The organism is Kitasatospora sp. NBC_00374, from assembly GCF_041434935.1.
Taxonomy (GTDB): domain Bacteria; phylum Actinomycetota; class Actinomycetes; order Streptomycetales; family Streptomycetaceae; genus Kitasatospora.
The window spans coordinates 8201251-8256993 of sequence record NZ_CP107964.1 but is presented as its reverse complement, the minus strand read 5'-3'; the positions used below and the strand labels follow the sequence as shown (position 1 = coordinate 8256993).

Genomic DNA, 55743 nt, shown 5'->3' with positions numbered 1-55743 from the left:
GGCCGCGGCCTGGTTCTTGCCGGCCTTGAGCACCACGGCCGCGTCGCCGCCGCCCATCACCGGGGCCTTCCCGCCGTCGACCGCGGGGAACGGGAAGAACGCCGCGTCGGTGCCGATGGTCCTCTTGAGGTCGCCGGAGATGACGCCGGCGACGAAGTCACCCTCGTACGTCATGGCTGCCGTGGGCTTCGGGCCGAAGACCTGGGCGACCGAGGCCGGGAAGTCGCTCTGCAGGGCGCCGCGCCCGCCGCCGGGGATCATCGTGGGGTCCCCGAAGAGGGTGCCGAGGGTGTTCAGGGCCTTGACCACGGACGGGTCGGTCCACGGAATCTGATGCTTGGTCAGCTTGTCGTACATCTCGGGGCCGGCCTGCGAGAGGTAGACGTTCTCGAACCAGTCGGTGAGCGGCCAGCCGGCCTGTCCGGCGACGGCGAACGGCGCCGTCCCCGAGTCCGCGACCGCCTTGCCCGCCTTGAGCAGCTCCGCGAAGGTCGCGGGCGGCTGGACGCCGGCGTTCTGCAGCGCCTGCGGGCTGTACCAGATGGTGGACTTGTCGGCGGCCTTGAAGTAGAGGCCGTACTGCGTCCCGTCGACGCTGCCGAGGCTGGACCAGACGGGCGCGAAGTTCGCCCTGGCGGCGGCGGTGACGCCCGGCGCCAGCGGGCTCAGCCAGCCCTGCTGCGCGAACTGCTGGATGACGCCCGGCTGCGGGCACATCACCACGTCCATCGCGTCGCCGCCGGCGATCTTGCTGCCGACCAGGGTGGAGAGGTTGTCGCCGGTGGAGATGAAGGTGGTGGTGGCGCCGGTCTTGGCGCTGAAGGCGTCCAGCACCTTCTTGAACGCCTCCTGCTCGGTGCCGGTCCACACGGCGGCGACCGAGACGCTCTGGCCCTTGAGTTCCCGGCCCGCGGCCTCGCCGCTGCCGGGGGTCGTGCCGGTGCTGCCGCCCGAGCAGGCGGTGGCGGCGGCGGCCACGAGCGCGGCGGCGGCCAGGGAGGTGGTGGTGCGCTGGAGTTTCATCGTCGGGTCTTCTCTCTCGGGTGGGAGTGGGCGGGCGGCGGGTGGTCCGCCCGGCGGGTCCCCGGGCGACTGGTGGGGGCCGGGGACGGTGGCGGGACGGTCAGGGGCGGTGGATCCACCAGGCGGCGGTGGCGGCCGGCAGGACGCCGGGCGGGCACGGGCCGCTGGCGAGCAGGGGGGCCGCGGCGACGGGCGCGGGTGCCGGCCCGTCGCCGAAGTTGACGGCGCAGACGAAGCCCTCGCCGCGCGCGAAGGCGAGGACGCCGGGCGGGGACTCCAGCCAGCGCACCGCCGCTTCGCCGAACTGGGGAAGCGAGCGGCGCAGTTGGAGTGCGTCGCGGTAGAGGTGCCAGAACGAGCCGGTGTCGGCGAGCACCCGCTCGGCGGTGTGGGCCGCGAAGTGTTCGGGCTGCGGCAGCCAGGGCTGCGCGGTGGCGCCCTCCGGGCTGAAGCCGAACGGCGGCCGGCCTCCGGACCAGGGCAGCGGGATCCGGCAGCCGTCGCGGATGCCGACGCGGCTGCGGGTGCGGTGGAAGATCGGGTCCGTGATGAGCTCGTCGGGCAGGTCGGTGACCTCCGGGAGGCCCAGCTCCTCGCCCTGGTAGAGGTAGGCGGCGCCGGGCAGGGCGAGCATCAGCAGGGCGGCCGCGGCGGCCCTGGCGGGACCGAGGACCGGATCGCCGCCGGCGAAGCGGGTGACGGTGCGGACCTGGTCGTGGTTGTTGAGCACCCAGGTGACGGTGGAGCCGGTGGCCGCGATGTCCTCCAGCGCGCCGGCGATCACCGTACGGAAGTGGTCGAGGTCCCACGGGGCGTGCAGGAGGTGGAAGAAGAAGGCCTGGTGCAGCTCGTCCGGGCGGACGTACTTGGCCTGCTCGGCGGGGGTGGGCACGGAGGCCTCGCCGACCAGCAGCCGGTCCCGGCCGTCCTTCGCGGTGTACTCCTCGCAGACGGCGCGCCAGGCCCGCCAGACCGCGTGCACCTCGGGCTGGTTCCAGGCCAGCGGGTTGACGGAGTCCCGGGTGCGCTCGTCGGCGTCCGGATCCGGGGAGTCGGGCAGCTCCGGGTGCTTGAAGAGGCCGGCGGCCACGTCGATCCGGAAGCCGTCCACGCCGCGGTCCAGCCAGAACCGCAGAACACGGTCGAACTCCTCGGCGACCGCCGGGTGGCGCCAGTTCAGGTCCGGCTGCTCGGGTGTGAACAGGTGCAGGTACCACTGCCCCTGCCGCCCGTCGGACTCGGTGACCCGGGACCAGGCCGGGCCGCCGAACATCGCGCGCCAGTTGTTGGGCGGCAGCGAGCCGCCCGGCCCCCGCCCGTCGGCGAAGTGGAAGCGGGCCCGTTCGGGGCTGCCCGGCCCGGCCGCCAGCGCCGCCCGGAACCACGGGTGCTGGGAGGAACAGTGGTTGGGCACGGTGTCCACCACCAGCTTGAGGCCCAGCAGCCGGCACTCCTGGACCAGCGCGTCGAACTCGGCGAGGTCGCCGTAGACCGGGTCCACCGCGCAGTGGTCGGCGATGTCGTAGCCGTGGTCGTGCTGCGGGGAGACGTAGAACGGGTTGAGCCAGACGCCGTCGACGCCCAGGCGCCTGAGGTAGCCGAGCCGCTCGCGCACCCCGGCCAGGTCGCCGATGCCGTCGCCGTCGCTGTCCTGGAAGCTGCGGACGTAGACCTGGTAGATCACGGCGTTCCGCCACCAGGCCTGCCCCGCGCCGGGGACGGCGGCCGGGAGGGCCGCCGGGGCGGTCACCGGGGCGGGGACGGACACCTCGGGTGGACCGGCCGGTCCGGCAGGGAGCGTGGGCGTGATCATCTTTCACCATCTCTCAGGCAGCGCGAGACACCGGGCCATCTCTGGGAGGCGACCCTCATACATGCGTGTTATGTATACCGTTAGGCATGCGCGCCCGGGAAGTGGTGTAGAGGCCTGAATTTACGCAGGATTTTCCGGCGCGACTCACTCGCACTCTAGATACACGTTAGGTATACGGCGGTGCGACCCCGAACGAGCCTCACGGCCTCCCGGCTCGGACACGGGAGGTACGGGGACGGGGCGCAGGCGCCCGACGAGGCGGACGGTGCGCCCGGCCGACCGGTGCAGCGGACGGTGTCGGGCCTAGCGGACGACGTCCCGCAGGTCGCCGGCCAGCGCCGCGAGACCGTCCGCGGCCGTCCGCCGGCCCAGCAGCACCTCGTACGACGTCGCGCTCAGCGCGAGGCTGAGCTGCTGGTAGTGCGGGATCCCCGGACGGGAGCCCGCCGCGAGGACGGCGTCGCGCAGCACCGGCAGGTAGGGAAAGCGCTCCAGCAGCTCCGGGTCCTCGTACAGGTCGGCCCAGACCGGCGGCAGTCCGCCGCGGGTGAGGACCTGGCGCTGCACGTCCCGCCCGGACAGGTACGCGATCAGGGCCCGGGCCGTCCGCTGCCGCCGGGAGAAGCGGCTCACCGCGAGCGCCGACCCGCCCAGCACGCCGCTGCCCCGCCCGTGCGGACCCGGCAGCGGGACGACCCCGAACCGGCCGGCCACCGCCGAGCCGGGCGACGCCGCCTGCGGATACACGTACGGCCAGTTGCGCAGGAACAGCAGGCGCCCGCTCTGGAAGGCCTCCCGGGACTCCTCCTCCTGGTAGCGCAGCGCCTCCGGCGGGATCCAGCCCGCGCGCAGCCCGTCGGCCAGGAACTCCAGCCCGGTCCGCGCCTGCGGACTGTCCACCACCGGCATGCCGTCGGTGCCCAGCACGTCGCCGCCGGCCGAGCGCACCGCCTCCAGCACGTTCACCGTCAGCCCCTCGTACGGCGAGAGTTGGCCCGCGTACCCGGCCAGCCCGTGCGCCGGCGCCACCGTGGCCGACAGCCGGGCCAGCTCCGCCCAGGTGGAGGGCGGATGCTCGCCGACGGCGTCCAGGACGTCGCTGCGGTAGTACAGCATCGCGGCGTTGGTCACGTACGGCACCGCGTACAGCCGGCCGGCGAAGCGCGCGGAGGACAGCACGGGCGGCAGGAAGCTGCGCAGCGGGAACTGCGCCTCCTCCAGTGGGGCGATCCAGCCGCGGGCGGCGAACTCCGCCGTCCACACCACGTCGAGGTTGAGCACGTCGAAGCGGCCGTTCCCGCCGCCGAGCTGGGCGTGCACCTCGTCGGCCGCCGCCGGGAGCTCGACCAGCTCGGCCGGTTCCGCGGGGTGCGCGGCGTTCCATCCGTCCAGCACGCCCCGCAGGTAGCCGGCCGTGTCCTTGCCGGTGGCCAGGGTGACCGGACCGGTGCCGTCGGGATCGCCGGGCGTCGCGGCGTCGCCGGCGAGCACACGCCGGCCGAGCACACCGCCGGCGGCCAGCACCGCACCACCCGCCAACAGCTGCCCGAACCGCCGCCGGTCCCACGGGTGTCGATCGCGGCGGGCGTCCCCGGCCGGCTGATTCCCCATCGGACCTCCCGAACTCCGGCCGGCGCGCGAGCGCCGGGAATGTGTCAACCTATACCGTCCGACCTCGGCTTCGTTCCCGCCACCCCCTACTGTGTGATCGAGGTGTGACCTACCGAGCGAGAGGAGGTGGCGTCCCGGTGCGCCATCAGCTGCTGGCCCTGCTGGCCAGACAGCCCGCCTACGGCTACGAGCTCAAGCAGGGGCTTGAGCAGACCTTCGGAGCGGCGTACCCTCAGCCGAACATCGGGCAGATCTACGTCACCCTGAGCCGGCTGGAGAAGAGCGGCCTGATCGACGGCCGCGAGGTCGCGCAGGACGGCAGACCGGACAAGAAGGTCTACCGGATCACGGAGAAGGGCACCGAGGAGCTCGCGGCGTGGTTCGAGGCGCCGACCGACGGTCCGCGGGTACGGGACGAGTTCTTCATGAAGCTCGTCCTCGCGCCCGGCACCGACCTCGCCGACCAGCTGGCGCTGATCAACAACCAGCGCCGGCACTGCCTGAACATGATTCGGGGGCTGAACCGCCTGGCCACCGAGGAGCGTGGCAACCGGGTCTCCCAACTGCTCATCGAGGGGGCCGTCCTGCACCTGCAGGCGGATCTCGACTGGCTGGAACGCTGTCAGGAGGAGTTGACGTGACTGCCGCGGAACCGGCCGAGGCGGCCCACCCGGCCGAGGCGCCCAGGGTGGCCGAGCCCGCGCCGCCGCCCGTACCGGACGACGCGGCACCGCCGTTGCTCGCCGCGGACGACCTGGTCAAGTCGCACCGCAGCGGTTCGGCGACCGTCCCCGCGGTGCGCGGTGTCAGCCTGCGGGTGCACGCCGGCGAGTTCGTGGCCGTCACCGGCCCTTCCGGCGCCGGCAAGTCGACCCTGCTCCAGCTGCTCGCCGGACTGCTCCGGCCCGACCGGGGAACGCTCCGGCTGGCGGGCCGCAGCGTGGACCGGCTCGGCGAGGCCGACTGGGCTGTGCTCAGGCGCCGCCACTACGGCATCGTCTTCCAGAGCGGGAACCTGCTGTCCAACCTCAGCGTCGCCGACAACGTCGAACTGCCCGCCCTGCTGACCGGGACCCCCACCCGCGTCGCGCGGGCCCGCCGCCGCGACCTGCTGGACGAGCTCGGCCTGTCGGACAAGGCCCGCAGCGGCCCCGGCGCGCTCTCCGGCGGCGAGCGCCAGAAGGTGGCGCTGGCCCGGGCCCTGGTCAACGACCCGGACCTGCTCCTCGCGGACGAGCCGACCGGAAACCTGGACAGCCGCAGCGCCCGCGAGGTGCTCGCGCTGCTGACCCGCTACCACGCGCTCGGCCGCACCATCGTGCTGGTCACCCACGACGCCCGGGTGGCCGGCAGCGCGGACCGCGTGGTCAACCTCTTCGACGGCCGGATATCGGACGACGCCCGGCTGGACGAGCCCTCGGGCAGCCGGGTCCGCCGCGTCCTCGGACTGGGAGGCTGAGGCGTTGCGCGCCGTCCTGCGCTGGATCCGTGCCGACCTGAGGTCCCACCGGCTGCCGTCCCTGCTGGTGGTGGGACCTCAGGTACGGTGGCCGCCCTGCTGCTCGCCGGCACGCTGCTGGACAACGCCACCGACCCCTGGCTGCGGGCGTTCCGGCAGGCCGACGCGCCACAGGTCAGGGTCGACACCGGCCCGCCGCCCACGCCCGGGCCGGCCGCGGACGACCCGGCCGGGAACCCGCCGGCCCGCGACGATCCGGGCCTGGACGATCCGGCTCTCACCGCGCTGGCCAGGCTGCCGGGTGTCCTCGCGGTCACCGCCCAGCAGCGCACCACCGACGCGACCCTGGTCGGGCTCGACCGGGCGGCGCCCGCCGGGTCCGCGGCAGCCGCCGTCGACCAGGGCACGGTCCACCGGATCCCCCTGACCGTACGGGCGGACGGCCCCGGCGCACCGCGGCCGCTCCTCACCGCGGGCCGCTGGCTGGACGCCGGCACCGCCGACGGGCTGGTGCTGGAACGCTCCGCCGCCGAAGCGGCCTGGGCCCGCCCGGGCGACCGGCTGGCCGTGCTCGGCGCCCACGGGCAGCTGGTCGGCCTGGAAGTACTCGGCATCGCCGACAGCCCGGACCAGATCGCGTACCCCGAGGCCGGGTTCGGCCTCGGCTGGGTGCGGCCCGCCACCCTCGACCTGATCCAGCCCGACCGCACCGCCCAGGGCCGGACCGTCGGCCTCCGGCTGGCCGACCCCGCCACCGCCGACTACGCGGCCCAGCGCGCGGTCACCGCCGTCGGCGCCGGGCGGGTCACCCGCCTGGCTACCTGGTCACAGGCGCGCGCCTCGCGCCAGCAGGACGACCGTCTCACCGGCCTGCTGCTCGGCCTGTGCGGCCTGGCCGCCCTGCTCGCCGCGGCCCTCGCGGTCGCCGGCGCGGCGGGCGGCCGGATCCGGGCCCGGACCGGCGACATCGCCCTGCTCAAGGCGCTCGGATTCACCCGCGGTCAGGTCGTGCGGATGTTCACCGCACAGCACCTGCTGCTCGCCGGGACGGGGGCGCTCATCGGCTGGGCCGGCGCGATCCTCGCCGTCCACCTGTCGCGCACCCTCGGCACCGCCCCGGGGACCCCGCACCGGCTCCTGCCCGTCGCGCCGTCCGTGACCGGCGCCGTCGCCGTCGCCACGCTGGCGGCGATCGGGCTGGCGGCGGCGCTGCCCGCCCACCGCGCCTCCCGGGTGACCCCGGTGCCGCCCGCGGACGGCACCGTGCCCGGCGACCCGGCCCCCCGACCGGCCCGGCTCGGGGCCCTGCGCCGGCTGCCACCGGCCCTGGTCCTCGGTCTCAGCAGCGCCGTCCGCGACCGCGGTCCGAGCGCCGTGACCGTCCTGCGGCTCGCCGTACCGGTCGCGGTCTGCACCCTGGCCATGAGCACCTGGGCCACCCTCGACGCCGTCGCCCAGCACTCCGGCGGTGTGACGCCCGCGGCACTCACCGTGCGCCCCGCGACGGCGGACGACGCCCGGCACCACGAGGAGTTGCGCCGGCTGCTCGCCGCCGACCCCGCGACCGCCGGGGTCTACCCCGGCGCCGAACTGCAGACCCTGGCGCCGGGCCAGGCCGCCACCCTCACGCTGCGGGCGCTGGGCACCACGGCGGCTCCCTATCCCTTCCACGTGGTCGAGGGCCGCGCCGTCCGCGGGCCCGGCGAGGCGGTGGCCGGGCAGGGCGCCCTGGACCTGCTGGACGTCAGGATCGGCCAATGGGTGCGGGTGACCACCGGGGACACCCCGCGCATCCTGCACGTCGTCGGCCGCGTCCTGGAGCCCGACCAGGGCGGCCGCGTCATCTCCACCTCGCTCGACACCCTCGACCGGCCCGGCGACCCGGGCGGGCCGGCGTTCTACAGCGTGGTGCTGCGGCCGGGCGCCGACCCCGCCACCGTCCAGCGCGAACTCCCCGCCCGCACCGGCCTCGGCTCCCGGCTCGACGTCCGACCCGCCCCCGACCCGGCCGCGCAGCTCACCGCCCTGCGCGGCGCCGTGATCGGCCTGGTCGCCCTGCTGGGCCTGATCGTGCTGGCCGAGGTGCTGACCGCCGCGGCCACCGGCCTGCGCGAGCACCACCACGACCTGGCTCTGCTGCGGGCGATCGGGCTGACCCCACGCCAGGCCGGCGCCATGATGGCCACCCGCGGCACCGCGCTCGCCCTCGCCGCCACCGCCCTCGGCACCGCCGTCGGGCTGCCGCTGTCGCGCTGGCTGATCGACCGGCAGGGCCGCGCGGGCGGCGTCGGCGCGGGCATCGCCCACGGCGCCTCACCGAGCGCGATCATCGCCGTCGCCGTGGTGACCGCCGCCACCGCGGCCGCCGTCGCCACGCTGCCCGCGCTGCGCGCCGCCCGGCTCCCCAACGGCGGCATCCTGCGGGAGGGCTGAGCGGGGCGCGGCGCCGAGGCGGCTCCGCGCCCGGTCCTGGAGCCCTTCCAGCGCGGCCGGCACCGGAGGCGGTCAGCGGTAGTACGGCTCGACCACGGCCCGCACCTCGTCGAGCAGCGCGGGACCTTCCTGCGGAACGGGCGGCCGGCCGCTGCCCGGTCTGATGTCCAGGAGCTGTTCGTCGGACAGGGCGAACACCACCCGCCGTAGCCCGGCCCACTGGATGACCGCCTCGCACATCCCGCACGGCCGGCAGCTGGTGTACATCGTGGTCCCCGCGGCCGTGGCCGCGTCCAGCTCCCTCGCGGCCCACCTCGCCAGCTTGAGTTCCGGGTGCGCGGTGATGTCGTCGTCGGTGAGGGTCGTGTTGCGCTCTTCGGCCAGCACCGTCCCGTCCGGTCCCGTCAGCAGCGACCCGAACGGCGGGTTGCCGCTCGCGCCTGCCTCGGCCGCGAGCGCGATGGCCCGACGGAGGAGGGTGTGGTCGTCAGGTGTGGTCATGACTGCTCCGTTCAGGTGCGGGCGGGTCAGGTGCGGGCGGGGTGGAAGTGCGCGGCCACCGTGGCGAGGGCCTGCCAACCGGCCTGCGGGTGGCAGGTCTCGCGGGGGTCGCCCTGGTAGTGGTCGAGGACGACGCTCTCGGCGCCCAGCAGCCGCAGTTGGTCGAGGTCATCCATGATCTGGTCGATCGTGCCCTCCCCGGCGAGCCGTTGCGGTCCGCCGACCGGCGCCGCGGTGGGTTTGAGAGCGATCCGGGGGGCCAGCGCCGGCACGGGGAGGTGCTGCTCCCGGGCGGAGGCCTTCAGCTTGACCGCGGCTTCGCGCAGCCAGGGCATGGTGCAGCGCAGCGGATGCCACGCGTCCCCGAGCCGCACGGCCCGGCGCAGCCCCGCGTCGCTGTTGCCGCCGACCCATACCGGGATCCGCCGGGTGCCGTAGTCCGCGGTGTCCGACCAGGCCGCGCGAACGGCCCGCAGGTGGTCGTCCGTCAGCCGTCCGCGCTGTTCGAACGGGATCCCGAGGGCGGCGAACTCCTGCCGCGCCCAGCCCACCCCTACGCCGAGGACCAGCCGGCCGCCGCTCAGCCGGTCCAGGTTGGCCGCCATCCGTGCGGTGAGCAGCGGGTGCCGGTAGGGGGCGATGAGGACCGTCGTGCCGAGCCGGACCCGGGTGGTGATGCCGGCCAGCCAGGACAGGGTGGTGAAGGGCTCGTAGAAGGGCGCCGGATACCGTTCGGCGACGTCGGGTGTGATGGCGATGTGGTCCGAGACCATCAGCAGGTCGAAGCCCAGGCCCTCCACGGTCTGGGCCCAGCTCCGCAGGACCCCCGGGTCGGTGCCGGGGCCGAAATTGGGGACGTTGACTCCGATCTTCACAGCGCTCAGCCTAGCCAGGCGAGACCGGCCGCCAGAAGGGATTCCCGCCCGTTCTGGCGCGGTTCCCCCGTGGATTCCCCGGTAATCTGGCTGGATGACCGGGAATCTTGACGCGACGGACTGGGCGATCCTGGACGAGCTTCAGCGGGACGGCCGGATCGCGTACACCGAGCTGGCGCGGCGGGTGAACCTGAGCGCGTCGGCGACGACGGAGCGGGTGCGGCGGCTGGAGGCCGCCGGGGTGATCACGGGGTACCGGGCGGAGGTGGATCTCGAACGCACCGGGTATGTGGCGCTGGCCGTCGTCCGGCTGAAGTACCCGGGAATCCGGCACGAACCGCTGCGCCGGCTGCTCGCGGAGCGCCCGGAGATCCTGGAGTGCCTGCGCACCACCGGGGACGACTGCTACGTCCTGAAGGTGGCGGCCACCTCGATGGCCCATCTTGAGGAGATCGTCGACGCGCTGGCCCGTTTCGGGAGCACGACCACCAACCTCGTCTTCAGCCGGACGCTGCCGTTCCGCGGCCCGCGCGAGCCCCGGGCGGACGCCGGGAGGTAGCCGTGTCCGTGGGTGCGACGGCCTGGATGCCGATGGTTGCGAGGAGGGCGAACTGTGCCGGGGTGGTGGTACCCGGCGGCGCCGAGCAGAGGGCGATGCGCAGGTCGTTGCCCGGGACGGTGAGGGTGTCGCAGTCCACCGTGACGGCGCCGAGGGCCGGGTGGTGGATGGTCTTGCTGTCGGTGGTGTGGAAGCCCACGGTGTGGGAGCGCCAGAGCTCGTCGAAGCGGCCGTTCTCGCGTCGCAGGTCGGCGACCAGTGATCGCAGCGGCCCGTCCTGCGGGTACCGGGCCCTGGACGAGCGGAGGTCGGAGACGAGCGCCGTCTCGAACCGGTCCCGCTGCTCGGGCGTGTGCGTGACGCGGCCGGCCAGCTGGGTGAAGTGCCGCCAGGCGACGTTGCGTTCTCTTCCGCGCCAGGGGGACGGGTCGCCGACCAGAGCGGCCCACAGGGGGTTCCAGGAGATGAGGTTCCAGGCCGCGTCGTGGACGCTGAGCGGGGTGTCCCGCAGCTGGTCGAGCAGCCGCTGGACGCTCGGCGGAACGTGCTGCGAGACCCGGCCCGCGGCAGGAGGGGCCTGCCCACCGAGAAGGAACAGGTGATCCCGCTCCGGTTCCGACAGCCGCAGCGCGCGGGAGAGCGCGGCCAGGACCTGGGGAGAGGGTGAGGTGGCGCGGCCCCGCTCCAGGCGGATGACGTAGTCGACGGAGAGGCCGGCGAGCTGGGCCAGTTCCTCGCGGCGCAGTCCCGGTGCCCGCCTGACGCCACCGACGGGCAGTCCCGCGTCCTGGGGGCTGGTCCGGTCGCGCCATTGGCGCAGAGCTTGGCCGAGTGCCGTGCCGTCCTGAGTCACCGTCTCATTGTCCCCTCCACGGCGAGGCACAGCCTGGTACTGCCAGACCCCCCGCCGACCGGGGCTCTCCCTCGATCCGCGCCGGTCACGCAGGGTGGAATCCACGGCTCCGGCCGCCGAACCCATGGAGAGTCACATGACCACGCACCACGACACCGCCCTGAACACCGCGAAGGCCTTCTTCGCCGCCTTCGAGGGCCGCGACCCCGGGAGCATGCGAGCCGTCCTCGCGCCCCACGCCAACATCACCATCCCGCTCTCCATCGAAGGCACGCCCGCCCCCTGGTACGTCTTCGACGGCCAGGAGCACGTACTGGGCTACGTCGAGTCCGTCGCCGCCAAGTTCGACCACGTCGCCTTCCTCGACAAGGTCTACACGGTGAGTGCGGACGCCAAGTCGGTCTTCCTGCAGGCCAACGGCGACATCCTGGCCACCGCGGAGAAGCTGGTCTACCGCAACGTGTACATCTTCCGAGTCGAGGTCGAGGACGGCAAGGTCGTCAAGGTCTGGGAGTACGCCAACCCCGTGGCCTACGCCAACCTCGGCATCCAGAACTCGGACGCCGAAGCAGCCGCCCAGGCGCGCTGACGACGGTGCCGTGCCCGGAGCCTGAAGCTCCGGGCACGGCGACCGCGGCTCGCTCGTGGTCGTCGGCCAATCGCCGGCTCGCGTCGGTGCCGCGGCGCGGAAGGGTCCAGGAGCGCTTCCAGCAGGCAGACCGGCGGCCCCGCCCGCCGCCGCCCCCTGGGCGGACCAAGATTGCCCTGCTGGAAGCCGTAGGTGCCGGTGTCCCAGGTGGCGTTCCCGTTGGTGTCGTAGAAGACCACGTTGCCGTCGTCCTGGATTCGGACCGTGCCGCCCGGGGCGGGGCTGAGCTTGCCGAGGGTGCACACGACGTTGTTGGAGGCGTCCAGCAGTTTGGCGTAGCCGGACCGCGACCCGTCCACGTGGGTCACGCCCTGCCGCCGGTCCCGCTGGCCCACAGCAGGTCCCCCACGGTGTCGTTGACGGTGTACAGCATCAGGTTTCCGTCACCGCGCAGCGCCAACCGGACGGTGGAGGAAGCTCCGATGTCACCGGCGTACGAGTCGGGCTGCGCAAGGGTGAAGGTGGCGGCCGTGGTACCGGGGTCCAGGGCCATCGCCTCCGCACCGGACAGGCCGACCGCTGCGAGAGCCGCGGCGCACACCACGGCGGCCCGCACCCCTGTCCTCCGCAGACGCGAACCCGATAACTGACTTGCCGTCATGAGATTTCCTCCCCTTGATGTGGCGCGGGACTCAGCCGAGCACAGTGCCCTCGACCCGGGCCGTGCACTGATCGTTTCGTGCGCTACTCATAGTTGACTCATATGTTGGTCACACACGACGCGGGGAATCTTGGCCCCATGGACGTCCGGCCGTTCGAAGCGGCCGATGGCCTTCTGGTCGGGCGACGAGCCCAGGGCCGCCGTTTGTTCCGCGGCGGGCGTGGTCTGTACGCTCCGCGAGGTCTGGGACGGCTGAACCGAGGGGGACGGACATGAGCCTGAGGAACCGGATCGCCGCGAGCGCTGCGGCGGCGGTGGCCGCCTTCGGGCTCGGCACCGGCTGCACGGCCGGCAACGACGTACCGGGCGGCGAGGCCCGGCCGGCCACCGCGTCGGCGCCCGCCTCGCCCCGAGAGGTCCAGCTGCTCTCCGGCGGAGCACTGGCGCACGCCCTGCTGACCGATCAGGAGGCCCGGACCGTCGGGTACGGAACCAACGGCGACCGGCGGATCGAGCAGGAGCCCGGCCAGTTCCGGGAGCCCGTCGTTCCCGAGAGCTGCCGGCCGCTCCAGGGCACTTCCCCGCATCCGGCACAGGTCTCGGCGTCGATGAACATCCACAAGCTGGGATCGGTCCTCGTGATCCGCTCCATCGGGATCGGCCGCCGTTCCGCGGGCGAGGCCGAGGCGCACCTGGCCTCCCTGCGCAAGGCCCTGGACGACTGCCCGACCATGTCGGTGGACTACGCGGACGGCGCACCGGTGGAGGAACGGAAGACGACCAGACTTCCCGACGTGACCGCAGGCGACGAGTCGCTCTCGTACCTCCAGACCTGGACGAACACCGTCGGCGGGCGCGGCGTGGACCATGCCGTGGCCGTGACCGTGGTGCGCTGCGAGAACATCACGGTGACCGTGATGTCGATCGGGGACATGCCGAGCTCGCTGACCCCGCCGGAGAAGGCCGCGCAGCTTCCCGTCAACGATGAGGCCCTCGTCAGGCTCCAGAGCGACAAGGTCCGCGCGCTTCTCGACGCCTGAACGGACGCTCGGCGGCGGGCGCGGGCCCGGCTCAGCCGGCCGACGCCGCTCGGTGAGCTCCGGGGGCGAGCCGTGACCAGGACACCGCCGACGATCGGGGCCGGCCCCCGCGGCCACCCCGATCGCGCTGGGGGTTCACGCGTTCACCGGTCCGAGATGCGCGTCCAGCACCGCGGCGACGACCGGGTCGAGCCCGTCGCGGTCAGGTGTACCGCCGGCCGGCGGGGCGTCGAGGGCGAGCTGCAGACTGCCCCACGCCCACAGCTGGGCGACACCGTGCAGGTTCGCCCAGAGGGCTGCGGCCGTCACGGCCGGCGGCGGGCCGGTGTCGCTCGGCGCGAACGGGCGACGGGCGACGGCCTGTTCCGCCCGATAGTCGGCGACGAGCCCGACCGTGAGCTCGAACAGAGGGAGCGTCGACTCCCGCAGTCGCGGCTGGTCCGATCCGTGCTTCTCACTGTCGAGCAGATCGTGACGGAACATCAGCTCGAACATCCCGCGGTGCGCGAGCGCGTAGCCGACGTACGCCCGCCCGAGCGCGTGCAGTTGGCCGCGCGGCGAGGTCGTTCCGCCGGTCGCAGCCGCGAACAGGGTCTCGAGCCCCGCGAAACCACGGCGGGCGATCGCGGAGAGCAGGGCGTGATGGGTGGGGAAGTACCGACGCGGAGCCCCGTGCGACACCCCCGCCCGGCGGGCGATCTCCCGCAGCCCGAGCGACGCCGAACCCTCGGTCATCACAAGGTCCACCCCGACGTCGATCAACCGCTCCCGGAGGGAGCTCTCACTCTCCATGGTGACTGTCTATCAGCTCTCGGTAGACAGTGTCTACTGAGGCTTCAGGACCACTCGGCGAGGCGCGGGGCGGAAACCCGGCGGCCATTGATCAAGGCTCCTGGGCCCCGACCGGCATGAACCCGGACCCCGTCGACCAGGCTCGCCGTCTTGCCCACGACCGTTTCCCCGATGCGCTCGCCGTGATCCTTGCCGGGTCGACGGCTGCGGCGTGCCCGCACCCTGGCCGAATCGGACCTCCGCGAGGGTCCGCCAGCGCTGGGGCCGCGGACGGTCGAAACGAAGAGGTACGGACTGACGGACGCTCTCGACGACCTCGCCGATGCGGGCGACCAGACCGAGCGCCTGGCGGTGGCGGGTTCGTTCTCTGCTCAAGGTCGGATGGACGGCCGGAGACTAGGACAAGGAAGGCCCACCTCACAACATTTCATAACGTCAGATTTCAGGCGGGCGTCGATGCGGACACGCTTCGGGCCGCAGGGGCCGACTCGCGGCATCCCGAATTGACCGGGGCTCGGCGATATAGGTAAGCCTTACCTGACTTTTTCGTGAGCCGTCTTGGAGGCGTCCGTGCCCGTTCCGCCCTCGGAGCCGTCAGTGTCCGTTCTCCCCGCATCCGGGAGGCCCGCCGGCGAGCCCGCCCGGCCGCTGGGCCTGCACGACGCGTGGTGGACGGTCGCCGCCGCGGCCGTGATGGCCTGCGCAGGCCTCACGATGTGCGCGTGGATCTCCGCGCACGTCGAGGTGGACCCCGCCCTGCACACGGCAGCCCTCTTCGTCCACCTGGCCTCGCTCACCCTCGGCTTCGGCGCGGTCCTGGGCGCCGACTACCACGGGCTGCTCTGGATGACGAGGCGGTGCACCCTGCACGAGACGCTCGCCACCACCTCCCGCCTGCACGTCCCGATCTGGGCCGGGCTCGGCGGACTCGTCGCCAGCGGCGTGATGCTCGAGCCCGACCTGGCCTCGTCGATCACCCGCATCAAACTGGCCCTGGTCCTCGTCCTCACCGTCAACGGCCTCCAGGCCGGACTCCTGAACAGACGCATGGCGCAGCACGGCCCCACCCCGCTGACCACGCGCCTGCTGGTCTGGGGCGCCACCACCGCCCTCGTCTCCCAGGTCTGCTGGTGGGGCGCCGTCGTGATCGGCTTCCGCAACAGCCAGCACTGACGGACCGGCGGAGTCGCCCTGCGGGAGGTCCGCCCACCGCCTTCGGGTGCGCCGACCGCCCGGCCGCACCGGGGTGCGCAGGAGGTCGAGCGGGGTCAGGCTTGTTAGGTAAGCCTAATCAACAGGGGCCGAGCCTGCCCTCCTCGTCGCGCTTCCACGGAGCCCGCCATGTCCGGTCCGCAGATCGCCCTGCTGGGTGCCATCGCCGGTCTCACCATCTACCTCGGGCTTCCGATCGGCCGGATGCGAAACCCCGCTCCGCGCCTGAGGGCAGCGCTCAATGCGGTCGCCATCGGCGTCCTGCTCTTCCTGCTCTGGGATGTTCTCACCGCCGCGTGGGAACCGACCGACTCGGCGCTGGGCGACCACCACTGGATCACCGCCGTCAGTGGCGGCCTGGTGCTCACCGCCGGGCTGGCCCTCGGGCTTCTCGGCCTGGTGTACTACGACCGGTGGATCGCCCGGCGCCGGCACCCGCCGGTTCTGCCGTCCGACGGGCCGGGAGCGTCGGCCGTCCCGGAGGAACTGGCCTCGCGGTCCCGTTCCCGAGCCGCGAGCCTGGCCCTGATGATCGCCACCGGTATCGGCCTGCACAACTTCGCCGAGGGCTTGGCCATCGGCAACTCCGCCGCGGCGGGCGAGATCTCCCTCGCCCTCCTGCTGGTCATCGGCTTCGGCCTGCACAACGCGACCGAGGGCTTCGGGATCGTCGCCCCGCTTGCCGCCGAGGGCGAGCGCCCGTCCTGGGGATTCCTCGCGTTGCTCGGTCTCATCGGCGGCGGCCCGACCTTCGTCGGCACTCTCGTGGGCCAGCAGGTGGTGAACGAATTCCTCAGCGTCGCGTTCCTGGGGCTCGCCGCCGGCTCCATCCTCTACGTGATCATCGAGCTCCTCGCCGTCGCCCGCCGCGCGGCCATGAAGGAGCTGACCACGTGGATGATCCTGCTGGGGCTCCTGCTCGGCTTCGCCACGGACGCCGTGATCATCGCCGCCGGTGTGTGAAGCCTCCGCAGGTGGAGCAGCCGGCGTTCAGGACAGCCGGTGTCGAGCGACAGCCTGCGGGCAGGGCCTCGGGTGCGCACGCCCCCGCTGGTCCCCTGGCCTCGGCTCAGTACTCCGGCTGCGCGGTGTCGTCGCGCAGCCTGCGGGCAGCGCCTGGCGCCCGACAGCTGTGGGCCGGACCGTCGGCGTCGCGGTGAGCCCGTGAATTCGGTTGGCAGACCTGGCACATGCTGAAATCCTCGCCGACATGACGGAATGGGCAACGTACGTGGTCGTCTCGGAGCAGGACGAACACGAGCTGTACGACTCGCGCTTCGGCGCGTTCGGGCTGGACATCGATCTCCTGGCGGGGCCCGATGTCGTGCTCCCGTTCATCCGTGCCCACGACGGAGCCCGGAGCCGCTGGCACGACGACGTCTGGTGTGAGGCGGCGGCCCTGGTGGACCTGCGCCGCCGGGTGCTGCTGTTCTTCGTCACGGCGGGGCCGACCGTGACCACCGGACTGCGCTCCGCGGCTCTGGAGCTGCTGGAACACACCTGGCCCGGCTGGGAGCTGCGGTGGGCCTACGACGGTCCGGCCGAACTGCGCGAGTACCTGGGGCTGGACCCGGCGACGGTCCGTTCACGTGACGGGATTGTGTACCCCGGCCCGCCGGTCTGCCCCGCAGACCCGGAGGCGTCCGAGCCCGACCCCCTCGTCAGCCTCGTCACGGTCGGCGCGGACCGCTGCCATCTGGTCGCCGACCTGGGCCGTAACCCGGTCGCCGAAGGGCCCGCGCTGCTCGACCGCCTGGCAGGTGCCCCCAACCACGGCACCTGCCGGCTCTCTCCCTCGTCCGGCATCCATGTCGATCCGGTGCGCCGCCGGGTGGGATGGTGGCTGAACGGCCGCCAGACGGAGGCCTACGAGATGGCCGCGCGCTGGCCCGGTTGGGAGGTCGAGTTCTGGCAGGACCGATGGGACGAGCACGTCCGCGCTGCGGGCGGCCGCTTCGCCCCGCCGCCGATCGACCGGATCGGAGCCCTCGACAGGCTGCGGGAGGCTGCCCACGAACACTGGCGCAAACGCCGCGACGCGCAGACGGTCGGCCCGGCCCTGGCCGTCGTCGACGCCGCCTGGCGGAAGGCGACGGGCTCCGCCGCCCCGGAGACCGGCCACGGCCAGTAGAGGAACTCGCCACTGTCGGTCGAGCTTCCCCGTTCCGGAGGTACTCGAAGGCCTCCGTGCGTTCCTCCTCCGGCTCGACGAGGTCGTAGTCGTCGCTGGCGCAGCCCGGTTCCAGGATCACAGGTAGTCGTCGACGTATCCGCCGCCGTAGGTGTCGATGTCCTTGGGCCGGGCGGCGGAACGGTGGTGCCGGATCTGCGCGGTGGAGCGTCACGGCGTGTAGGCGTCGACGTTCCGCAGCACACCGAGTTCGGCGTCCGTGGTGCCCTGGTCGCCGCCGACCAGGTAGATCCGGCCGTCGGGGCCGATCGCCGCGGAATGGGTGTTCCTGGGCCGGGGCATCGGCGTCACCGTCGCCCAGTCGTCCGTCGCAGGGCTGTAGACGTATGCCGCGGCGCTGGGTGCCGCGCCGTCGTCCGGGTTGCCGCCGAAGACGAAGATGCGGCCGTCCAGAGCCGTCACTCCTGCGGCCTGGCCGGCTGGGTGCGGGAGGGATGCGGCGCTGCTCCACCGGCCGGTGGCCGGTGTGTAGACCTCGACCGTTCGCAGCGGACCGGCCGCATCGCCGGAGGCGGGAAAGCCGCCGATGACGTAGATCCGGTCATCAGTCCCGGCGGTGACCACCGCGCGTTCGCGCGGTGTCGGCATCGGAGGCGCCGTCTTCCACGTCTTCGTGTCCGCGTCGTAGATCTCCGTCACATCTCCGCCGAAGGCGTAGATGTTCCCCGCCGAGTCGGTCGTAGCGCTGACGTCCGCCAGCGGGATGGGCAGCGGCGCGGCGGTCTCCCAGGTGTCGGTGCCGGGGGTGTACACCTCGACCACGTCGGAGGGGGGGAACTGTTCGTTCGGGCTACCGCCGATGGCGTAGATCCGTCCGTCCCGTCCGGTGACGGCCGCGAGGCCCACCCGTGCGGTCGGCAGCGGAGCCGCCGCGGTCCACGTCCCGGCGGCCGGGTCGTACGCCTCCATGGCGTCGGTGAGGGCGACGTCGGTCGGCGTGGGGTTCTCGCTCGTGGCCGCGAGTCCGCCCATGGCATAGAGAGTGCCGTCACAGCCCGTGGTCGCGCCGAGGAGGTAGCGCTTGGTGGGGGCGGGGGCGACCGAGGTCCACGTGTCGTGCGGGCCGGCGGCGGCCGGGCTCGTGCGCAGACATGCCGGGACATGACTCTGTGACCACGCCGCGACCTGGCCCGAAAGGCCCGGGAGCCCGGCATCGGCACCGCAACTGCCCGCCAGGGACAGCAGGAGCGCCGCGAGGAGGATGCACGATCGACGGAGGGGGTGTCGTCGACTCCTGCCCGTGCCGACCCTGGCAGGAAGGACCGTTGCGCGTACCATCAGCTTCTCCTGACGGGAGTCTGACGTGTCGTCGGGGCCGCGAGCCGTGGGTGAACCGGCGCCGTGGGGAGCGTGGGGCCGCCCGGCAGCGAACCACTCTTCATCGCACCACGGGGTTTCGGGGTCGGCATCCGCTGGGGCCTCCCCGTCCGGCAGGCGCCTTGGTTTGCCGCTGCCCTTCGAACGGCACATGCTGGAGACCTGACGCCATCCCCACGGCGCGTGGGAGACAGGGCGGCGGCCTCGCACCATCGTGCAGGCCATGGGACTTCTACCCTGTCGGGTCCGCTGCGCCCACTCAGCAGGGAATCGGGCTCACCGGAGGTCAGCCATGCGCCTACTCCGCCTGCCCCGCACCAGATCTGCGGGTGCTCCCGGTACGCGTCCGCGGAGCGCCTCGCGATTCGGGCGATGTGTGACGGCTCTCGTGACGGTCGGTGGGCTGGTCATCGCCATCGGGGGCACCAACGAGTTGCCGGCAGTCGGGGCGGCGTCCGGACTCCAGGCCGAGACCCAGCAGCAGGGGGACTGCCGGCCGTACGTCTTCATCGGGATCCGCGGTGTCCGTGTCATCCCCGCGATCGACTCAGGGCCGACGGTCGACTTCCTCGAGAACAAGGTCATCCCCGAACTGCAGGACGCAGTCGGTTCGGAGAACCTCGCCGTTCAGTGGTTGTCCGCCACACCGGCCGGCGCCTACGACCCCCTTCCGTTCGAGCAGGTCTTCTGGTCGTCCGTGACGACGGAGCAGGTGAAGCGGGCCGAGGCAGGTATTCCGGAGCCATTGACCGGTGAGGCCGGGCTGCCACCGGGCCTGCACGCCAACGAGCTGAACGGCGCCAAGGTCGCGGTTGACCACATCAGGACGCAGGCCGCGCTCTGCCCGAACCAGCGGCTCGTCGTCGCGGGCTACTCCGAGGGCGCTTGGGTCCTCGGCGACGCGCTGGCGGACACCGAACTGAGGCCGCTCTACCCTCGCATCGACAAGGTCTTGCTGTTCGGCGACCCCATGTTCGACAGCGACTCGCCGGCCGTGCACGCAGCACCCGGTCAGGGACCTCCTCGGCAGGCCCTCGGCGCCGCAGCCCGAGCGCTCGGACCACGTCAGCCCTCCTACGTGCCCGCCGAGCTGGAGGACCGCTCCCAGTCCTACTGCTGGAGCGGCTCGGGCCAGGTCGACCCCGTCTGCGCCACCTTCGGGGGACGGCCGGGTCAGCGCGCCTCCTCACCGGGCGACCCAGTCACCCCACAGGAGTGGGCCGGTGCGATGCGCGTCTGCGGATCGGGAATCGAGATCATCACCCAACTGGCGGACTGCGGGCATCTGAAGTACGCCGACGGCCTCAGTGGCAGCTTCCACCCCCGGAGGTTCGACATCACCGTCAGCTCGACCACGGCAGGTTGGCGGGATACCGGACTGCACGTCACAAAGGGGCAGACGGTGACGATCAAGCCGGTCGCCGGTTCCTGGACAGTCGACCGCCGGATGTTCGATCGGGTCGGCATCCGGGGATATCCGGCAGACACCGACCACGCCGTCGCCCCGGGATGCAAGATCGCCGACAGCGGAGCGTACGGCCAACTCCTCGCCGCCGTCGGTACCGAGGGCTCCGACGTGGCTGATGTCGCAGGCGTCGAGTTCCCGGCACACGAAGCTGCGGGCGGCACGTACACAGCCGACGCCGACGGAACGCTCTTCGTTCGGATCAACGATCAGGATCGCTGCCTGGGAGACAACGTCGGCCTCGTCACCGTCACCGTGACCGAGGAGGTGGTGACCTGAGTGGCCTGAGCCAGAGGCGGAGTACGGCCGGTTCGCCACCCTGGGCGGCCGGTGGGCTCCACGGCCCGTCGCCTCGCCGGGGTCAGGGGCCCGAGGGCGGCCCTCGCTCACTTTGAGCGGGGCCTGAGCACGTCCTCGACAAGGGTGTCCACCAGACCGCGGGGGATACTCGATCCCGTCAGGGCGCAGTAGACGATCGGGCCGACCAGAGCGTTGAGCGTGGCGCCGGGGCCGACACCGCCCCGGCGCAGGCCGCCCGCCCCCTTCGGGCCCGGCTCGCGGCGCTGACCGTCGGCGTCGGGGCCGTCGCATGCAGGGCTTGAACGGCCCCGTGTGGTCGGCGGTGTCCTGCACCAGGGGGTTCGTTACCTGCCCCACAGCACGTGACCGCCGGCCACGCGAAGCGGCCTGTCACCGTTTCGGTACGGTCAGCGTGAACACGGCGCCGCCCGGCTCGTTCGCGAGGGTCAGCGTGGCGTGGTGCAGCCGCGCATTCTCCCGCGCGATCGCCAGTCCGAGCCCGTTGCCGGTACCGCCCGGGGCGCCATGCCCGGAAGCGCGCGCGGGATCGGCCCGTACGAAGCGATCGAAGACCCGTTCGCGCAGTTCCTCGGGTACGCCGGGCCCGGAGTCGGCGACGCGGACGACAACGACGTGTTCCACCCCGCGGACCGTCACCTCCACCGGTGCGGCGCCGTGACACAGCGCATTGGAGACCAGGTTGGTGACGACGGCATGCATCCGGCGCGGATCGACGTCGGCGCCGGTGTCGCCTTCGGTCCGGACCGCCACCGACTCGGGTGACTCGCTGTGGGCGACGACGTCGGCGACCAGGTCGGCAAGATCGATCGGCTGCAGGACCACGGTGGCCTCGCCCGCGTCCATGCGCGAGATCTCCAGCAGATCCTCGGTCAGCGTGGCCAGCCGCCGGAGCTGAGGGGCGATCAGTGACGCGGCGCCGTCCCTGGTGGCTGGATACTCCAGCGCGGTCGCCGCCGCCAGGAGCGAGGCGGTGGGGGTACGCAGCTCATGACTCACGTCCGCGACGAACTGCCGCCGGCGCGCCTCGTGCCGGGTGAGCTCCTCGATCGTCTCGGCCAGGCGGTCGGCCATCTGGTTGAACGAGGAACTCAGATCGGAGAGTTCGTCTCGGCCGGACACCGGGAGGCGGACTGTCAGGTCTCCGGCGCCGAGTGCGCGTGCGGCCGCGCCGGCCGCGGTGACGGGCCGCTGGACCCGGCCGGCGACGAGCCGGGCGAGCAGGGTGCCGACCACCCCGGCCGGCGCCGCCGCATTGCCATTCGCCGCCGGGAACACGGCCTCGACGCCGAGCGCGCCGCGGTCAAGGGCCACAGGGGTCCACGACCAGGGGGAGGTCCCGGTCCACTCCGGTCACCAGCGCAGCGGACGCCGGGAGCGGGAGGCGTGACCCGTCAGGCTTCGGGGTCGGTGTTCCTCGTCGGGTCGTGCCGGTCGCGGTCCAGTTCCTGTTGCTTCGCCCAGTCGCGGTAGTCGGCTGCGCCGGCGTAGGGAAGTCCCGCGTCGCTGTACTTCCCCCGGATGTTCGTCAGGTGGCTTGCCACCGTGCTGCGGGCGATTCCCAGGCGGCGTCCGACGGTCTCCTGCTTGCTCCCGTCGCCGATCAGCCGCAGCACCTGGCTTTCGGTGGGGGTGAGGCGGGGCCGGTCGGGCCGGTCGTCCTGCGCCAGCCAGAAGGCGTGTTCGGCGGTCGTCGGCAGTTCTCCGCGGTCGAGGGCCTGGATGATGTCGACGAGTCTGTCGAGGTTGCAGGCGCGGCTGGTGAGGTACGCGGACGCGCCGGCCTCGGTGGTCTCGATGATCCATTTCTTCTCCGGGACCACGGTCACGATGATGACCTCGTGTCCCGCCCGGATCAGGGCGCGGACGTTGTCGGCGGGCAGGGTGCCGTCGCCGAGGTTCAGGTCGAGGGTGACGATCCCGGGCGACGGTCGCGCCGTGAGGAACTCGGCGACCGAGGCCGCTGTGACGGATACCCGCACGTTGCTCCTGACCTCGAACCACAGGGCCTTGCCCTCCAGGCCCATCCGGTCGTCGTCGATGGCTCCGATGCTGATCAGCTGTTCCATGTCAGCTCCACGGTGGTTCCTTCTCCGGGCGCGCTGACGACGACGGCCTCGCCGCCGAGAGCTGCGATGCGTTTGATCGAGAGGGTGGTTCCGAGTCCTGGGGGTTGGGCCTCGGTGTCGAATCCGATGCCCTGGTCGATGACGGCCACTCGGACGCCGCCGCCCTCGGTCGCTGCCGCCGTCACGCAGACCTCGTCCGTCTGCGCGTATTTGACGACGTTGTTCAGCGCTTCGCGTGCTCCTTTGGTCAGCGCTTCCACGACGTCCGGCGGCAGGCCCGAGGGGAGGACGTCGATCCTGGACTCCACCCCGCGCCTCATCAGTTCCTGGGCGGGATGGTTGCGGATCATGCGGGCCAGTGATGTGGCGAGCTCGGCCCGGTCGCCGTTCTTGCGGCTGGTGGTCAGTACGCGGAGGTAGTCGGCCTCCCGCTGAGCCAGCCACTGGTTCCTCTCCGCGGAGTACCGGCCGGCTGCGATCGTGTCGAGCGTCAGCTGGACGGAGTCGTGGAACTCCAGGGCCTGTTCGGCGCGCTCCCCCGCGCGGGCGGCCTGGTGCTCGGCGGCCACCGCGCGGGCGGTCGCGCTGTCCGCGGCTTGGGCCGCCTGCAGCAGGAGACGGCCGGTGAGCCCTGCGACGCCCGCGAAGACGGTCATCATGGTGGTGTTGGAGATGAGTTCCTGGCCGTGGGGTGTGCCGAGCGCCGGCCACGCGCCCGCCAGCCAGGAGGCGACGACGACGCCCACCGCGGCGGTGCGGAACCGAGCACCGTAGATGGCCGCGGTGACGGTCACCCCGCACAGTGGCGGGATCACCCAGTTGGTGATCGAGGCCGCGTCGGCGGGCGGGTAACTGCGGCTGACCACCACGGCGTACACGACGGCCAGTGCCACGTCGGCCGCGATCCAGCGCGGCGACAGCGTGCGGCGGCGCATGCCCACGGTGAACATCGCCGCCGCGAAGAGCGCGGCCGCGATGTAGCCGCCCACGATGATGCCGGTGTGGCGGTCCGGAAGGGCCCGCAGCGGGAGCACGGTGAGCCAGAGCAGGAACTGGGCGCCCCTCAGTGCGGCCAGGGCTCGAACGAGCATGCGATGGGTCCGATCTTGTGCGCTCTCTCGCGGAGCGGCTTGCGGATTCATGACTCCACCGTGGCAGGCCGGACCGGCCTGCGACATCCACTCTCCGTCCATCCCCACGCCGGCCATGGCCCTTCGGCCATCGCCTTCTTGACGATTCCTCAGCCATGGTCGGATTCCGTAGCGTTGACGCGGCGGCGCACCGGCCGCACGAGGTGAGCGGATGACCCGGAACGCACGGGTCCGTGCCGCTGCGCCGGTACGAGGAGAGCGGCGACGAACCACCGGGCGGGTCCCTTGAGTCCGCCCCCGCCCGTCCACCGACCGGCCCCCGTTCCGAGGACGAGTCAGCGACGAGAAGGACGGATCACTGCTCATGACCACCACCACCCCGCCCGCGTCCACGCCTCCGGGCCCGAGCCGCACCGTCAAGGTCATGGCGCTCGTCATCGCGATCCTGAGCGGCCTCGTCGCCGCTCTCACCGCCTTCACGCTGGGGCGCCATCTTCAGGCGACCGGCCTTGAGGCGCTCACCTGCGCAGCGGGTTCCTTCCTGGCTGTCGCGGCCTTCGCCATGGCTGTCCAGGAGAAGCTCGGCCTCCTCTGACGGGCGGCCCTGGGCCGGCACCCCGACACGACGGGTGCCGGCCTCGTCCATGCCGTCCGACGGGCGATGGACGCCTTCACGCAGATCACCGGCGCGCGCCACGGGCGGGCTCTCGGCCGGGCCGTCCTCGGCGGCGTTCGCGCTGGTCACCTACGCCGCTTCCGCCGCCGACCTGCAGAGTTTCGCCGACTACGTCGAGCACTGGGTGGTCGGCAGGGTGGTCCGGGGTGGTCAGATCGCCTGGGCGGGATCGTCCAGCCAGGCGTACCAGCCGTCCGGGGTGACGGTGAGCCCGAAGCGGTCGGTGCCGGGCATGCCCGCGTCGCGCCACCAGGCGAGAGTCCGCTCGAACTCCTCCCACAGCCGGCGGCCGCCGTACTGGCGGACCAGGTGTTCGCTCTCCCCCGCGCGGAAGGTCGCCGCGGCCCACGCCGGGACCGTGAGGGAGTACAGCCACAGGGTGCGGCTACCGTCCTCGTGCGGCTGGACGGCGTGCGTCACATCCCGCAGGCACAGGCCCGCGGCCGACGGGAAGGTGTCGAACCTGCCGAGCGGCGGGAGGTCGGTGGTGGTGGTCTGCTCGACGACGCTGCCGCCGTCGGCCGGGCTCCGGGGCCACCGGAGGCGTTGGGAGCGCATCTTCATGAACTCGACGGGCCGCAGGAACGGACCGCTCGCGGTGCCGTCGCCGTGAACGGTGAGGCGGACGAGTGCGTCGGCATTGGAGTAGTGCGTGCCGAACGGGGCGAGGATCAGCCCGCCGGGCCGGGTCTGCCGGATCCAGCTGTACGGGATGTCGCGCAGGCCGAAGGTGGCGATGATCCGGTCGTAGGGGGCGCCGGGTTCGCAGCCGAGCGCGCCGTCGCCCAAGACCACCTCGGGCCGGAATCCGGCGCGTTCCAGTGCGGCGCGGGCCAGGCGGCAGACCGTGGTGTCGATCTCGACGGTGACCACGTTGGCGTCGCCGAGGCGGTGGGTGAGCAGCGCCGCGTTCCAGCCGGTGCCGGTGCCCTGCTCCATGATCCGCATCCCGGCCTCGACCCGGAGGTCGTCCAGCATCGAGGCGACCAGGGAGGGCTGCGAGGCGGAGCTGGTCGGCACCGTGCCGGGGAGGACGCCCTGATGCCGGCCGTCGTCCCACTGGGTGACGACCGGGATGTCCGCGGCGGCCGCGGCGAGCCAGCCGGGCCCGTCCTGGGCGCGGTCGACGGGGCGGCTGGCGCCGGTGGTCATGTCGTGCGCCCACACCAGGTCCGGGAGGAACAGCGACCGCGGGACGGCGGCGAAGGCCGGCGCCCAGTCGTCGGCGACGGGGAAGGACCGCCCCGGCGCGGGGCGGCCCTCCTCCCGCTCAGGTGCGAGCGTCACTTGCGGTGGCCTCCGTCGCCGGGGGGCGGAGAGCCGTCGGGGGACGGCGGGGTGGGCGGCGGGGTCCAGGGCGTCCCGGGGTGCCCGTCGCCACCGCTGCCGTCTCCTCCACCGTGCCCTCCGCCGTTCGCGGTCGTGTCCATCCCGGCACCTCTCCTCTCCGCTGCCATGGCCGCCGCTCCACCGGCTCCCGGCACCAGGGGATGTCCCTGCTCCCGCGTGAGCGACACCCACCACCGTAAGCAGTAACGGGCCGATCACTCAACGTACTTGCCGATTCTGACCGGCTTTCACCCAGGAACCCCGGGCCCTCCCCGGGTCCCCGGTCCTGATCGCCCGGCCTCCGAGCTCGATCGCTCGACCCGACTACGACAGCCGCTGCGTGACCACGCCGAAGAAGCTCCCGACGGCGCGCTGGGTGCCCGCGGTCCCCTGCGTCTCCTTGCCGAATGGGATGTTCATCAGGACCGGACCGCCGTCGACGACGCTGCACGCCATCGCGGTGGAGCCACCGCCGTCGAGATTGAGCCCCGTGGAGGCGCCGGCGATGATCAGCCACTGCGCGATGTCGTAGTAGCCCCCTCCGTAATGCCATGCGGCGTTCTCGCACCCGTCGAGCGTGACCAGGTACAGGTACTGATTGTCGGCGCTCAGGCCGACCGCGGTTCGCCCGGCGATCTCCTCGACGGGACACTGCTCGGGTCTCGCCTGGTTGACTCCGTTGTCGACCAGAAGGATCGGCTGTCCCTCCACCTGCTCCTGAGGGGGCCAGCTATTGCCCGAACTCTGGACCGAAGCGGGCTGCGGGCTGCCCGCGATCGCCGTGTAGGCATTCGACAGATCCGCCGGATTGTCCTGCGTGACGAGCTGGAAGGTCACCGCGTTGCCTTCCGAGATCATCATCGCCATCGCGCCGACGTCGTTCTGGTCTCGCACGTCGGCGCCCTGCATCAACGGCGGCGCCGGCTGGGTGGGATCGCACACGACACTTCCCTTCGAGATGGCGAGCCCCATCAGCGAGAAGTTGCCGTTGGCGACATCGTCGTCGTACCAGGAGAAGTTCGCGTTGATCGCGACCATCACGTCCGTCTCCTTGCTCAGAAATCCGGTGATCGTGTCTCCGCACGTCTGGTACGACCCACCCTTCGGTGTGGTGCAGAAGGAGACGTTCTGGTTCGTCAGGTCGACGCGCAGCACGTTGACGTACTGCTTTCGCGCGACCGGCGCGGTGAGCACCGACGGAACGGCATCGAACGCGAGATCGGCCGTGCCCACCGCGCGATCGACCCCTACGTACCATGGCTGCCAGTCGCTGAAGACGTAGGGCGTCGAGGTCTGTGCCTGCGTCGAGGTGCCTCTGTCGGTGACGGCCTGGTCCATGGAACTCTCCCGTGGTGTGGGCGTTGAGCTGGAACGACATCATGTCGCCCGTCCTGCGCACCGCTGGACTGCCGCGCCGCCGCGGCCGGCCGAGACCACTCGGCGGGCCGCCTGGACGTCAATGAACGCTCTCCGAAGCCCTTCTGACGTTCAGTTGGCAGCTCACGGGGCCGGGGCCCGTGGCGCAAGACCGTCGGGTCCGGCTTCGGCGGCCGGCGGAGGGTGGCGCAGGCCGGGCAGGAAGGTCAGTGCGAGGACAGCGGCGAGGACGACCGTGAGGACGGCCATCGCGCCGCGGGCCGAGAAGCGTTCGTCGAGCCAGCCGGTGGCCACGGTGGCGAACGGGTAGAGCAGGCCTCCGACGACCAGCAGGGAGCTCTGCACCCGGCCCATGAGCGCGTCCGGGACCATCCCCAGGACCCGGGCGTTGGTCCGGATCACGACGGCCGGGCTGACCAGCGCGATCGCCGCCGTGCAGAGGGTCATCACGACGGGTGACGGCCGCAGGGCGGCGGCGCCCGCGACGGCGACGATCATCGCGGTGACCACCCGCAGCAGCCGGGCGTCCGAGATCCGGGGGAAGCGGGGGGCCAGCAGCGCGCCGGCCAGGCCGGCCAGGGCGGTCACGGCCAACGCCAGCCCCAGCGACTGCGGGCGGTCGCGGCCGGCGACGAGGACGAGCACGAAGGCGATGCCGGCGGTGGCGAAGTTCACCAGGGCCGACCAGGCCATCAGGGCCCGCAGGTAACGGGAGCCGAGCACGTACCGCAGGCCGTCGGCGACGGCCGTCCGCAGCCGTGTCCCGGCCGCCCCGCCGACACCACCGCCCAGCGAGCGGCGGACCGTCAGCAGCAGCCCCAGCGACACCAGGTAGGACAGCGCGTCGAGCAGGAACGGCGCGGCCGGCTGGAACCGGTACAGGGCCGCGCCGAGCAGCGGTCCGAGGAACTGCACGACGTACGCCTGGCCCTGGCCGACGGCGACGGCCGAGTCCAGCTCCCGGCGCGGCACCAGCCGGGGAAGGGCGGCCGAGCCCGCCGGTATCGCGACCGCGGTCAGCAACCCCTCCGCCGTGGCGAGTGCGCAGGCGAGCAGGACCGGGCCGCGGCCGCCGTCGAGCACCATCAGGCCCAGTACCCCGACGGCGACCGCCCGGCCCGCGTCGGCGGCGATCAGGATGGTCCGGCGGTGCCGGCGGTCCGCGAGGGCGCCCGCCGGCAGCTGGCTCGCGAACACCGCGAGGAGCCGCACGGTGGCGACCAGGCCGGCGACGGACGGTGAACCGGTTCGGTCGAGGATCCACAACGGCATCGCCAGCGCGGTGAGTTGCGAGCCCAGGCTGGACAGGCCCGCGCCGAGCCACAGCCGCCGGAAGTCCCGGTGCCGCAGTGGCCCGGCGCGGTGCGGGCGGCGCCGGACAGGGGCGCCGGCCGCGGCCGCCCGGTGCCGTTTGATGAGGTCAACCGCCATCGGGCCGCCCCCCGGTCCGCTCCCCCGGCTCGTCGAGTGTCCGCCACCAGGACTCGACCGCCAGCGCCGCCCGGTCCGGCGGCAGCAGCCCGCGGCCGTCGACCACCCGCGCGCTCCACAGCTCGTACACCTCACCGGGCTGCGGATCGACGACGACGTGCCCCTCGGCGCGCAGCGCGGCGACGTGACGCCGGGTGGCGGGCTTGTCCCACATCACGGCGTTCATGCTCGGGAAGTACAGCACCGGCCGCGGGTGGGCCAGCAGGGCGGTCTGCGCGGGCGAACCGGCCAGCCCGAGGGCGGCGCAGGCCAGCATGTTCGCCGTGGCGGGCAGGACGGCGAGGCCGCGTGAGCGCAGCGCGAGCTCGGTGGGGTTGAGCCGGTCGCCCGGGCCGTAGGTCTCCTCGGCGTGCCAGGAGAGCGCCTCGGTGCGCAGGAACCGCTCCGCGCTGTGGGTGAGCAGCAGTCGCAGCGGTGCCTGGACGCGCTGGCGCAGCCGGACCAGGTAACCGGGCAGGTCGAGCGCGGCGCTCGCCCCGCAGACGATGACGGACAGCGCGTCGTCACGCATCGCGGCCGCCCGCGGGGGTCGGCACGCTCCCGGACCTCGGCGCGCTCGCGGGCGCCGGCACACCGCCGGGGGCCGGCCCGGTCGTGGCGGGCAGCAGCTCGTCCAGGGTGTAGTTGAAGTCCGCCGAGCCCCGGTGCAGCCGGTCGAGGACGAGCGCGATGCCCGCGCTTCCGGTCGCGAAGTCGGTGCTGTAGCGCAGCAGGCTCTCGCCCGGGAAGGCCAGGCCCTCCGGCCGGTGGCCGGCCAGGGAGAGGATCGCCCGGGCGCCGCGCAGGGCCGGCTCCCGGAGCTCGGGCCGGTCGAGCAACTGGGCGCAGTCGAGCGCGAGGTTGGTCGGGCCGGCCATGCCGCGGTACAGGCCGGTGGTGATGGTGACTCCGCCGACTCCGCGGCGCAGGATCCCGTCGAGTGCCCGGTGCAGCGGCGCGTCGTCCGGCAGCAGCCGGCAGTAGCGGGCCAGGGCGGTGCCGACGCCCGCGGAGCCGCGCAGCCAGTACGGGGAGTACACCTCGCTGCCGACCCGGCCGGGCACGGAGAACATCCCGTCGTCCTGGACGACGCCCTGTGCGAGGTCGTGCTCCAGGGCCCGCCGGCCGATGCGCAGGTACGCCTCGTCGCCGGTGGCGCGGGACAGGTACAGCAGGAACGCGGCGATGCCCGAGGAACCGTGGGCGTAGCCGACCTGCGGCGCCCGGCCCGTGGCGTCCGGCCAGAAGAGGCCCTGGCCGGTGTCCCGGGCGTCGGCGATCAGCTCGTCGCCGATCCGGGCGGCCTCATGGAGGTAGCGTCCTTCCCGGGTTCGCCGCCAGACGGCCAGGCAGGCCAGGCCGAGCCCGGCCGCGCCGGTGGCGAGGTCGGCGGGCAGCGCGGTGGTCGTGCGCAGCGCGCGGTTCAGGACGGCGGCGCCCCAGTCGCTCTCGCCCGCGTCGCACAGCGTCCAGCCAACGCCGGCCAGCCCGAAGCAGAGGCCGGGCGGGAGGCGGTCGAGTGCCGGTTCGGCCCGGTTCATCCAGTCCCGGATCGGCTCCGGGAAGTGTCCGGTGACGCCGTGCACGGCCCGCAGGACGCCGGCCGCGCCGTGGGCCACCGACCACGGGTTGGTGCGGAAGACGGCGGGGTCGGCCGGGAAGGGCCGGTCGTCGCGTTCCGGCGTCATGACCGCCTCGATGAACGCCACGGCGCGGGCCACGGCGGCCGGCAGGTCGAGACGGTCCTCGGGGGACTCGTCGAGGGGCAGTCCGAGCGTGCGGAACAGCCCGTCCACCGGCCGTCGCAGCAGTCCGGCGACGTGCCGCGTGGAGCGGGCCAGCGCCGGGGGGTCGAGCGCGAGCAGGGTGTTGCGGGGCAGGAGCATCGCCAGTTCGACCGCCGCCAGGGCGTACTCGTCGAACGCCCGGCCGTCGAACGTCCCGCCCGGCTCGGCGGGCGCGAAGCCGGGTGTCCGCGGGTACTGGTCCTGACGGGCGTTCAGCGGCCGCACCGACTCGAAGTCGATCAGCCGCACCCGCAGCGTCCGCGGATCGACCAGGACGTTGGTCAGCGACACGTCGCCGTGGACGAGGTCGCGCGCGTGACAGGCGGCGAGGGCGGCACGCAAGCCGTCCACCACCGTGTCGACGACCTCGGTGTACTCGGCCGCCGTCCGCGCGCTCAGGGCGTTGGCGGCGACCGGGTTGCGCAGGCCGATGAAGCTGATGAGCGGCTGCCCGTCGACGAACTCCTCGGCGAGGAAGAGGTGCTCCCACTCCTCGAACAGCTCCAGCGGCTCCGGTGCCGCCCCGGTGCCGCGCAGCCGCTTCAGGGCGTCGAACTCGCGCCGCAGCCGCACCTGGGCGTCGGAGCCGTCCTCGGCGTGCGCGGTGTGCGGGCGGGCCTCCTTCAGCACGACCTGACGGCCGTCCGAGACCCGCCGCGCGAGGTAGACCCCGCCCGCCCCGCCATAGTGCAGCGCCCGAACGACCTGGTACCCGTGCAGCACGTGCGAGCCGGCGGCGGCCGGCTGCTCCTCGTCGAACAGCTCCGGGACCCATGGCGGCCGCCGGTACACGGGCACCCGTTCGTCGGTCCACTGCCGGCCGTCCGGCCCGTGCAGAACGGGCAGCGGCGTCCCGTCGGCAGCCACCGCCCCGGACGGGGTGAACTCGCCGTACCGGTAGTACAGGCAGCCGGAGTCGCCGTAGCGTCGGTCGGTCAGCACGTACGGTCCCCGGACATGTGCGAGCGGGCCGGTCAGGCGGGCCAGAAGCTCACGGCACTGCCGGGCGGAGTGCGTGTAGATGACGACGACCTTGCCGATCTGCCCGGGCGGCCACCACCGCGCCGCCCCCAGACGGACCAGCCGGGTGGAGCGAAGGCACTTGAAATGGAACGGAGTTCGGCGGAACTCGGCCGCCACGGCCCGCAGTGCCGCCGGCGCGTCCTCGGGGACCGCCGAGACGTGGATCTTCCAGCCGTGTGCGGGCAGCGCGGGCGCGGCCACCGGCCGGCACCCGGCCCACACCCCGGAGGCGGTGACCTCCCCCTCGGCACCGACGAGTTCGGAGAGCTCGTGCTGGAGGTCCGCGTCGAACGAGGCCCGTCCCAGGGTCTCGAAGAACAGGGGATCGGCGACGGAGTAGGCCTGGTACTCGTCAATTCTGCGCATGACGCGTTCCTCGCTGACGGCGGAACAGGAATCGGGAGCGGACCCCGGCCGGCCGCACCGGGCCGGCTCGGGACCGCGAGGCGGTCAGCAGGCGTTGCTGACCCCGCTGGAGAGGGAGCACACATAGGCGGCGGGCCCGAACAGACCCCGCTCGGTGTCGTCCTCGTCGAGCGTGAGGTCGATCAGGGAGAGCACATTCAGCATCCGGGAGTTCACCTCCTCTTCGGTCCGGAGGCAGCCACGGCCCCGCGGGGAGCCCGGGCCGGCCGCAGCGGACCGGCCCGGGCCACGGCGGTCAGCAGGCGTTGCTGACGCCGCTGGAGATCGAGCACGAGATACCGACGGGGCCGAACAGGCCCCGCTCGGCGTCGTCCTCGTCGAGCGCGAGGTCGATCAGGGAGAGCACATTCTGCATCTGAGAGTTCACCTCCTTCACACCGCGATCACACCGGCCGCGGCCCGACCGGGCGACCGGGCCTTGCCTCACTGTGGCCCGCCCGCTGTCCCGACCGGCTGAGGTACCGGTCCCGCTTCGGTCCCGTGCGGGGCCCTGGCCGGGCCGGCCCGGCTGCGGAGCGCGCGCTGCTGCACCTGCTCGGGGGCGCGCGCCGACGGGATCCTCGCAATCAACTCCATTGCCAGTCACGGCTGCTGACGGTGCGGCGCGTCCGGTCGGCGCCGGGGAGCCGGACGCGTGACGGTCACGAGCAGTGCACATACCGGGGGTCGATCCTCCGGGACGGACGCGGCGGCCGCGGGCTCTCGTCGGGTGCGGCGGCGGCAGCACCGGCGGGCCCGGCCGACGTGACGTCGGTGGCGACGCCCGCTCCCCCGTCGAGGGGAGCGGGCCGGTGTCACAGCCGGCTGCCGTTGACCACCAGCGCCACCTCGATGTTGTCACGCGTGGCGTTGGAGTACGGACAGACCTGGTGGGCCGTCCCGACCAGTTCGACCGCCTGCTCGTCGGTGACCGAGGGCAGTGAGATCCGCAGCTCGACGCCGAGTTGGAAGCGCCCGCCGTCGACCGGGATCAGCGACACGGACGAGTCGATCTCCGCGTCGTCCGCGGTGAGCTTGCCGCGCTGCCCGACGAGGGCGAGCGTCGCACCGAAACAGGCGGCGTAACCGATGGCGAACAGCTGCTCCGGGTTCGCGCCCTCACCGTCCCCGCCCAGCTCCCTGGGCTGCCGCAGGTCCAGATCCAGCCGTCCGTCGTCCGTGCGCCCGTGGCCGCTCCGGCCTCCGGCGACGTGCGCCTGTGCCGTGTACAGCGCCTTGGTCATCCCGAACTCCCTTCCCGTCATTGCTACCTGAGTGGTCGCCAACTGGCTACCGGAGTGTGAATCTGACACTTCAAAAACAAGAAGTCAATGGCGTACGATCGGGGTCCTCACACCGACTGGGAGGGCCGATGGCGAGGCTGGAGACCGGCTACCCGCTGCCGACGCGGGAGCAGACCGTTCCGGATGAGCACGACCCTGGGCGGCCCCTCGCCCAGGCACGACGGGAGGAGCAGCCGGCCCCGTTCCGGGCCGGCGACAGCCCTGTGACCGGACCGCGCGCGGAGGATCACCGATGACCACCTTCGTCCTCGTCCACGGCGCCTGGCACGGCCCCTGGGCCTGGGCCTGGGACAGGATCGTCCCGCTGCTGCACGCCGCCGGCGCACGCACGCTCACCCCCGACCTCGGCGCACCCGGGGACCACGGCCTCCACGACCACGCCGAGGCGGTCATCGCCACCCTCGACACCCTCCAGGCGGAGGACGGACTCGTGCTGGTCGGGCACAGCTACGCGGGCCTGGTCGTACGGGAGGCCGCCGACGCACGGCCCGGAGCCGTCGACCACGTCGTCCTCGTGGACGGATGGGCGGGACCGGACGGCGCCAGCATGTTCAGCCTGGCACCCGACACCTTCGTCGACGCCGCCCGTACGGCGGCCGAGACGCTCGGGGACGGTTGGCGGATCCCGGCCCCGCCCCCAGCGGCGTTCGGCATCGTCGACACCGACATCGCGGCCTGGCTGGCCGCCCGCCTGCTCCCCCAGCCGCTGCGCACGTTCACCGAGCCCACCCGCCTCAGCGGGGCCGTCGACCGGATTCCCGGAACCGCCGTCTACTGCACGCCGCAGACCTATCCGTTCGACCGGTTCGGCGAGGCCGTCGGATACCGGACGCACGAATTGGGCGGCCCGCACGACGTGATGCTGACCGATCCGGAGCCGCTCAGCCGGATACTCCTCGACGCATCGTCGATCAGGAACAGGAAGCGCGAAGTCTAGAATGACGAAGTGGAACAGCGAACGTACAACCAGTACTGCGCAACCGCGCGCACCCTCGACCTCGTCGGCGAGCGCTGGACGCTGCTGCTGATCCGCGAACTTCTGACCGGCCCCAAGCGGTTCGGCGACCTGCAGGCCAGCCTGCGCGGCCTCGGCACCGGACTGCTGGCCGCCCGCCTGAAGCACCTGGAACGCGAGGGGCTGGCCCACAGGATCACCCTCCCCCCGCCTGCCCGGACCTCCGCATACGCCCTCACCGAGGCAGGCGAGGAACTCGGACCGGCGATCCTGGAGCTGGCCCGGTGGGGCCTGAGGTGGGCGATGGGCGAACGGCGCCAGAGCGAGACGTTCCATCCGGGCTGGGCCGTACTCGGGCTACGAGCCTGCTTCGACACCGGGGCCGCCGACGGACTCCATGCGGTGTACGAGTTCCGTGTCGACGACGAACCGTTCCACGCCCGCATCGATGACGGGGCGATCGAGGCACTGCACGGACCGGCCCAGCACCCGGACGCGACCATCACGATCGGCCGGGAGGCATTCCTCCGCCTGACCGGGCAGAGCCTCACGATCGCGGAGGCGATCGAGACCGGCGCCGCGTCGGCATCCGGAGACGAAGAGGCCCTCCGCAGGCTGAAGGGCCTGTTCCGCCTGCCACCCCCGCGTGCCCGCACGGCGGACCGGCCGCCGTCCTGACCTGGAGCTCCGTGCACGTCGACGACCTCGCGGCCGCCGCCGCCCGTAGCTGACGAGCGGTCTGCTCACGCCTCGTTGCGCGTGCCGGCCGGATCGGAGCGGCTGCCGAGGACGTTGTCGAGGTAGGCCGCGAGCGCGGCCCGCAGCGCTTCGGGCGTCATCCGCTGATCGTCGATCAGGTGGGCCACCAGGTCGGCGCGGATGGCGGCCAGCAGTGCATGGGCGGTGAAATCCGCGCCGGGGACCCCAGGCACCTGTTCCAGCGCCGCACGGAGGATCTCGTGCCACCAGGCGTAGTGCTCGGCCCGGTACGGACTGCTGAGCCCGGCCTCCTCCGCGGCCGACATCAGGTGCCGGTTCTCGATCTTGAAGCGCAGCGAGGCGTCGAGGAGGTCCAGCACCCGTTGCCGCGGCGAGGACCCGACGGCGTCCTGCGCCTCCCGCACGGCCTGCTGCAGGGGTTCCAGGCGGGAGGCGATCACGGCGCCGATCAGACCGGCGCGGTCACCGAAGCGGCGGAACAGCGTGCCCTTGCCGACACCCGCGGCCACGGCGATGTCGTCCATCGACACGCCGTGGGGGCTGCTGCTGGCGGCAAACAGGGCGTCAGCAGCGGCCAGGACGGCCTCTCGGTTGCGCAGCGCGTCCGCGCGCTCGGTCCGCTGGGCCACGGCCCTCCTCCGTCTTGGGGCTGTCCGTCCTGGGGCTGTCCGGGGTCCCCGGAACGCGTCATGGTATCCGGTGGGATCGTGCGAGTGGCGGCGCGCGCCCCGGGGAGGTGGCTTCGCCTCGGACCTCAGCGGCCGCCGGGCACCTCTCGTTCGAGGAAGGCGCGCAGCGTGCCCGGGAGGCGGCCGGTGAGGCGCTGGACGGTGTCCGTGGTGCGGTCCTCGGTACCGTCGGCGATTGGTGCATCGGAAGCTGACCTTCGAGCAACTGCGCGACCGCTGGGCGGCGGAGATACCGGTGGAGTTCGCCACGATGCTGGCCGGCCTGGAACGGCGACGGCGGCGATGTCCTGGGCGTCGATGAATCCGACCCGGCCCTGTCCCGTGGCGGTCCAGATGGCGCCGTCCTCGCGGATGCTGCGTGCGTGGGGAGTGGAGCCGGTGAAGTTCTGCATGAACCAGGAGGGCCGCAGCACCGCCCACTGCTCGAACAGACCGGGCAGTGCCTGGTGGACCCGGCCCACCGCCGGACCGCCGGCGGGGATCGCGGACGAGCTGAGCAGCACCGCCCGGTGCACGCCGGCCGCGCGGGCCTGGTCGAGGAAGGGCAGCATGGCCGCGGCCGGGTCCGAGGAGCCGATCGGCGGGACGAGGTAGAGCCGGTCGACGCCGTCGAGGGCCTCACCCCAGGTCGCGGGCTCGTCCCAGTCGAAGCGGACGGCCTGTGCGCCCTCCACCGGGGTGGCACTTCGGCCGGCGGCCTTGACGCGGTGGCCCTCGGCGATCAGCCCGGCGACGACCCGGCTGCCGGTGGTGCCGGTGGCCCCGATCACCAGCGTGGCGCTGAGGGTGTTCATCGGTTCGCTCCTGCGAAGTCGGCGCCGGGCTGCTCGACGGCGAGCGGGTTCCAGTAGTCGCGGTAGGACGTGATGAGCCCGCCCTCGACCGTGACCACGGCGATGTACGTCATGTCGAAGGGGCTGCCCGTCTTCACCAGGCGCCCGACCACGCGCATCTCGACCACGTCGTCTCGGGGACGGTGGTCCGGTGGATCGTCACGTCGGGGAAGTCGTGCACGTCGACGTGGTCGGGGTAGTGGCGCATGTAGTCGGCAACGGCGGCCCTGCCCTCCAGTCGCTTGGGCCGGCCCCCGCGCAGGGGAGATCCTCCCGGGCCGACGCCACCGCCGTACGCGGTGCGCGGTACGTCCGTGTCCTCGCAAGAAAGGGCTGCCCACTCCCTTCCATGATCAACATATAGCGCACCGGGGGCCTTGCGGCAAGACCCGGGTCGTGCCGCAGAATCGTCGACCTGAGCCGAGATCACGAAAACGGGGAGTCAAGGAATGCGCGTGTTGTTCTCGACGTACGGGTCGCGCGGGAGCGTCGAGCCGATAGCGGGACTCGCGGTGCGGTTGCGGGAACTCGGCGCGCAGGTGCGGGTGTGCGCGCCGCCGGACGAGGAGTTCGCGTCGCGGCTGGCCGGACTCGGCGTGCCGCTGGTACCGACCGGCCGGCCGGTGCGCCCACTGGTGACCACCGTCACCCCGGGGTCGGCGGAGGGGCTGGCACAGCGTGTGGCCGAGTTGATGGCCGCCCAGTTCGACACGGTCGCCGCGGCGGCCGAGGGGTGTGATGTGCTGGTGGCGGCCGGGCCGTTGCCGGTCACCGCCGGCTCGCGGTCGGTGGCCGAGAAGCTGGGCATCCGCTACGTGCACGTGAGCCACCAGCCGGTCCTCCTGCCTTCGCCGTACCGCCGACCGCCCGCACGGCGGGGCCGGCCGTTGCCACCGGACGCGACCGACAACCGGGCACTGTGGGACCTGGACGCGCAGATCGCGAACACGATGTTCGGCGAGGTCCTCAACACGAACCGGGCGTCGATCGGCCTGCCGGCGGTGGACAACGTCCGCGACTACGCCTTCACCGACCGGCCGTGGCTGGCCACGGACCCCGTCCTGTCCCCGTGGCAGCCCACCGACCTCGACGTGGTGCAGACCGGCGCGTGGATCCAGACCGACGAACGCCCGCTCCCGGACGATCTGGTGGCGTTCCTGGACGCCGGCGCCCCACCGGTGTACGTGGGCTTCGGCAGTACGCCGGTGAGCGCCCCGCAGGACCTCGTCCGGGCAGCCGTCGAGGCGATCCGCGCACAGGGCCGCCGCGCGGTCCTCTCCCCCGGCTGGGCCGAGCTGGCCCCGATCGACGACCGCGACGACTGCTTCACCGTCGGCGAGGTCAACCACCAGGCACTGTTCCGCCGGACGGCCGCCGTCGTGCACCACGGCAGCGCGGGCACCACGACGACAGCCGCCCGGGCCGGTGCACCTCAGGTGGTGGTACCCCACGCAGGAGACCACCCGTACTGGGCAGGCCGGGTGGCCGATCTGGGCATCGGCGCCGCACACGACAACCCCGCCGCCACCTTCGAGTCCCTGTCGACCGCGCTCAGGACAGCCCTGACCCCCGAGACCCGCGCACGCGCAGCCGCCGTGGCCGACACGATCCGCACCGACGGGACGACGGTGGCCGCGAAACTGCTTCTCGACGACGCCGGTTGAGAGGATCCGCACCGGCAAGCCCCGAAGAGACCGGAATCCGGCCAGCCTGTCAGGGGTTCGTATCGCTCCCCCGGCCCTGGCCGGAACTCCGGACAGCGGCGGTGAGGTCGGCGCCCCCTGGCAGCAGCCGTGAACGGATCCCGCTCGACCCCTTGCGGCTGCCTGCCGGCCGTGTTGCCGGGCGCCCGCGCTCTCCGAACACCGTGGCCTGAGTCCTTGTCAGGCGACAGCGGAAGCACCGGCGGCGCCGGAGACCACCGGAGGCGCACCTGCGCCGCCCCGCGGGCCGTACCGCGGGCGCCCGACCGGACGGACCGTCGGAGGTGGTCGCTAGGCTGCCCGGACCGGCAGACGATCATCAAGGGGGCACGGCACCATGGGCTGGGAGATCAGCGCCGAGGGATACACCGCTCGGCTGGAGGACGGGCGGGTCGTCCATCGCAACGAGCGCGGACGGGCGCTGAAGAAGGCGCCGGCCGCGCTGGCCGCCCACCCGCGGCTGCCACGGCTCGTCGCCCTCGCCGACGGCGTCGTGGCCCACCGCCGCGTGTGCCTGGAGGAGGCCGACCGTCTGGTCCGGGAGGCCGTCTCGGTGCCGGGCGAACTCGTCGAGGTGCTCTCGGCGGACAGCGCCTGGCAGGCCGCGCTGACGGCGGCCGGCCTCGCCCCCACCGTCCCCGGGAGTCCACGGCCGGACACCGACGACACCCTGATCGCCCGCTCCTACCGCCACCCCGCCCTCCCGGACGACGTGCGGATCCTGCTCACCACCGCGGCCGCGGCCCGCCACCGCGACCTCCTGATGACGTGCCGGGGCTGGGAGCCGGTCGGCAGCCGGCCGACCGGTCTGCCGGCGCCCGAGGCGATGCCCTTCCCCGAGTCCGCTCTGGCCGGGCACCCGACCCGGACGCAGGAGGTGCTGCACTACGTCGAGCGCCTCGAACGGACGACGGCGGGCTGGCGGGTGTACGTCAAGCGCGACCTGGACGCCGTGCTGAAGGAGGTCGCCCGCGCCGAACCGGCGCTGCTGCGCTGCTTCCTGGACGGTCTCGCCGACCAGTGCCTGCGCCACGGCGGCGAACGAACCGACGCGGCAGCATGGTTCGGCCGGGCCAGGGCCGCCGAACGAACCGCCGCCGAACGCGTCGACCAGCAGTGGCTGGACGCCCGCTACGCGGCCATGGACGCCGTCGGCGCACTCACCGACACCGCCCTGCGCGAACGCGTCAAGCAGGTCACCGCGCGAGGCGCCGACCAGGACGCGGCCCGCCGCACCCTGACCCTGCTCGCCGACCGCACGGTCCGTGACGGCGTGCGCCCGAAGCTCGCCGCCGACATCACACGCACCGCCCGTGCCGCCGGCCTCGACCCCGACCGCGAACTCGCCCGTCTGGCCGTCCGGCTGCTGCCCGCCCGCGACCTGTGGAGCGACGGCGCCACCGAGTTCTGGACGGCACTGCTCGCCGCACGCGCGTGGGACCTGGTCCGCGCCGAACTCCCCCGCCTGGCCCAGCAGGTGGTCGCCGCCGGGCCGCCGCCCGGTGTACTGGAGTCGACCGCGGCCATGGCCTACCTGGAGCGGACCGGAGCGCTGGCCCTGCTCACCGGACCGGCCGGCGCCGACGGCCCGGTGCCCGGCACCGCCGCCGACTGGCTCCAGCGCCTCGTCACGCTGGCCGACCGGAGGCACCGCCCGGTCCCCGGGCTGCACCGGCTCGCCGAACTGCTCACGTCCCGGATCGCCGCCGACGGCGTGCCCGTGAACCTGCCCTACATCGGCCGACGGGACAGGAGCGGTCTGAGCCCCCTCCGACTGGGTCTCCTCGACCTCCTGCTGGCCGCAGGCGCGCCCGTCGCCGACCCGCCGCCGCGGCTCGCGGACCCCCACCTGCACCACATCGACGTCGCCCCGCTTACCGAACTGCGAGCCCTCACCGCCGATCCGCGCTTCGAATCGGAGATCCGGGCCCTGCTGCGGGCCGAGTTCGAGCTGACCAACGGCGGCGACGCGCACAACCTCTGGTACCAGCCGCACGACCCCAAGGGCTGGGCCAAAGTCCCCTCGCTGGTGAACACCGACCTCGGCCGCCGCGTCCTCACGCAGTGGTGCGAGGAGGAACTCACCGAACTGCCCGTCCTGGACCTGGACGAGGTGGCGCTGATGCTCGCCCGCTTCATGCACATCGGCGCCGCCGTCGAACTCCTCGCCGACCCGGGCCGGGCCGAGCGGCTGGCCGCCGTGGACGTCGCCGCGCTGCTGCTGGACGCCGTGGCCCGGACGGCGCCGGAGCGCCCGCTGGACCGGGCGGGCGCCGAACTCCTGCTCGGCGGAGTGGAGGCACGGTCCGTCTTCCGGGACGGTGTGGCGGGCATGGTCCGCCAGCGGATCGGCCGGCTCCTCGAGGTCGAGGAGGATCAGGTCGACGTGGAGTTCGGCCGCCTGGTGCAGATCGCCGCGAACTGCCGCAACGGCCTCGCCCACCTCGTCCCGCTGCTCACCCCGAAGGCCGACCCGGCCGTTGACCCGGCCGCCGACCCGCACGGGGCCCGCGGCGCGGACGCCGCCCGCCCCGCCACCGGCCCCGCCACCGGTCACCGCGCGGACCGTTCCGCCGACCGGGCCACCGACCTCGCCGGCGAGCCGGCGCGGGTCCGGCTCGGCCGCCTGCTGCGCGCCACCGCCGGAGGCCCACCGTGGGACGGCGACCTCGACCACCCCAGCGCCATCCTCCCGGGCGCGCCCGCCGCCTTCCCGTACCTGGTCATCGACCCGCAGACCGAGGTGCTGCGCGGCGACACCGTGAGCGGCAAACGGCTGCGCGAGTACGCCGAGCTGCCGTTCGTCGCCGAGCAGGGGCCCGGACGCTGGCGCACCGTCAGGGTCTCGCGTCCGGCCGACCGGCAGACGCCCCCGGTCGGCCACGTGTACCGCACCGCGCTCTCGGTCGCCGTCGTACTCCACAGCAGCTACAACCGGTCCGAACTGCTGGAGTACGCGCCGTCCGGCACCTTCCCGCACGACGGCCCGCTGGCCGCCGCCGGCTGCGTCCCGGAGGCCCGGCACGAGCTGGCCGCGGCGGCCGACGCCGAGTGGCTGCACACCTACCTCGGGCTGCTCGCCGAACGGGGACCGCTGCCCCTCCGGCCCGAAGCGGCCGACGGACTCGCCCGGCGGCTCGCCCTGACGGCCGACGAGGCGGGTGCCCTGCTCGCCGTCCGGCAGCACCACCGGGACTACCCCGATGCCACCGAGAAGGAGGTCGGCAACCAGATCGGACCCGACGCGGTACGGGAGATCAGGACCCGGCTGATCCCCGACCGGCCGGAACGGCTCTGGACGCACGGGCCGGACCTGGACCGGGCCGTGACGTGGTGGGAGGAACGGTTCGGCACCCTCCCGGTCACCGCCGAGCTGATGGCGGAAGCCGGGCGGGAGATCCGCTTCCCCAAGGGCCCCTGGGCCCCGGCAGGCCCCGGCCCCACCGTGGATCCGGGCCCGGCCGGGCCCCGCAGGCGCCGCCGACGGCTCACCTCGCTGCTGGCCGCCGCCGTCGCACCCGCATCGAGCCCGGACAGCGCGCCTGCGCCGCACGCCTCGCCGTACGCGATGGCGTGGCTGGCCTACCGCACACCCGCCGGCCACCCGCTGCGGCCCGCGCTCGGCGCCGCCGCCCTCCGCGCGGCCGCCGCTGCGGCGGAGAGCGGTGGCGGTGCGACGCCGTGGCGCGTGTTCTCCGCCGACCGCCGGGCGTCCACGGGCCAGCCGCCGTCCCTGCGACCGCTGGCCGCACTGCCCGGCGTCGAGGTGGTGGACGATGCGGCGATGGGGCAGTGGCATGTCCTGGTGCGCCCGGAGCTGCTCACCGGCCCGGACGACCCGGCCCTCGACACGCTCGACGACTACTTCGACCGCCTGCTGCCGTCCCAGGCACTTCCCGCAGGCTCCGGACTGCCCGCCCTGACGGACCTGCGCATCCTGCTCTCCGGCGACCTCGACGCACTCGGCCGCCACCTGACGGCCGACGCCGGCCGGCCCCCCGGCTGGGAGCAGGACCCACGCCGCAGCGCACCGGAAACCGTCGCCGAGTGCTCATCCGCCCTGGGCGTGCCGGTCGACGCGGCCGCGCTGTACCTGATGCTGCTCACCCTGCCCGATCCCACCGACCGCCGCGTACGACAGTGGACGGGCTGGTCCGCACCCGCACTGAAAGCCGCCCAGCAGCAGGTACGCGCCACCGGCCTCGTCGTGGAGGCCCGCCGCGCCCGAGCCGGTCGCAACCTGTTCGCACCGGGCCCCTGGCTGGACCTGAAGGCACCCCGGCTGCCGATCGAGGCCGACAAGCTCACCCTCCTGCCCCCGAACGCCGCACGCGCCTGCGCCGCCCACACCGTGGTGATCCCCACCTGCCCGCTCCCCGCGCTGTTCGCGCAGGCCTGGCGGACCCGACACGCATCGGGGGCGCCCGCCTGACGAAGACGCGACCCCGCCCCTGCCCGCAGCCCACGGCGACCACCGGCACCGCCGGAGGGCAGCGGCGGAGCGGGGCGGGGAGGGGTCTGGATACGCGGCCCCAACCCGGGCGCGGTAGCGGCGCCCGATGGGCGGACCGGACGCCGCTGCCGCTCACCTCAGGCCGGCGAGGCGACCGCCCGGCCAAGATGCCGGGCGAAGAACCGGACCGCGCGGTCGGCCTCGAACCTGGGCAGCAGCCCGGTCGTCATCCCTCCGACCCCTTCTCCTCGCCACGTGATCACGACTCCGGACAGGCCCTAACCGGCACCCATGTCTGCGGCGGTGTGTTCGAGGATTGCGGGGACGATCGTCGCCCAGTCGGCTCGCTCGACCCCATGGCCGGCGTCCTTCAGCACCAAGAGCCTTCCGCCGGCGACCTGTTCCGCGAGTGCCTCACCGTGCCGGAGCGGGAACAGCGGATCGGCGGTCCCGTGGATCACCAGCGTGGGCACGGCGATCGAGGACAGGGACGCCCGGGAGAGCTCGCCGTCCGGAAGTGAGTCGTGGTTGCGGGCCGAGGCGAAATCGTGCGCGCGCTCGACGTCGTGACGGACCAGGGTGCGGGCGGCGGTCTCGTCGAACGGGCGCCGACCCCCCGCGAGCACGCGCGCGTAGGCGACCTGATACTCGATCACCGACGCGGCGTCCGACCAATCGACGCGCACGGCCGAGACGAACCGCATGAACTCCTCGGTCGGCGCGGGAAGCTCACGGTCGCCGGGCACGGCGCAGGACGTGCTGATCAGCACGAGTGACAGGACGCGACCGGCGTCACCGAGCGCGAGTTGCTGTGCGAGTGCCCCTCCGGCCGAGACACCCACGAGGTGCGCGGCGGGAATCCCATGGGCGTCGAGCACGCGGGCGGCGTCGGCGACCAGGTCCGCGCCGGTGTATCCGGGACGGCCCGGCTCGTAGGTGACCGATCGGCCGGTGTCTCGGTGGTCGTAACGGATCACGAAACGCCCGCCCCCGGCGAGCGTCCGGCAGAAGCCCTCCTCCCACCAGAGCATCGAAGCCCCGGTGCCCATGATCAGCAGGACGGGCGGATCCGACCGGTCGCCGAAGGACTCGGTGCACAGCTGGACCCCGTCCACCTCGACAACGCGCTCGGCCATCGCTGCTTCTCCTCTCCTGTCCCACCGTGCCTGCCTGTCGAGGCACCGGCCAGTCGAAGGCCCCGCGGGCCGGGACTCCGGGGGACTCCCGACCCGCGGCCTGCGCTCGCGCTACTTCCCGTCCAGCGCCGCCACCAGCTGCGGCAGGTCGCCGCCGGCCACGATGAGGGCCAGGTGATCGTGGAAATCCCGGCTGCCGACGATCAGACCGTCGCGGACCCGCAGCACCTGGATGTTGGCGGTCGCGAAGTTCCGCCCGGTCACGCGGTGGTGCACCTGGTAGTTCCATTCGGCGACGATCACCTCCGGGTCGTCGGTCTCCAGGATCACCACGTCCGTCGCGACCAGCCCGATCGGCGAGTTCGCAGAGACCGCCGCGAACCGCTCCTCGAGTGCGGCCCGCCCCTCGATGCGGCGCGGCCCGACCGGCTCGAAGACGGTCTCCACCACGGCGTCCTCGGCGTAGAGCTCGGCCAGTTCCGCGAACCGCCCCGTGGTGATTCCCTCGATCAGCTGCTGGAAGACCGCGCGCGGTGACAGCGTTTCGGACATGATCAACCCCCATCGGATCCGCCGCTAGAATCGGACTAGCGACTCAGGTTTTCAACGATACGGACTGGCGACTCCGGTTGTCCAGTGCGGTTCTGCCGTCGGCAGGAAGGGTGGGAGGGATGAGCGGTACTCAGGGACGCCCACTGCGCGCGGACGCGGCGCGCAACCGGGCCAGGCTGCTGGACGTCGCCACGGAGGTGTTCACCACCCGCGGCGTCGGCGTGCCGACCGAGGAGATCGCCCGGGCCGCCGGGGTCGGGGTGGGCACGCTCTTCAGGCACTTCCCGACCAAGGAGGCGCTGCTGGAGGCCGTGATGGTGCGCAGGCTGGAGGCGATCGCCGCCCGGACCGCGCGGCTGGCCGCCGAGGCCGAGCCCACCGAGGCCTTCTTCGACTGCTTCCGACTGGTGATCGAGCAGTCCGCGGGCAAGAACGAGTTCGCCCAGGCGCTCGCCGCCGCCGGGGTGGACGCCCAGGCGGCCCTGCAGGAGTCCAGCACGAAGATCCGGGCGCAGCTGGCCGAGCTCCTGGCCCGGGCACAACAGGCCGGGGCCGTCCGTTCGGAGCTGGGCCTGCCGGAACTGATCGCCCTGCTGGTCGGCACCAGCACGATGATGGAGCACCTGGGAGCCGACCCGGCGGCCCGGCAGCGGATCTTCGAGGTGGTCTTCGACGGGCTGCGGCCACGCTGAACCGGCGGAGCGTCGGCCTCCCCCGGGGCCTTGCGCAGCGGGACGCGGGCCAGGCCCGCCATTGCAGGCATCGGCGGGCGCCCAACCGCACTCCTCGGCCGGGGCGCCGGGGAGGGATCCGAAAGGCGTCCCGACAGTCACGAACCCCCAACGGCCATAGGCCAGGCGGAAGATGGCCGCCGTGCGCGTGCTCGCGACCATCAGCCCTGGACGGACCGCCAGACACCTGGAGGAGCGCACGCATCCAGGCCAGGCGCCCGGCCGGTCACAGGCGCCGGCCGGCGCTTCGCACAGTTCCCGCGCCAGGCGCAGCACGGCGCGGCCCTGAGCGGCCGTCAGCGTCCTGGTGGAGGCGGCGCGAACCAGGCGCGGAACACGGACCGAGCCGAGCCGAACGTTCCTGCGGTAGGCCGTTCGGCGCGTTGCGCCCCGGGCCCAACGCACCCCCACGACGACCGGACGCAGGAATGCCACCGGGGCACCCGCAGGCCCCGGGCAGTGCGCGCCGGGAGCCCCGGCCTGCTGATCACCATCACGGTGAACGTCCAGGATCGGGGCACTGAGGCGCGGCTGGTCGCGCTCGCGGAGCTGCGACTCAATCACCAGAAACGCCTTCGATAGGAAGGGGCCAGCGCCAGAGCAGGCGTTAATGAAAGGCGTCGAGCCGCATCTTGGTGTAGAATCTGAAGCGCAAGGGCGGCCGCGGGGCTGGCATCACGGTGATGCCGACGGCGCCCACCACAGGGGGATTCACCATGAGCCACCACTTCGATGCGATACGGGTGACGATCGACGAGCGGCTTCGCGAAGCCGAGAAGGACCGTCTCGTCCGCGCGCTCCGACTCAAGAACCGCGCCGAGCGCGTCCAGCAGCGGGCCCGCCAGGCCCTCGACAGCCTGACCGCATGAACATCCCGACCGCAACGGGCCGTCACCGACATCGGTGACGGCCCGTCCTGCTTCCCACCGCCCAGGACACGACGGCACCGAGGGCGCCCGCCAGGCAGAACCTTTCCCTCACCCTGTGACAGGACCGTTGCCCGAAGTGTGACTGCCGTCACGGCCCCTGACGTCCGGTCATGGTCAGCTCGACTTGTGCATCGCTCCCGTACCATTTCTCCCGCCCTCCTCGCCGCCGGGGCCCTGGTGCTCACCGCGTGCGGCTCGCAGCCCACAGCCCGGCCGAGCGGCACGTCCGCCTGCGGTGTGCCGACCGGCCAGTCGACGTCGGCGCAGGTCGGGGATCCGGCCGAGCGGGAGCAGGCGGGTGTCAGGATCACGGGCTCCGGCCCCCTCTGCACCGAATTCGAAGTCACCAACCGGGGGGGCCGAACCCCTCACCTACACGGTCACGTTCACGCACCTGTCACGGTCCGGGCAGGCGACTTCGGTCAGCAGGCAGACGGTGCCGGACGTTGCGCCCGGTCGGACCGTGGCGGGCACCGTCACGGCGAGTGCGCCCCCGTCCGTCCCGCCCGAACAGCACACGGCCGGCGCGTTCCCCACCCGCGCGGGTGCGTCGGCCTCGGCAGGCGGCGAGCGGGTGCGGATCACCAAGGTGCGCAGTGTCCCGAGCAAGGAGGCGTCGGTCGAGCACGGGGTCTGTCCGTCGTCCGGGACGCGGGTGTACGCCGACGAGGGCGATGCCGCGATGGGGCTGCGGGTGCTCGGCCTCCACCTGGAGAACTGCGGGGCGGGGACCGTCCGACTGAACGGCTATCCGGAACTCCAGGTCGTCGACGAGGAGCACAGGCCCGTCGACAGCGTGCAGGTCCTGCACGGCGGCAGCGCCATCGCGACCGGCACCGGCGCCGACGACCCGCCCCAGCCGGTCACTCTGGGGCCCGGCGAGAGCGCCTACGCCGGGTTGGTCTGGCGCAATACCGTCGAGGCCGGCGTGGCCGACCCGGTGAACGCACCGTACCTGAGGGTCCGGGCCGAAGCGGGCGCCGACCCGGTGATGGTGATCCCGGAACTCGACCTCGGCACCACGGGCCGCCTCGGTGTCGGCGCGTGGAAGAAGGGCGACCCGAGCAGCTGACCGTCACCCCCTCGGGGGGTGCGCAGCGCGTATAGGCTCTCCAGATGGACATGGTCGGAATACCTTTCGGGACCACGGACTGGTCATCGGTCCCGACGTCGGAGCATCCGGGCGAATCCGGGAGCGCGACCTGGCGCACGCGTGAATTCGGTTCCGTGCGCGTCCGGATGGTGGAGTACAGCCCCGGCTACGTAGCCGATCACTGGTGCAGCCGGGGCCACATCCTGCTGGTTCTGGAGGGGACGCTCACCACCGAGTTGGCGAACGGCGACGTCGTCACGCTCCACGCGGGGAGCAGCTACCAGGTCGGCGACGACGTGGAGCCGCACCGCTCACGTACCCGGGAGGGCGCCCGCCTGTTCGTCGTCGACTGACGGTCACGCCGTCGGCTGCCGGAGGAGGGCGAGGCGGCTGGCGGTGCGGTCGAGGTCGCGCATGAGGGTGGAGTCGGCGGGGAGGCCGGCGAGCGGGTCGGCGCCGATCAGGGTCAGGGGGACGTCGCGGTCGCAGCAGACGTCGACCAGGTTGGCGAAACGCCGACGGCCGTCCGGGGAGGCCTCGGAGAGGGGCGGGACGCCGTCGAGGACGATGGCGGGAAAGATGTCGGCGAGTACGAGGTAGTCCGCGACGGAGGTGAGGCCCTCGCACAACTCCTCGAAGCCGAACCAGACCAGGTCGTCACGGACCGCCCTGGCCGGCAGTTCACGGTGGTGGGCGGGCACCCGGCCCGCCTCCTCGGGCCGGGGCGGGGTCAGGCCGGCCGAGGCCTCGTCGCCGGGGTGGAGCCGGGCTCCGAGGTCGAACCCGTGAGCGCCCTCCGACCGGGGCTGCCGCCGGAAGTCGACCGGCCCCGAGACGTCGAGCACGTCCATCCGCTCCTCGATCAGCCTGATCGTGGGCTCGAAGAGGTGGTGGTAGAGCGGGTCGGGCATCAGCCCGGCGGGCGGGTAGTTGGACGTGGTGACCAGGGTGATCCGCCGGTCCAGCAGGGCGCGGAAGAGCCGCGCGACCAGCATCGCGTCCCCCGCGTCGTGGGCGTGGAACTCGTCGAAGACGAGGATCCGGCTGTCACCGAGCAGCTCGTCCACCGCCCGGTCCACCGCCGAGCCGTCCGCAGCCCGGCCGTCGGCGTGCTGGGCGACGCCGTCGTGCAGTCGGCGGAAGAAGTCGTGGAAGTGCAGCCGCCGCTTGCGCGGTGTCGGCAGCGCGTCGAGGAAGGTGTCCACCAGCCAGCTCTTGCCGCGGCCGACCGGACCCCAGAGGTAGAGATGGCGCGGCGGTCGGCGCAGCCGCCAGGCCGGGTGGGCCAACTCCCCGGCCAGCCGGCTGAGCCGCTCGACCGGGGACTCCTGGGCCGGGTCGAGTGTGAATCCGCGCTGCCCGGCGGTCTGCCGGAAGTGGTCGCGCATCGCCTCGTACTGCTTCTGCACCCTGTCCGTCACAGGTTCGGACCCTAGCAGGGCGTCAGAACCGTCAAGATGCCAGGCGGATCCGCCGGGGGGCCATGACCTCACAGGTCATGGCCCCCCGGCGGCTCAGCGCCGGCCATGACGACCCCGCCGTACCCCGGCGTCCCGCGTGGGCGGGCTACCTCAGGCGCGCGTCGGCGGCGAGCGACTCGACCAGTTCATCCACGCGCTTCTCGGACAGTCCCCGGGAGGCGAACCAGGCCCCGACGTTGCGCACGTCCCGCTCCAGGAACGACCGGCCGCGCGGGTTGGCGATGACGTCCACGATCTGCGGCACGTCGATGATCACCAGCCGTCCACGGTGGACGAGGATGTTGTACGCCGACAGGTCGCCGTGCGCATAGCCGCCGATCGCGAGCAGCGACAGGCTGCGGCCGAGCTGCTCCCACAGGTCCTCGATGTCGGCTTCCTCGGCCCGGAGTTGGGCCAGTCGGGGCGCGGCCTTGCCGCCTGCGTCGCCGACGAACTCCATCAGGATCTCGGTCCCCGTGATCTGCACCGGGTACGGGACGGCCACCCCGGCCGACCAGAGCCGGCACAGCGCCGCGAACTCGGCCGCCGCCCACTGCCCGGCGATCGCCTCCTTGCCGAACGTGGTGCGCTTGGCCATCGCCCGGCTGACCCGGGACTCCTTGTGCTGACGACCCTCCAGGTAGCCCGAGTCGCGGTGGAACATCCGGTGTCGGCCGTCCCGGTAGCGCTTGGCGGCCATCAGGGTGCGCCGCTCGGTACCCGGGACGCCGCGCTCCAACAGGAAGACGTCGGCCTCCTTGCCGGTCTTCACGATCCCGAGCTCGGTGTCCACGGCCGCCAGTTCGGTCACCACCCAGGCGGGACGCGGCTCGGGTCCCTTCTCGGTGGGAGTGGACCGGTCCCAGGTGGACCAGCGGTCGCCCTCGGCGGGGCCGTCGGGAGCGGGGGTGGCTGAGGCAAGGTCGTCAGAGCCCTCGGGGAACTCGGCCGGCCCGGAGGGGAAGTACTCGGGCTCGAAGTCGTCGAACCGGTCGGACCGTCGGCCGCGCCGGGACCCGCCCTTGGGACGGATACGGGAGAAGGAATCGCTGTCGGCAAAGCGCTCGCGCACTGCGGTGGCTCCTGAGGAGTGGCCCACCGGGTGCGTCCGATATGACGCGCTGTCAGCCGGTGGGAGAATGACGAACGAGGGAGGCGTATGGCGCGCACACGAAGGCGCGCCGCGACACGGCGGCAACCATCCGGACACACCTCCTCGACGTCGGGTCCTCGCACGGCATCCGCGAGAACGTGAATACCCTAGCCGCCCTCTCCCTCAGCGCAACCGCTTTTCCCCACGGGCCCCGACCGGCCACAGCCGGGCCCGGGCCAGCCGGCCCGGGCCCCGTCCGGGGACGGTCTACTCGGCGCCGCTGATACCGGGTGCGACGAACCGCCGGTGGAGCGGGGCGAAGGAGGTCTCGGGAGCACCGGTGATCCCGGCCTTCTCGACCGCCGGCGCCAGCCGCTCCGCGAGAAACACCTCGAACGCCTGCTGGGACTCCCACACGTCGGTCACATGCAGCCCCTGAGCGTCGAACCACGCCACATGGACCTGCCCACCGGCCGCCGGAACCGCCTCCCAGTCCACCGCGTCCCGCACCACGTCGTACTGCTCCGGCGTAACCCCGACCCAACGCATCGACATCACCACAGTCATGCTCACATCTCCTCACCCTGTAGCGGCACACCTGTCCCCACCAGCCAACAGCCATCACCCGCACAACGCACGCCCACGGCGACCAACAGGTGCCCTTGCCGACCGGCCCGTCCATCGTCCCGCCGCACGCGCCCGGCCGGCAGAGCGTGCGAAGGCACACCGGCACCGCGACGAGCCCCGAACGCCCGGTGCACGGCCCGCTGCCCGGGGTGGGGCCCGGTGGACCGGGGCACCCCCGGTGCTTTCGATCCGGCGGCGCCCCGCGTCCCGGCGTGGCTCCCCGCCGCCCCGGACCTGCCGTCCGGGTGAACCTTGCCGTCCCGTGCGGCCCGTACAGATCTCCGCGCACGGCGGCTCGGCATCGTATGGGGCGGACGGACCCCGTACATCCCAGGAGGACACCATGCTCGGCACCGACTTCCGTACCGGATCGCCCAACTGGCTCGACCTCGGCAGCCCCGACACCGACGCGGCCGCCGCCTTCTACGGCCGGGTCTTCGGCTGGGAGTTCGTCTCCGCCGGGCCCGAGGCCGGCGGCTACGGCTTCTTCCAGCTCCAGGGCAGGACGGTCGCCGCGCTGGGCCCGCTGACCGAGGAGGGCGCGGCCTCCGCCTGGATGATCCATTTCCAGAGCGCCGACGTGCAGGCCACCACGGGCGCCGTCCGGTCCGGCAGCGGGACGGTGCGGATGGAGCCCATGGATGTCATGGGCGAGGGCTGGCTGGCGCAGTTCACCGATCCGCAGGGTGCCGAGTTCGCCTGCTGGCAGCCCGGGAAGACCCCCGGACTGGAACTGGCCTCCGCCGAGAACTCCCTGCTGTGGGTGGAGCTGCACGTGCCGGACCCGGCCGCGGCCATCGCCTTCTACGCCTCCGTCTTCGGGTGGCGGCACGCCGAGATGCAGGCCCCCGGGATGCTGTACCGGGTGCTCAGCATCGCGGACGGCGACCAGGAAGAGGGCTCCTTCGGCGGGGTCGCGCCGCAGGGCGACGGGGCGGGCGCCGGGTCGAACGAGGTGCCGCGGTGGGTCCCGTACTTCAACGTGGCGGACGTCGACACCACCGTCACCGCGATCGAAGGCGGCGGCGGGCGGGTGCTGATGCCGCCGGCGGACGTGCCGCAGGTCGGCCGGATCGCCTGGGCGGCGGACCCGGCCGGAGCGGTGTTCGCCCTGCTGAAGCCCGACCCGCGCATGTGACGGGGCCCGGCCCGGGCCCCGGCGGTGCCGGCAGCCAACGGGCTCGCTGGTCACCGGGCGGGGCCGGGGCGCGGCGCTGCCTCCGGGCCGTGTGCCGGTCCGAACAGCGCGTACCGGCGCACGGCCCGCGCGTGGCGCGCCCCCATTGATTCGAATGCCCCTTCCGGTTGTGCGGGTGCGGGGGAAATCCTGCGCGATCCGGCCGACCGGATGCCGGGCAGGCCCTACTGTCGGGACCATGACCGGGACGTGCGTGGACGGGCAGGTGGCGGGTGGCGCCGCCAAGGCGGCCGCCGACCGCCGCGCGGGCGCGCGATGAGCGACACCGCACCCGTCCGCCGCTGGGAGAGTGTGCAGTTGCCGCCCGACGATCGTGGCCGCCGACTGTGGGCCGTCCTCGACCACCGCACCGGTCTGTGGAACGCCGCCGAGGACGGGCAGATACTGCTCTTCGCCATCCGCCGCACCGCGGACTCCCACACCGCCCAGCTGCGTTACGTCAACGAGACCGCGATCTGCACCAGTTGACCGGCCGGCGGCAGCGGTTGTGCCGTCCTGGTCAGGGTCGAGGATCAGCGTCCTGAGCCGCTGGGCTGCTGTGGTCAGCGGATCCCGACGGACCCGCAGGTGAAGGTGGCTGCCTCAAGCAACTCCGGCGTCAGGCGGACTCCGGTCATCACGCCCGCGAGCGGCCAACAGCAGGCGCAGCCCCGGGGAGACGATCTTCGGTGAGGTCATGGTGCCGTCGGTCATGTCGGTCGCTGCGCCGCCGGGGTCGGCTGCGAAGACCGTGACGCCGGTGCCGCGCAGGCGCTCGGCCAGGTCCAGGGTGTAGGCGAGGTTGGCGAGCTCGGCCCGGCCGTACCAGTGGAAACCGTAGTAGCCGCCCGGTGGCTCGACGGCGGCGAAGGTGCGCTTGGCGACCTTGATCGCACCGGAGCTGACGTTGACGATCCGGCTGGGCCCGCCGGCCCGGAGCTGATCGAGCAGCAGCTCGGTCAGCAGGTACGGCGACAGGTGGTTGACGGCGAATGACGCCTCGGTCCCGTCGACGGTCCGCTCCCGCTCTGCGAACATCGCGCCGACGTTGTTGACCAGCACCTTCAGCGGGCCTTCGGCCGCCAGCCGCGCCGCGAGCACCCGTACGTTGTCGAGCGACGCGAGGTCGGCGGCCACGAAGCGCGGGGCGGCTCCGGTGGCGACCTCTGCAATCCGCTCGATCGCGCGCACACCGCGCCCTACGGCGGGCGGGTCCTGGCCCGGTGGCCGCGGGTCGCCGGTCGGGGCGGCTCGGGTCAGTTGACGTAGACCGCGGGGCCGCCGGGCTGGGTGGTGTCGGTCACGGGGCCGTAGGTGGCGGAGAAGTAGCCGTCGGCGGGGCAGAGGGCCGAGCCGCCGCTCTTGGCGAAGTGCTCGTTGCGGAAGGCCAGGCTGTGGGCGGCGTTGTCGGCGTTGCCGGTGAACGCGCCGCTGAGCTGGTAGGTGCAGGTGAGGGTGCCGAACCAGCTGTTGAGCACGGCGGTGGCCTGGATCGGCCCGGCGGTTCCGCCGGTGAGGGTGACCGGGAGCCCGGCACCGTCGTCGACGGCGACGCCGTAGGGGAGGTTCCCGACCGTCAGGCTGCGGACCGAGGTGACACCGGTGACGTTGCTGGTGCACGAGCCGAAGGTCAGCCCGGTCAGTGACCCGGTCGCCGTGCCGGGCGCCGCCGGGTTGCTCAGCACCTTGGCCGAGAGCTGGGAGACGGTGCAGGTGACGCCGGTCGCGCTGGTCGCGGTCGAGTAGAAGGTGGCGCGGGTGTTCGCGGCGAGCGGTGCGGCGAGCGCATCGCCCGCCGCGACGGCGGTGCCGCCCGCGCTGCCGGTGGTCAGCACCGAAGTGGTGACGGCGGGGCCCGGCGACGCGGAGGCAGGGACCGCGCCCAGCGAGAGGGCGGCGGCGAAGGTGACGGCGACGGCAAGGTGGCGGTGAACACGCATGGGAAAGCCTCTTCCTCGGTGAGGGGGATCGAGAAGACGAACTTTCACTGCTCCCGGGGGCGGTGGGGGATCGGGGAGCTGACTACGTTGTAGAGCCGTGTCCATGCACCGTCAAGACACCGCGCGGAACTTGCTGACTTTTCGTCAGCAAGTCGCGGTGGCCGTCCACGCGCTCATCGACGCCCGCGAACGGCTCACCGTCCCGTTCGATGCCGAGCACGCCGCCGAGGAAGGCCATCTCGAACGTGCCGGCGGGTGTCTCCCGGCGGAACGGGAGGCTGTTGGACCAGGTTGACCGAGCGCTCCCAGTCCAGCGGGGCCAGGTCGTCGCGGACGGCAATGGCCTGCCGGTGGCCGGGCGTCGCGGTGAGGAGTCCCTCGGATGTACCGGAGTTCAGGCGGACGTGGACTGCGCCTCGTGCACGACTGCGAACCAGAACAGGTCGGGCGAAAGGCTCAGGGGCAGCTGGGCCGCAAAACGGAGCTGGACGGCGCGCTGCAGGGGAGGCTGGAGGTGGGCTCGAGATCCTGGGTTCTTCCAGGCCGCGTCCAGCGGCCTTCCTCGCCCCCCGCCACTGCCCCGGCGGCTGCCCCGACCTCACGGAGCTTCGGCTTCGACGCGTTGCACCGCCGGCCGGGCGCCTACCGGGGGGCGTTCTCCGCCTGGACGGCGGCGATGTACCGCTTGGTGAACAGCATCGGGGCGACGAAGCCGGCGATCTGCACGAGGGTGGCGGTGGTGGAGTGGGCCTGGCCGGCGTGGGCCATGACGGCCAGGGCGACGGCGGTCAGCGTGAAGGCGAGCGTCCAGACCGCGGTGATGACGGTGTTGGTGCGGATGAACACCGGCTGGGCCCAGATCTCAGAAGGCGTGGACTGCTTGGCGATGCCGAGGGTGAACGGCCGACGGACCGCCAGCGAGGCTCCCGCGATGACGGCGAGCACCCCGGAGGAGAGCGCCGCCGAGTACGGGTGCAGCGCCGAGTCGGGACGGGCGAAAGCGAGGCCCGCGAGGGCGGCGAAGAAGACGGCCGAGCCGGACTCGATGATCAGGGCGTCCGGGCGGTACCCGGCGGCTCGCTGTTTGATGATCACCCCGACCGCCACCGCCAGGCCCGCAAGCGCGGCCCACTGCCAGTGGGCGGAGGGCAGGACCGCGTAGACGATCCAGGGCAGGAAGGTGAGGACGTAGGCCATGGTGTGACTCCCCCGTTGGTACTACCGCTGTCTGACATGTCGAAACTAGAAGGTCGTATCTGACATGTCAAGATTGGAAGGTAGAGTGGGGGCATGAGCCTTCGACACGCACTGCTGGGACTCCTCTCGGACCGCCCCGCCAGCGGCTACGACCTGTTGAAGCTGTTCGAGACCTCGCTCGCCAACGCCTGGCCGGCGACTCAGAGCCAGGTCTACACCGAGCTGACCAAGCTGGCCGATGCCGGACTGATCACCGTCACGGCCCACGGCGCACGCGGTCGCAAGGAGTACGCGCTGACCGACACGGGACTGGCCGAGCTCAGGCACTGGCTCACCGAGACCACGCCGGTGCAACACGCCCGCAGCGACCTCCTGCTGCGGGTCTTCTTCCTCGGCGTGCTCACCCCCGAACAGGCCCGCGACTACCTGCGGTGGCTGGCCGAGGTCTCCGCGCAGGGCCACGACCGGCTGCGGGCCGTCGAGGAGTCCGTCGACTGGGACGACGACAGCCTGTCCGCACACGGCCGGATCGCCCTGGAGTACGGCCTGCGCTTCAACGCCATGCGCCGCGAGTGGGCCGAGTGGGCAGCGGAACAGATCTAGGGCCTGCCTGCGCGAGGTTGTGATCAGTCTTCGGGGCATCAGGACTGGCGGAGGCCGACGCCCTCTGGCCGCAAGCAGCCAGAGGCCATCGGCCCGGTTGCGCGGGTGGGCGGTGTGTCAGGTGGTGATGGTGGCGACGGGTTCGAGGCCGTAGGTTCGGGCGTAGCCGTTCTCGGTGCCGACGAGGAGGTCGACGACCTCGAAGTAGCGGTCCCAGAAGGGGGTTTCGCGCAGTGCGTCGACGAGGAGCTGGTAGGCGTGGTGGTCCTCGGCCTCCCACACCCAGACGTCGGTGACACGCGCGGAGTAGAACTCCGTGTCGTAGAAGCGTGACCGGACGCCGGTGGTCCTGGCCTTGATGACCGGCAGGACCTGGGTGGTGAAGGCGTCCACGCGTTCCCGGACGGTCAGGGCGAGCCACTCGGGTGTGGTCTTGACCAGCATGAATGCCGTGACCGGCGGTTCGGTCTTTTCAGCGGGCATCAGGGTGCCTCCAAAGTGGCAGGTGGTCTTGGTTTCGCCGGGCTCGGTGCGGTCCGGCACCGGCTGCTGGACTTCAGGCGAGGACGGCGGGCTTGAGGGTCTGGGCGCACCACTGCTCGAAGCTGG

At 72.9% G+C, this 55743-nt stretch carries 54 protein-coding genes and 2 pseudogenes (2 of these 56 cut by a window edge); 23 read left to right on the top strand and 33 right to left on the bottom strand.

Annotation, left to right across the window (positions count from 1 at the left end; genetic code table 11):
- From OG871_RS36095 to OG871_RS36085, 3 genes are all read right to left on the bottom strand, one after another.
- Nucleotides 1–1023, bottom strand: the 5' portion of a protein-coding gene (locus tag OG871_RS36095; protein WP_371502602.1) for an ABC transporter substrate-binding protein. The gene continues 315 nt to the left of window position 1, outside the view; only the first 1023 of its 1338 coding nucleotides appear in the window; its start codon is at nt 1021–1023; its stop codon lies beyond the left edge, outside the window.
- Nucleotides 1024–1123: 100 nt separating this feature from the next.
- Nucleotides 1124–2836: a glycoside hydrolase family 13 protein gene (locus OG871_RS36090; protein WP_371502601.1), complete on the bottom strand. Its 1713-nt coding sequence runs from the start codon at nt 2834–2836 to the stop codon at nt 1124–1126.
- A 303-nt stretch (nt 2837–3139) separates the two neighbouring features.
- Complete coding sequence (locus tag OG871_RS36085; protein ID WP_371502600.1) at nt 3140–4447, bottom strand: ABC transporter substrate-binding protein; 1308 nt, start codon at nt 4445–4447, stop codon at nt 3140–3142.
- A 137-nt stretch (nt 4448–4584) separates the two neighbouring features.
- Between OG871_RS36085 and OG871_RS36080 the strand changes: the two genes are divergently transcribed.
- The 3 genes from OG871_RS36080 (at nt 4585) to OG871_RS36070 (ending at nt 8339) form a co-directional block, all read left to right on the top strand.
- Nucleotides 4585–5088 (top strand): PadR family transcriptional regulator, encoded by a 504-nt coding sequence (locus tag OG871_RS36080; RefSeq protein WP_371502598.1) that lies wholly within the window; start codon nt 4585–4587, stop codon nt 5086–5088.
- 47 nt (nt 5089–5135) lie between these two features.
- Nucleotides 5136–5906, top strand: coding sequence for an ABC transporter ATP-binding protein (locus OG871_RS36075; protein ID WP_371503509.1), 771 nt, complete (start codon nt 5136–5138; stop codon nt 5904–5906).
- Nucleotides 5907–5993: 87 nt separating this feature from the next.
- Nucleotides 5994–8339 carry an FtsX-like permease family protein gene (locus OG871_RS36070; protein WP_371502596.1) on the top strand — a complete coding sequence of 782 codons (2346 nt, stop codon included), beginning with the start codon at nt 5994–5996 and terminating at the stop codon, nt 8337–8339.
- 72 nt (nt 8340–8411) lie between these two features.
- Here OG871_RS36070 and OG871_RS36065 read toward each other — a convergent pair whose 3' ends face one another.
- Together OG871_RS36065 and OG871_RS36060 are read right to left on the bottom strand one after the other, a co-directional pair.
- The gene (locus OG871_RS36065; RefSeq protein WP_371502594.1) at nt 8412–8840 is read right to left on the bottom strand and encodes a nucleoside deaminase; all 429 of its coding nucleotides are present in this window, start codon (nt 8838–8840) and stop codon (nt 8412–8414) included.
- Nucleotides 8841–8866: 26 nt separating this feature from the next.
- Nucleotides 8867–9715 (bottom strand): LLM class flavin-dependent oxidoreductase, encoded by an 849-nt coding sequence (locus OG871_RS36060; RefSeq protein ID WP_371502592.1) that lies wholly within the window; start codon nt 9713–9715, stop codon nt 8867–8869.
- 94 nt (nt 9716–9809) lie between these two features.
- Between OG871_RS36060 and OG871_RS36055 the strand changes: the two genes are divergently transcribed.
- Entirely contained in the window at nt 9810–10274 is a 465-nt protein-coding gene (locus tag OG871_RS36055; RefSeq protein ID WP_371502590.1) for an Lrp/AsnC family transcriptional regulator, read from the top strand.
- Here OG871_RS36055 and OG871_RS36050 read toward each other — a convergent pair.
- Nucleotides 10216–11127: a helix-turn-helix domain-containing protein gene (locus OG871_RS36050; protein ID WP_371502588.1), complete on the bottom strand. Its 912-nt coding sequence runs from the start codon at nt 11125–11127 to the stop codon at nt 10216–10218. The genes OG871_RS36055 and OG871_RS36050 overlap by 59 nt on opposite strands.
- Before the next feature lie 136 nt (nt 11128–11263).
- Here OG871_RS36050 and OG871_RS36045 point away from each other — a divergent pair, with 136 nt between their 5' ends.
- Complete coding sequence (locus OG871_RS36045) at nt 11264–11716, top strand: nuclear transport factor 2 family protein (RefSeq protein ID WP_371502587.1); 453 nt, start codon at nt 11264–11266, stop codon at nt 11714–11716.
- On the opposite strand, the gene OG871_RS36040 is transcribed toward OG871_RS36045, so the two are convergent.
- Both OG871_RS36040 and OG871_RS36035 read right to left on the bottom strand, forming a co-directional pair.
- Nucleotides 11659–12084 carry a hypothetical protein gene (locus OG871_RS36040; RefSeq protein WP_371502585.1) on the bottom strand — a complete coding sequence of 142 codons (426 nt, stop codon included), beginning with the start codon at nt 12082–12084 and terminating at the stop codon, nt 11659–11661. The genes OG871_RS36045 and OG871_RS36040 overlap by 58 nt on opposite strands.
- Nucleotides 12081–12332 carry a hypothetical protein gene (locus tag OG871_RS36035; protein WP_371502583.1) on the bottom strand — a complete coding sequence of 84 codons (252 nt, stop codon included), beginning with the start codon at nt 12330–12332 and terminating at the stop codon, nt 12081–12083. Before OG871_RS36035 ends, OG871_RS36040 begins: the two co-directional genes overlap by 4 nt.
- A gap of 317 nt (nt 12333–12649) precedes the next feature.
- Here OG871_RS36035 and OG871_RS36030 point away from each other — a divergent pair, with 317 nt between their 5' ends.
- Nucleotides 12650–13417 carry a hypothetical protein gene (locus OG871_RS36030; RefSeq protein ID WP_371502582.1) on the top strand — a complete coding sequence of 256 codons (768 nt, stop codon included), beginning with the start codon at nt 12650–12652 and terminating at the stop codon, nt 13415–13417.
- A 135-nt stretch (nt 13418–13552) separates the two neighbouring features.
- On the opposite strand, the gene OG871_RS36025 is transcribed toward OG871_RS36030, so the two are convergent.
- Nucleotides 13553–14209: a TetR/AcrR family transcriptional regulator gene (locus OG871_RS36025; RefSeq protein WP_371502581.1), complete on the bottom strand. Its 657-nt coding sequence runs from the start codon at nt 14207–14209 to the stop codon at nt 13553–13555.
- Nucleotides 14210–14806: 597 nt separating this feature from the next.
- On the opposite strand from OG871_RS36025, the gene OG871_RS36020 reads away from it, so the two are divergent.
- From OG871_RS36020 to OG871_RS36010, 3 genes are all read left to right on the top strand, one after another.
- Nucleotides 14807–15382: a hypothetical protein gene (locus tag OG871_RS36020; protein ID WP_371502579.1), complete on the top strand. Its 576-nt coding sequence runs from the start codon at nt 14807–14809 to the stop codon at nt 15380–15382.
- A 168-nt stretch (nt 15383–15550) separates the two neighbouring features.
- Nucleotides 15551–16384, top strand: a complete 834-nt coding sequence (locus tag OG871_RS36015) for a ZIP family metal transporter (protein WP_371502578.1) — start codon at nt 15551–15553, stop codon at nt 16382–16384.
- Between the two features lie 247 nt (nt 16385–16631).
- Complete coding sequence (locus OG871_RS36010) at nt 16632–17552, top strand: hypothetical protein (RefSeq protein ID WP_371502577.1); 921 nt, start codon at nt 16632–16634, stop codon at nt 17550–17552.
- A gap of 210 nt (nt 17553–17762) precedes the next feature.
- On the opposite strand, the gene OG871_RS36005 is transcribed toward OG871_RS36010, so the two are convergent.
- Nucleotides 17763–18584: a Kelch repeat-containing protein gene (locus OG871_RS36005; protein WP_371502576.1), complete on the bottom strand. Its 822-nt coding sequence runs from the start codon at nt 18582–18584 to the stop codon at nt 17763–17765.
- A gap of 1057 nt (nt 18585–19641) precedes the next feature.
- On the opposite strand from OG871_RS36005, the gene OG871_RS36000 reads away from it, so the two are divergent.
- Entirely contained in the window at nt 19642–20673 is a 1032-nt protein-coding gene (locus OG871_RS36000) for a cutinase family protein (RefSeq protein ID WP_371502575.1), read from the top strand.
- 411 nt (nt 20674–21084) lie between these two features.
- Here OG871_RS36000 and OG871_RS35995 read toward each other — a convergent pair whose 3' ends face one another.
- From OG871_RS35995 to OG871_RS35985, 3 genes are all read right to left on the bottom strand, one after another.
- Nucleotides 21085–21990 carry an ATP-binding protein gene (locus tag OG871_RS35995; protein WP_371502574.1) on the bottom strand — a complete coding sequence of 302 codons (906 nt, stop codon included), beginning with the start codon at nt 21988–21990 and terminating at the stop codon, nt 21085–21087.
- A 116-nt stretch (nt 21991–22106) separates the two neighbouring features.
- The gene (locus OG871_RS35990) at nt 22107–22781 is read right to left on the bottom strand and encodes a LuxR C-terminal-related transcriptional regulator (protein WP_371502572.1); all 675 of its coding nucleotides are present in this window, start codon (nt 22779–22781) and stop codon (nt 22107–22109) included.
- Nucleotides 22769–23872 carry a sensor histidine kinase gene (locus OG871_RS35985; protein WP_371502570.1) on the bottom strand — a complete coding sequence of 368 codons (1104 nt, stop codon included), beginning with the start codon at nt 23870–23872 and terminating at the stop codon, nt 22769–22771. Before OG871_RS35985 ends, OG871_RS35990 begins: the two co-directional genes overlap by 13 nt.
- Before the next feature lie 364 nt (nt 23873–24236).
- Here OG871_RS35985 and OG871_RS35980 point away from each other — a divergent pair, with 364 nt between their 5' ends.
- Nucleotides 24237–24467, top strand: coding sequence for a hypothetical protein (locus OG871_RS35980; RefSeq protein WP_371502568.1), 231 nt, complete (start codon nt 24237–24239; stop codon nt 24465–24467).
- A gap of 231 nt (nt 24468–24698) precedes the next feature.
- Here OG871_RS35980 and OG871_RS35975 read toward each other — a convergent pair whose 3' ends face one another.
- The 6 genes from OG871_RS35975 to OG871_RS35950 form a co-directional block, all read right to left on the bottom strand.
- Nucleotides 24699–25835: a methyltransferase domain-containing protein gene (locus OG871_RS35975; RefSeq protein WP_371502566.1), complete on the bottom strand. Its 1137-nt coding sequence runs from the start codon at nt 25833–25835 to the stop codon at nt 24699–24701.
- A gap of 366 nt (nt 25836–26201) precedes the next feature.
- Nucleotides 26202–27215, bottom strand: a complete 1014-nt coding sequence (locus OG871_RS35970; RefSeq protein ID WP_371502565.1) for a phosphodiester glycosidase family protein — start codon at nt 27213–27215, stop codon at nt 26202–26204.
- Between the two features lie 162 nt (nt 27216–27377).
- A complete protein-coding gene (locus tag OG871_RS35965; RefSeq protein ID WP_371502564.1) occupies nt 27378–28685 on the bottom strand; it encodes an MFS transporter in 1308 nt (435 codons plus the stop codon).
- A complete protein-coding gene (locus OG871_RS35960) occupies nt 28675–29256 on the bottom strand; it encodes a flavoprotein (RefSeq protein WP_371502563.1) in 582 nt (193 codons plus the stop codon). The genes OG871_RS35965 and OG871_RS35960 overlap by 11 nt, the downstream gene beginning before the upstream one ends.
- Nucleotides 29249–31900: a class III lanthionine synthetase LanKC gene (gene lanKC / locus OG871_RS35955; RefSeq protein ID WP_371502562.1), complete on the bottom strand. Its 2652-nt coding sequence runs from the start codon at nt 31898–31900 to the stop codon at nt 29249–29251. Before lanKC ends, OG871_RS35960 begins: the two co-directional genes overlap by 8 nt.
- Before the next feature lie 854 nt (nt 31901–32754).
- Complete coding sequence (locus OG871_RS35950) at nt 32755–33183, bottom strand: organic hydroperoxide resistance protein (RefSeq protein WP_371502560.1); 429 nt, start codon at nt 33181–33183, stop codon at nt 32755–32757.
- 292 nt (nt 33184–33475) lie between these two features.
- Between OG871_RS35950 and OG871_RS35945 the strand changes: the two genes are divergently transcribed.
- Both OG871_RS35945 and OG871_RS35940 read left to right on the top strand, forming a co-directional pair.
- Nucleotides 33476–34180, top strand: a complete 705-nt coding sequence (locus OG871_RS35945; RefSeq protein WP_371502559.1) for an alpha/beta fold hydrolase — start codon at nt 33476–33478, stop codon at nt 34178–34180.
- Nucleotides 34181–34189: 9 nt separating this feature from the next.
- Nucleotides 34190–34876 (top strand): winged helix-turn-helix transcriptional regulator, encoded by a 687-nt coding sequence (locus tag OG871_RS35940; RefSeq protein WP_371502558.1) that lies wholly within the window; start codon nt 34190–34192, stop codon nt 34874–34876.
- 65 nt (nt 34877–34941) lie between these two features.
- Here OG871_RS35940 and OG871_RS35935 read toward each other — a convergent pair whose 3' ends face one another.
- The 3 genes and pseudogenes from OG871_RS35935 to OG871_RS35925 all read right to left on the bottom strand — a co-directional run.
- The gene (locus tag OG871_RS35935) at nt 34942–35547 is read right to left on the bottom strand and encodes a TetR/AcrR family transcriptional regulator (protein WP_371502557.1); all 606 of its coding nucleotides are present in this window, start codon (nt 35545–35547) and stop codon (nt 34942–34944) included.
- Between the two features lie 125 nt (nt 35548–35672).
- The gene (locus OG871_RS35930; protein ID WP_371502555.1) at nt 35673–36401 is read right to left on the bottom strand and encodes an NAD(P)H-binding protein; all 729 of its coding nucleotides are present in this window, start codon (nt 36399–36401) and stop codon (nt 35673–35675) included.
- Nucleotides 36398–36693, bottom strand: a pseudogene (locus tag OG871_RS35925) (nuclear transport factor 2 family protein); the annotation flags it as partial. The pseudogene OG871_RS35925 and the gene OG871_RS35930, both read right to left, overlap by 4 nt.
- Before the next feature lie 196 nt (nt 36694–36889).
- Between OG871_RS35925 and OG871_RS35920 the strand changes: the two are divergent.
- Nucleotides 36890–38104 (top strand): glycosyltransferase, encoded by a 1215-nt coding sequence (locus OG871_RS35920; protein WP_371502554.1) that lies wholly within the window; start codon nt 36890–36892, stop codon nt 38102–38104.
- 376 nt (nt 38105–38480) lie between these two features.
- Nucleotides 38481–42575, top strand: a complete 4095-nt coding sequence (locus OG871_RS35915) for a hypothetical protein (RefSeq protein WP_371502552.1) — start codon at nt 38481–38483, stop codon at nt 42573–42575.
- Nucleotides 42576–42874: 299 nt separating this feature from the next.
- Here OG871_RS35915 and OG871_RS35910 read toward each other — a convergent pair whose 3' ends face one another.
- Nucleotides 42875–43732, bottom strand: coding sequence for an alpha/beta fold hydrolase (locus tag OG871_RS35910; protein WP_371502551.1), 858 nt, complete (start codon nt 43730–43732; stop codon nt 42875–42877).
- Between the two features lie 111 nt (nt 43733–43843).
- Nucleotides 43844–44284 (bottom strand): nuclear transport factor 2 family protein, encoded by a 441-nt coding sequence (locus OG871_RS35905; protein ID WP_371502549.1) that lies wholly within the window; start codon nt 44282–44284, stop codon nt 43844–43846.
- Nucleotides 44285–44403: 119 nt separating this feature from the next.
- Between OG871_RS35905 and OG871_RS35900 the strand changes: the two genes are divergently transcribed.
- From OG871_RS35900 to OG871_RS35885, 4 genes are all read left to right on the top strand, one after another.
- Nucleotides 44404–44976: a TetR/AcrR family transcriptional regulator gene (locus tag OG871_RS35900; RefSeq protein ID WP_371502548.1), complete on the top strand. Its 573-nt coding sequence runs from the start codon at nt 44404–44406 to the stop codon at nt 44974–44976.
- A 755-nt stretch (nt 44977–45731) separates the two neighbouring features.
- Nucleotides 45732–45884: a hypothetical protein gene (locus OG871_RS35895; protein ID WP_371502547.1), complete on the top strand. Its 153-nt coding sequence runs from the start codon at nt 45732–45734 to the stop codon at nt 45882–45884.
- 523 nt (nt 45885–46407) lie between these two features.
- Nucleotides 46408–47016 carry a DUF4232 domain-containing protein gene (locus tag OG871_RS35890; protein WP_371502545.1) on the top strand — a complete coding sequence of 203 codons (609 nt, stop codon included), beginning with the start codon at nt 46408–46410 and terminating at the stop codon, nt 47014–47016.
- A 44-nt stretch (nt 47017–47060) separates the two neighbouring features.
- Entirely contained in the window at nt 47061–47390 is a 330-nt protein-coding gene (locus OG871_RS35885; RefSeq protein WP_371502544.1) for a DHCW motif cupin fold protein, read from the top strand.
- A gap of 3 nt (nt 47391–47393) precedes the next feature.
- Here the strand turns inward: OG871_RS35885 and zapE are convergent, their stop codons facing one another.
- The 3 genes from zapE to OG871_RS35870 all read right to left on the bottom strand — a co-directional run bounded on the left by zapE (nt 47394) and on the right by OG871_RS35870 (nt 50157).
- Nucleotides 47394–48458: a cell division protein ZapE gene (gene zapE, locus OG871_RS35880; protein ID WP_371502543.1), complete on the bottom strand. Its 1065-nt coding sequence runs from the start codon at nt 48456–48458 to the stop codon at nt 47394–47396.
- Between the two features lie 145 nt (nt 48459–48603).
- Nucleotides 48604–49569, bottom strand: a complete 966-nt coding sequence (locus OG871_RS35875) for a serine protein kinase RIO (protein ID WP_371502542.1) — start codon at nt 49567–49569, stop codon at nt 48604–48606.
- 288 nt (nt 49570–49857) lie between these two features.
- Entirely contained in the window at nt 49858–50157 is a 300-nt protein-coding gene (locus OG871_RS35870) for a hypothetical protein (protein WP_371502541.1), read from the bottom strand.
- A gap of 403 nt (nt 50158–50560) precedes the next feature.
- On the opposite strand from OG871_RS35870, the gene OG871_RS35865 reads away from it, so the two are divergent.
- Both OG871_RS35865 and OG871_RS35860 read left to right on the top strand, forming a co-directional pair.
- The gene (locus OG871_RS35865) at nt 50561–51355 is read left to right on the top strand and encodes a VOC family protein (RefSeq protein WP_371502540.1); all 795 of its coding nucleotides are present in this window, start codon (nt 50561–50563) and stop codon (nt 51353–51355) included.
- Nucleotides 51356–51670: 315 nt separating this feature from the next.
- The gene (locus OG871_RS35860) at nt 51671–51883 is read left to right on the top strand and encodes a hypothetical protein (protein WP_371502539.1); all 213 of its coding nucleotides are present in this window, start codon (nt 51671–51673) and stop codon (nt 51881–51883) included.
- A gap of 74 nt (nt 51884–51957) precedes the next feature.
- Here the strand turns inward: OG871_RS35860 and OG871_RS35855 are convergent, their stop codons facing one another.
- The 3 genes and pseudogenes from OG871_RS35855 to OG871_RS35845 form a co-directional block, all read right to left on the bottom strand.
- Nucleotides 51958–52032 (bottom strand): DUF6461 domain-containing protein, encoded by a 75-nt coding sequence (locus OG871_RS35855; RefSeq protein WP_371503508.1) that lies wholly within the window; start codon nt 52030–52032, stop codon nt 51958–51960.
- A gap of 19 nt (nt 52033–52051) precedes the next feature.
- Nucleotides 52052–52585, bottom strand: a pseudogene (locus OG871_RS35850) (SDR family NAD(P)-dependent oxidoreductase); the annotation flags it as partial.
- A 65-nt stretch (nt 52586–52650) separates the two neighbouring features.
- Entirely contained in the window at nt 52651–53334 is a 684-nt protein-coding gene (locus OG871_RS35845) for a Tat pathway signal sequence domain protein (RefSeq protein ID WP_371502538.1), read from the bottom strand.
- 103 nt (nt 53335–53437) lie between these two features.
- On the opposite strand from OG871_RS35845, the gene OG871_RS35840 reads away from it, so the two are divergent.
- Nucleotides 53438–53629: a hypothetical protein gene (locus tag OG871_RS35840; protein ID WP_371502537.1), complete on the top strand. Its 192-nt coding sequence runs from the start codon at nt 53438–53440 to the stop codon at nt 53627–53629.
- Between the two features lie 347 nt (nt 53630–53976).
- On the opposite strand, the gene OG871_RS35835 is transcribed toward OG871_RS35840, so the two are convergent.
- Nucleotides 53977–54531, bottom strand: a complete 555-nt coding sequence (locus tag OG871_RS35835; protein WP_371502536.1) for a hypothetical protein — start codon at nt 54529–54531, stop codon at nt 53977–53979.
- Between the two features lie 93 nt (nt 54532–54624).
- Between OG871_RS35835 and OG871_RS35830 the strand changes: the two genes are divergently transcribed.
- Nucleotides 54625–55134, top strand: coding sequence for a PadR family transcriptional regulator (locus tag OG871_RS35830; RefSeq protein ID WP_371502535.1), 510 nt, complete (start codon nt 54625–54627; stop codon nt 55132–55134).
- A 117-nt stretch (nt 55135–55251) separates the two neighbouring features.
- On the opposite strand, the gene OG871_RS35825 is transcribed toward OG871_RS35830, so the two are convergent.
- Together OG871_RS35825 and OG871_RS35820 are read right to left on the bottom strand one after the other, a co-directional pair.
- Entirely contained in the window at nt 55252–55617 is a 366-nt protein-coding gene (locus tag OG871_RS35825) for a darcynin family protein (RefSeq protein WP_371502534.1), read from the bottom strand.
- A gap of 73 nt (nt 55618–55690) precedes the next feature.
- A protein-coding gene (locus OG871_RS35820; RefSeq protein ID WP_371502533.1) for an NAD(P)H-binding protein crosses the window boundary here: on the bottom strand, nt 55691–55743 show its 3' end. 841 nt of this gene lie beyond the right edge of the window; the window shows 53 of its 894 coding nt (coding positions 842–894); the start codon falls outside the window, past its right edge; the stop codon is at nt 55691–55693.

What these genes read in the sequence shown, in the direction of transcription:
- OG871_RS35885 (WP_371502544.1), top strand. Translation starts at nt 47,061, where the DNA reads ATGGACATGGTCGGAATACCTTTCGGGACCACGGACTGGTCATCGGTC.
- OG871_RS35920 (WP_371502554.1), top strand. Translation starts at nt 36,890, where the DNA reads ATGCGCGTGTTGTTCTCGACGTACGGGTCGCGCGGGAGCGTCGAGCCG.
- OG871_RS36085 (WP_371502600.1), bottom strand. Translation starts at nt 4,447, where the DNA reads ATGGGGAATCAGCCGGCCGGGGACGCCCGCCGCGATCGACACCCGTGG.
- OG871_RS35945 (WP_371502559.1), top strand. Translation starts at nt 33,476, where the DNA reads ATGACCACCTTCGTCCTCGTCCACGGCGCCTGGCACGGCCCCTGGGCC.
- OG871_RS35965 (WP_371502564.1), bottom strand. Translation starts at nt 28,685, where the DNA reads ATGGCGGTTGACCTCATCAAACGGCACCGGGCGGCCGCGGCCGGCGCC.
- OG871_RS35960 (WP_371502563.1), bottom strand. Translation starts at nt 29,256, where the DNA reads ATGCGTGACGACGCGCTGTCCGTCATCGTCTGCGGGGCGAGCGCCGCG.
- OG871_RS35825 (WP_371502534.1), bottom strand. Translation starts at nt 55,617, where the DNA reads ATGCCCGCTGAAAAGACCGAACCGCCGGTCACGGCATTCATGCTGGTC.
- OG871_RS35845 (WP_371502538.1), bottom strand. Translation starts at nt 53,334, where the DNA reads ATGCGTGTTCACCGCCACCTTGCCGTCGCCGTCACCTTCGCCGCCGCC.
- OG871_RS36010 (WP_371502577.1), top strand. Translation starts at nt 16,632, where the DNA reads ATGACGGAATGGGCAACGTACGTGGTCGTCTCGGAGCAGGACGAACAC.
- OG871_RS35830 (WP_371502535.1), top strand. Translation starts at nt 54,625, where the DNA reads ATGAGCCTTCGACACGCACTGCTGGGACTCCTCTCGGACCGCCCCGCC.
- OG871_RS35910 (WP_371502551.1), bottom strand. Translation starts at nt 43,732, where the DNA reads ATGGCCGAGCGCGTTGTCGAGGTGGACGGGGTCCAGCTGTGCACCGAG.
- OG871_RS36015 (WP_371502578.1), top strand. Translation starts at nt 15,551, where the DNA reads ATGTCCGGTCCGCAGATCGCCCTGCTGGGTGCCATCGCCGGTCTCACC.
- OG871_RS35895 (WP_371502547.1), top strand. Translation starts at nt 45,732, where the DNA reads ATGAGCCACCACTTCGATGCGATACGGGTGACGATCGACGAGCGGCTT.
- OG871_RS35970 (WP_371502565.1), bottom strand. Translation starts at nt 27,215, where the DNA reads ATGGACCAGGCCGTCACCGACAGAGGCACCTCGACGCAGGCACAGACC.
- OG871_RS36025 (WP_371502581.1), bottom strand. Translation starts at nt 14,209, where the DNA reads ATGGAGAGTGAGAGCTCCCTCCGGGAGCGGTTGATCGACGTCGGGGTG.
- OG871_RS35900 (WP_371502548.1), top strand. Translation starts at nt 44,404, where the DNA reads ATGAGCGGTACTCAGGGACGCCCACTGCGCGCGGACGCGGCGCGCAAC.
- OG871_RS36055 (WP_371502590.1), top strand. Translation starts at nt 9,810, where the DNA reads ATGACCGGGAATCTTGACGCGACGGACTGGGCGATCCTGGACGAGCTT.
- OG871_RS36090 (WP_371502601.1), bottom strand. Translation starts at nt 2,836, where the DNA reads ATGATCACGCCCACGCTCCCTGCCGGACCGGCCGGTCCACCCGAGGTG.
- OG871_RS35980 (WP_371502568.1), top strand. Translation starts at nt 24,237, where the DNA reads ATGACCACCACCACCCCGCCCGCGTCCACGCCTCCGGGCCCGAGCCGC.
- OG871_RS35905 (WP_371502549.1), bottom strand. Translation starts at nt 44,284, where the DNA reads ATGTCCGAAACGCTGTCACCGCGCGCGGTCTTCCAGCAGCTGATCGAG.
- OG871_RS35990 (WP_371502572.1), bottom strand. Translation starts at nt 22,781, where the DNA reads ATGGAACAGCTGATCAGCATCGGAGCCATCGACGACGACCGGATGGGC.
- OG871_RS35840 (WP_371502537.1), top strand. Translation starts at nt 53,438, where the DNA reads ATGCACCGTCAAGACACCGCGCGGAACTTGCTGACTTTTCGTCAGCAA.
- lanKC (WP_371502562.1), bottom strand. Translation starts at nt 31,900, where the DNA reads ATGCGCAGAATTGACGAGTACCAGGCCTACTCCGTCGCCGATCCCCTG.
- OG871_RS35860 (WP_371502539.1), top strand. Translation starts at nt 51,671, where the DNA reads ATGAGCGACACCGCACCCGTCCGCCGCTGGGAGAGTGTGCAGTTGCCG.
- OG871_RS36030 (WP_371502582.1), top strand. Translation starts at nt 12,650, where the DNA reads ATGAGCCTGAGGAACCGGATCGCCGCGAGCGCTGCGGCGGCGGTGGCC.
- OG871_RS35930 (WP_371502555.1), bottom strand. Translation starts at nt 36,401, where the DNA reads ATGAACACCCTCAGCGCCACGCTGGTGATCGGGGCCACCGGCACCACC.
- OG871_RS36005 (WP_371502576.1), bottom strand. Translation starts at nt 18,584, where the DNA reads ATGGGCGGACTCGCGGCCACGAGCGAGAACCCCACGCCGACCGACGTC.
- OG871_RS35950 (WP_371502560.1), bottom strand. Translation starts at nt 33,183, where the DNA reads ATGACCAAGGCGCTGTACACGGCACAGGCGCACGTCGCCGGAGGCCGG.
- OG871_RS35865 (WP_371502540.1), top strand. Translation starts at nt 50,561, where the DNA reads ATGCTCGGCACCGACTTCCGTACCGGATCGCCCAACTGGCTCGACCTC.
- OG871_RS36045 (WP_371502587.1), top strand. Translation starts at nt 11,264, where the DNA reads ATGACCACGCACCACGACACCGCCCTGAACACCGCGAAGGCCTTCTTC.
- OG871_RS35870 (WP_371502541.1), bottom strand. Translation starts at nt 50,157, where the DNA reads ATGACTGTGGTGATGTCGATGCGTTGGGTCGGGGTTACGCCGGAGCAG.
- OG871_RS36065 (WP_371502594.1), bottom strand. Translation starts at nt 8,840, where the DNA reads ATGACCACACCTGACGACCACACCCTCCTCCGTCGGGCCATCGCGCTC.
- OG871_RS35915 (WP_371502552.1), top strand. Translation starts at nt 38,481, where the DNA reads ATGGGCTGGGAGATCAGCGCCGAGGGATACACCGCTCGGCTGGAGGAC.
- OG871_RS35835 (WP_371502536.1), bottom strand. Translation starts at nt 54,531, where the DNA reads ATGGCCTACGTCCTCACCTTCCTGCCCTGGATCGTCTACGCGGTCCTG.
- OG871_RS35985 (WP_371502570.1), bottom strand. Translation starts at nt 23,872, where the DNA reads ATGCTCGTTCGAGCCCTGGCCGCACTGAGGGGCGCCCAGTTCCTGCTC.